Below are 56,812 nucleotides of genomic sequence, written 5' to 3' on the forward strand. Positions count from 1 at the left end.
TGCAGGTCAGGCAGGGTGTGTAGCCAGAAGTTCATCTGATCGACGGTGAGATGTAGACGCCTGTTGGCCCGCCCATCGTGGGGCCGTGCCGTGGGCGGCGGAAAGGAGGGGAGCTTCGGTCGGCCGGTCCCTCACGGCGGTCATCGCGGGAGCCGGGATTCCACCGGTCCGGGGGGTCAGCCCTGGTAGACCCGGCCGAAGCCGATGAGGTCCTCGCGCAGGTACGAGGACGTCCGTACCTGGGCACCGGTGTGCGGGGCCTCGACCATGATGTGCTTGGCCGGGTCGATGACCATGCCGACATGGTGGACCGGTTCGCCCGGGCGCTGGAAGAACACCAGGTCGCCGGGTTGCACCTGACCGTCGGGCACCCGCTGGGACGCCCGGTACTGCGCGTCCGCGACCCGGGGGATGTTGATGCCCGCGTACTGCCAGGCGCGCATCATGAGCCCCGAGCAGTCGTAGCGGGGGCCGGTGCCGCCCCAGAGGTACCAGGTGCCGATCTTCGACATGGCGAAGGCGATCGCCCGCCGGACCTGCTCCGGAGTGCCGGGCGGGAGATCGGCGGGGTCGATGATCGGACCGCCGGGGTCGGCGTAGGAGGGCATCCCCGTGTACGGGGTCGCGTCCTCCTCGGCGACCAGCCGGATCTTGAACAGCCGGATCATGGACTCCCGGCCGGCGGACCAGCCGCCGACCTGCCAGACGAGCTGCCCGCCGCACCTCAGCGCGACCGGGATCTGCTCACTGCTGTCCGGCGTCTCGCCGGCGGTGCTGTAGGTGAAGTCGCAGGCCGGCAGGCGCAGTTCGGCGACCGCGGTGGCCGGATACTTCAGTCCCTTGACCTGGCGGCCCTGGTCCGTGCAGGTGGGGGCGTCCTTGTACTGGGGATCCTTGGCCTCCTTCTCGCTCAGGATCGAGCAGTCCTGGGAACGCACGTCGACCTTCATCGTGTGTCCCAGCGGGCCCGTCACGTGCACCTTGCCGGCCAGGTCGGCGCGGTTGCGGTTGGCGTACGTGCGCGCGGCCCGGTTGTAGACCGGATCGTCGACACCGACGTTGGGGGCCACCGACCACAGGCCGATGCCCGCCGGATCGATCCCGCCCTGCGCCAGGCTGATGGCCGCGTCCCGCAGCGGAGTGAGCGCGGCGATGGCCGCCGCGTCCGCCGCGGTCTGTGCCCGGGTCCGCAGGTCGTTGGCCTGCGCGACCTGTACCGCCAGCAGCGTGAGTCCCAGCGCGCAGACCATGGCCGCGAGCAGGATGATCTGCGTCGAGCCCTCGTCGCGCCGTGCCGTACGCCAGCGCGCCAGTCTCACGTGATCTCACCGCCGCGGTAGGGGCAATCGAATACGCCGACGCTAGGGCCCGGCCGCGGCGGGAGAAAAGGGTCTCAGGGCCCAAAGGGCCTCCTGAGCGGCTCCCCGGGTGCCCAATGCGATTGGGCCCGCGGATGGGTCGTGGGGCACTTCGGTCCCCGGAGAATGGCGCGGACACTATCGGCCATGTGCCGTTCAGATTCCGTTCATCGGGCCCGAGCCGGAGATCTCGGCACCGGCTCGGTCGAATACCTCGGCGTGATCTTTCTGGTGGGCGCCATCCTGGCGGCTCTGACCGTCAGCGGAATCGCCGGGCGGGTGGCGGCGGACATCTGCAACGAGGTCGCGAAGGTCGCCACCGGCGGCGCGTGCGCGACGGTCCCCGCTGGTCAGACCACCTCTCCGGGGGGCCTCGGAAGCCCGATCCCGCCGCTCGACATGGAGGGCTACTGGCGCCGGCTCTGCCAGGACCTCGTGCTCGACTGCGAGGGCTGGGATCCGAATCGGGGCCTGTCCTGCAACGACGACCGGATCCGGCGGGTGTACGAGTACTACGCCGACCTTTTCAAACGGCACCCCGAGCTCCAGTGGGCGGGAATGGCCAAACTGGCCGGTGGGCTCGTCTATGCGGGCATGCAGGACTTGCACGTGCTGCGTAAACTCAGCCATGACGCACGTGTTCACTTTCTGCGGCAGCTTCCGATCCAGCTTCCGGACTTCCTGATCGCGGCCCTCGCCGACGCGAGCGAGTGGGAGCTGAAGCACTTCGAGGTGCAGTTCGTCGACATGCAGAAACAGATCTTCCGTGATCTCGGCTGGCAGCACGCCGCCTACGACAAGGGCGGCATCGCGGAGATGCGCAGGCTCTACGCCGCTCAGCAGCTGACGCCGGAAATGCTCGACGCGTGGGAGGACATCGCCTCGGGCGACCCCGCCCGGATCAAGGCGGGCAACAAGGCGCTGCTCTACCGTGAGCAGAAGACGGTCCTGCAGGACGACTACGACGACATGAAGAACTTCCAGCGGCCGCTCGGCCTGGCCGTCACCTATCTGCTCGGCCTCACCGGCGAGTCCCCGGTTCCCGGCGGCCGTCCCTTCCGGGACGTCATCGACGAGGTGCACATCAATCTGCCCGACCAGATCTGCGTGCCGATCACCGGTCCCTGCATCAATACGCCGGACGAGGCCGTACTCCAGTCGCCGGTGCCGACAGGCAACATCGCCACCTTCGACACGCGGTGGAAGTGGATCACTGAGGACATGCTGCCGCGCTATCAGTGGCTGCTCGACAATGATCCGGAGCAGCTCCGCCGCGCGATCGCGCAGCCGCTGCCCGAGCGGGCGCAGCAGTACCGGTTGGTTCCCATCGGATACGACCCAGAGGACGGTCTGTGCTGATGATCACTCGTCTTCGCGTGCTGCCGGCAGTGGCACTTCTCATCTTCTCCATGGCGGCGTCCGGGTGCGACGACGACCAGGCCGGGCCGGAAAAGGCGGACAAGGCCGTGAAGAACACGCTGACCTGGGATCTGAGCCGTGGCCACACCACCAGGGACGTGCGGTGGCCGAACAAGCTCGATGCGTTCGAACTGCACGGCGGGGTCCGCGCCGACGTCACCTTCCCCGGTGGCAAGAAACTCACCGCGCGGTTCGAGAAGGCCATGGGCCTGCGCGAGGGCGAGGTCATCCGGACGCTGGACTTCTTCACTCCCGCGACCACGACGGAGGAGGCGTACAAGCAGGCCAAGCGGCTCGGTGAGCAGTGGGACATCAAGCTCGGCAACATCGACGCGTGGTACAAGCGCCGGCTGCAGCAGCGCAAGGCCGGCAAGGAGGACTACGGCGACACGGCCTTCACCGGCGGCCCGGCCAGCGAACCGCTCGGTGGCCCCGGCGGGCCGGCGCCGATCCTCGAGATGCGGAACTCCTTCAGCGCCGCGCATCCGGTCGTGGTCAACCTGTCCTTCCACTGGAGCCGGCAGGGCTGAGGCACCGGGGCCGGCCGCGAAACCGGGGCGTGCGGGCGACGGACCCGGCGCCGGGACGGCTCGGCGACGGTCGGCCGCCGATGGCGGAGACCTGTTTCGCCGGTGGGACCTGAATGGTGATCGGCTTTCCCCAGCCGATTCGGGTCTGACGGCCGCACTTACGTGATCAGAGATTCGGGTCCGGAGCGCGCGTCCGCCGGCCGCCTCGAAGTCGCGGTACGCGACTAGACTTTTACCGATTCGGGCGACATGTCGCGCAGGGGAGACAAGTGACCGATCGAGAGTGGCCATACACCGTCCCGCAGGAAATCGGCGCGCTGGGCGCCGAACCGGGCAGCGACGATATGACGCCACCATCCCCGCCGTCGGCCACCTCATCGGACAGTCCGCCCACGGTCGCCTTCCGTACCCCGCCCAGGGCCTTCGGCAACCACACCGCATCGGAGCGCCCGGCCCCTCCGGAGCGGCCCGCGGAGCCGCTACCGGCACCGCCGGCGAGCCCGTCCCGGGGGCGACGGCCGGCGCACGAGATCCCCGGACCGTCCCCGGCCGCCCGCCCGCCGGACCCGCCGGCCCCGCCGAGGGCCACACCGCCCGGGGCGGCTCGCGACTGGAGTGCCCCACCCGGGCCGGACCCGTGGGCGTCCTCGCCCGAGGCCGTCCCGCCCCGGGACGCCACCGTCGAGGCGCCGCGTGTGCCGATCCCCGCCGTTCCCGCCGTCCCCCTCGGCCCCGAGGCCTTCGCGACGAAGGCGCCCGAGGTGGCGCCCGGCCGCCCGAGCCCGCGAAGGGGCCTGCTGCGGCGGCGTACGGAGGGAGGCCGGCGCGGCTCACCCGCCCTGAGCGGGGCGGCCGAGGCCTGGGCCCGGGCCGCACTGACCCAGCCGGTGCCGGCCTGCCGGCGGATCGCGGTGGTGAGCGTCCGGGGCGGGGCGGGCAAGACGACCCTGGCCGCGCTCGTGGGTACGGCGCTCGCCACGCACCGGCAGGACCGGGTGCTCACCGTCGACGCCGACCCCGCGATGGGCTCACTGCCCCTGCGCCTCGGGGTGCCCGCGGCCCGGTCGTTGCGCGATCTCGCGGCGGCGCGGCCGGAGTCGTGGGAGGACTCGTCCGCCTACCTGGTACGGGCGGGCGAGCGGTTGTGGCTGCTGCCGGGATCCCAGGGCGGAACGCACGGTGCCGAGCTGGGGTTCGAGGTGTTCCAGGCCGCCGTCGACGGGCTCGAGAGCCACTTCGCCGCCTCAGTGATCGACTGCGGCGCGGGCCTTCTCGGCGGGCTCCAGCAGGGCGTTCTCGCGACCGCGCACGCCCAGATCCTCGTCACCCCCTGCACCGTGAGCGGGGCGGTGAGCGTACTCGGCGCGCTCGACTGGCTCGGCGCGAACGGCCACGAGCAGCTGATTTCCCGGACGGTCATCGCCGTGGTGACGCACACCCCTGACGCCGGCGGCGAACTCGGGGGCATCCGGGAGCGGCTGGGCGCCAGAGGCATGACCGTGATGCATGTGCCCTACGACTCGCATCTGGCCAGGGGCACGTCCATCGAGCCGGACGGAGCCGGTGCCGCCACGCGTGCCGCGGCGTTCCTCCTCGCCGCCGACGTCTTCACCCGGGCCGTCCGGGCGGAATACCGGCGCGAGCCCGGGCTGTTTCACCCAGGAGCGTGATCCTTCCGGGGCCGGGGGTCCCCATGGGCGGCATATCGGTCCGGCATCCTGTTCATAGCCGTACGTTATCGAGCCAACTCAGAGCGAGTGCGGCGCCGTGGCCGCTACCCCTTTCCGGGCGTTGTGGCCAGGGTCACAGGGGCGGGGTTTCTGTCAGGTGTGTCACAGTGCCAGGCTGGAGGCGTAAGGTCGCCTCGCAACATGCGCGTAACAGGTCGTAGCCGCGGCGCGACGGCAGCAGACGTGCGCGTGACATCAGGCTGCCGAGGACCGCGCAAGCGGCTTCCCCCGCGCGGGAGGTGGAGAGGTCCACGATGGCCCAGGCACAGGAGCGGCATCGATGAGCACGGTGGAAGCGCCGATCGGCAGAGATCGGGCGCAGATAGCACAACGCACGCTACGGACCGACAACTGGCGTAAGTATCCGCTGGTCACATTCGTCATCTTCACCGCGTGGGTGGCCTACGCGACGATCCGCTCGATGTGGGGCAGCGCCTTCTGGGTGGACGAGTACCACTACCTCACGCCGTTCTATTCGCCATGTGTGAGCGACGCCTGCGGCAATGCCGCGGAATTCGGCACCTTCCTCCCCAAGAGCCTGCCGTTCTTCATTCCGTACGCGGCGGTGTCCCTGCCGTTCCTGCTGCTGTTCCGGCTGACGTGCTACTACTACCGGAAGGCCTATTACCGGTCGTTCTGGGCCTCCCCGTCGGCCTGCGCCGTGCGCGAGCCGCACCAGAAGTACACGGGTGAGACGCGGTTCCCGCTGGTCGGGCAGAACCTGCACCGCTACTTCTGGGTGTTCGCCGCCGTCATCTCGGTGATCAACACCTGGGACGCCATCAACGCCTTCCACGGCAAGGACGGCGGCTTCGGCGTCGGCCTCGGCACCGTGATCCTGTTCATCGACATGCTCCTGCTGTGGGCGTACACGATCTCCTGCCACACCTGCCGGCACGTCATGGGCGGCCGGCTCAAGAACTTCTCCAAGCACCCCGTCCGTTACTGGGCCTGGACCCAGGTGTCCAAGCTCAACGAACGGCACGGCCAGTTCGCGCTGATCACACTCGGCTCGCTGGTGGTGGCCGACTTCTACGTCATGTTGGTCGCCAGCAGCACCATCTCCGATCTGCGCTTCTTCAACTAGGGACGACGTGACATGACTGACATCGAAAGGCATCAGTACGACGTCGTCGTCATCGGCGCGGGCGGTGCCGGCCTGCGGGCGGCGATCGAGGCCCGGCTGCAGGGCAAGAAGACCGCCATCATCTCCAAGTCGCTGTTCGGCAAGGCGCACACGGTGATGGCCGAGGGCGGCGCGGCGGCCGCCATGGGCAACGTCAACCCCAACGACAACTGGAAGGTCCACTTCCGCGACACCATGCGCGGAGGCAAGTTCCTCAACAACTGGCGGATGGCCGAGCTGCACGCGAAGGAGGCACCGGACCGGGTCTGGGAGCTGGAGGCCTGGGGCGCGCTGTTCGACCGCACCAAGGACGGCAAGATCAGCCAGCGCAACTTCGGCGGTCACGAGTACCCCCGGCTGGCCCACGTCGGCGACCGCACCGGGCTCGAGCTGATCCGCACCACGCAGCAGAAGATCGTCGCCCTCCAGCAGGAGGACCACAAGGAGTTCGGCGACTACGAGGCCCGGATCAAGGTCTGGGCCGAGACGACGGTCACCAAGCTGCTCAAGAACGGCGACCAGATCTGCGGTGCGTTCGCCTACGTCCGGGAGACCGGCAAGTTCGTCGTCTTCGAGGCCCCGGCGATCATCCTGGCCACCGGCGGCATCGGCAAGGCCTTCAAGGTCACTTCCAACTCCTGGGAGTACACCGGCGACGGGCACGCCCTCGCGCTGCAGGCGGGCGCGACCCTGCTCAACATGGAGTTCGTCCAGTTCCACCCGACGGGCATGGTCTGGCCGCCCTCGGTGAAGGGCATCCTCGTCACCGAGTCCGTACGCGGCGACCGCGGGGTCCTGAAGAACTCCGAGGGCAAGCGGTTCATGTTCGACTACATCCCGACCGTGTTCAAGAGCCAGTACGCGACCACCGAGGAGGAGGGCGACCGGTGGTACGACGATCCGGACAACAACAAGCGCCCGCCCGAGCTGCTGCCCCGTGACGAGGTCGCCCGGGCCATCAACTCCGAGGTGAAGGCCGGCCGGGGCTCCCCGCACGGCGGCGTGTTCCTCACCGTCGTCGACCGGATGCCCGGCGGCGCCGCCGAGATCACCCGGCGGCTGCCCTCGATGTACCACCAGTTCAAGGAGCTGGCGGACGTCGACATCACCACCGAGGCGATGGAGGTCGGCCCGACCTGCCACTACGTCATGGGCGGCGTCGAGGTGGACGCCGACACCGGTGCCGCGCTCGTGCCGGGCCTGTTCGCGGCCGGCGAGTGCTCCGGCGGGATGCACGGCTCCAACCGGCTCGGCGGCAACTCGCTGACCGACCTGCTGGTGTTCGGCCGGCGAGCCGGGCTGGGCGCCACCGAGTACCTCGACTCGCTGGCGGAGCGGCCCTCGGTGCCCGATCTCGAGGTGGAGACGGCGGCGGCGGAGGCCCTCGCTCCCCTGGAGAACGAGGGCGGGGAGAACCCCTACACCGTGCACGCCGAGCTGCAGACCACGATGAACGACCTGGTCGGCATCATCCGCAAGGAGGGTGAGCTGGCCCAGGCGCTGGAGTCGCTGGAGAAGCTGCGCAAGCGGGTGTCCAACGTCGGCGTCGCTCCGGTGCGGGCGAGCGGCGGCCGGGGCTACCACCCCGGCTGGCATCTCGCGCTCGACCTGCGCAGCATGCTGCTGGTGTCGGAGTGCATCGCCAAGGCGGCGCTGGAACGCCAGGAGAGCCGGGGCGGCCACACCCGCGACGACTATCCAGGGATGTCGGCCGAATGGCGCAAGGTCAACCTGATCTGCAGGCTGGCGCCGACCGGTGAGGTCACCCTCAAGCGGCAGGCCGCCGAGCCGATGCGCGAGGATCTCATCACCCTGTTCGAGCAGGACGAACTACAGAAGTACCTCACCGAGGCTGAACTCCCGGGCGGGGCCGAGGCCGCAGGGGTTTCAGAGGGGTCGTCCCCCACCAGTGACACGCCGGAGGACAAATGAGCTACGAGGCCAAGTTCAAGGTCTGGCGCGGTGACGACGGCCAGGGTGAGCTGACCGACTACACCGTGGAGGTGAACGAGGGCGAGGTCGTCCTCGACATCATCCACCGGCTGCAGGCCACCCAGACGCCCGACCTGGCGGTGCGGTGGAACTGCAAGGCGGGCAAGTGCGGCTCCTGCTCGGCCGAGATCAACGGCAAGCCGCGGCTGCTCTGCATGACCCGGATGTCGACGTTCGCCGAGGACGAGACCGTGGTCGTGACCCCGGTCCGGACCTTCCCGGTGATCCGTGACCTGGTCACCGACGTGTCGTTCAACTACCAGAAGGCCCGCGAGGTGCCCAGCTTCACCCCGTCGCCGGACGTCAAGCCCGGCGAGTTCCGGATGAAGCAGATCGACGTGGAGCGCTCGCAGGAGTTCCGCAAGTGCATCGAGTGCTTCCTGTGCAACAACGTCTGCCACGTCGTCCGTGACCACGAGGAGAACAAGCAGTCCTTCGCCGGGCCGCGGTTCCTCATGCGGGTGGCCGAGCTCGAGATGCACCCGGCCGACACCGCCGACCGGCGTGAGATCGCCCAGGAGGAGTTCGGGCTGGGCATGTGCAACATCACCAAGTGCTGCACCGAGGTCTGCCCCGAGCACATCAAGATCACCGACAACGCCCTGATCCCCATGAAGGAGCGGGTCGCGGGCAAGCGGTACGACCCGCTGGTCTGGCTCGGTTCCAAGCTCGGCATCGTCAGGAAGGGCGAGGACACCCCCAAGGCGTGACCCACGCCCAAAGGGTGACCCGCCCTCCCCACCTTCCGTGATCGTGCTTCGTCGAACGATTGCACGATCACGGAAGGGTTCGGGTCAGGGGTTCACTTCTTCTTCTTGGCCCCGACCGTGGCGGCGAGGTAGTCGTGGTTGAGGCGGCCGATGGTGTCGAGCGGGATGCCCTTGGGGCAGGCCACCGTGCACTCACCGGTGTTGGTGCAGCCGCCGAAGCCCAGCTCGTCGTGGGCGTCGACCATGTCGACGACCCGTGAGTAGCGCTCCGGCTGGCCCTGGGGGAGCAGCCCCAGGTGCGTGACCTTGGCCGCGGTGAACAGCATGCCCGAGCCGTTCGGGCAGGCGGCGACGCAGGCGCCGCAGCCGATGCACTCGGCGGCGACGAAGGACTCGTCCGCGTCGGGCTTGGGCACCGGCACCGCGTGGGCGTCCGGGGCCGTTCCGGTCGGCGCGGAGATGTAGCCGCCCGCCTCGATGATCCGGTCGAACGCCGAGCGGTCCACCACCAGGTCCTTGACCACCGGGAACGGCCGGGCCCGCCAGGGCTCGACGTCGATGGTCTCGCCGTCGGAGAACTTCCGCATGTGCAGCTGGCAGGTGGTGGTGTTCCGCTCCGGCCCGTGCGGCCGGCCGTTGATCACCAGTGAGCACATGCCGCAGATGCCCTCGCGGCAGTCGTGGTCGAAGGCGATCGGCTCCTCGCCCTCCACGATGAGCCGCTCGTTGAGGACGTCGAGCATCTCCAGGAAGGACATGTCAGGGGAGACGTCGTCCAGGGAGTAGGGGACCATCCGGCCCTTGTCGCCGGGGCCGTTCTGCCGCCAGATGCGCAGGGTGAGCTTCATTACTTGTACGACCTCGTGCTCGGCTTGACGTAGGCGAACTCCAGCGCCTCCTTGTGCAGGACGGGTTCCTCGCCCACCCCGGTCCACTCCCAGGCGCCCACGTAGGAGAAGTTGACGTCGTCGCGGAGGGCCTCGCCGTCGGCGTCCTGCGACTCGGCCCGGAAGTGGCCGCCGCACGACTCCGTACGGTGCAGCGCGTCGACGACCATCAGCTCGGCCAGTTCGAAGAAGTCGGCCACCCGGCCGGCCTTCTCCAGCGACTGGTTCAGGTCGTCGCCGGAACCGGGCACCTTCACCCGCTCCCAGAACTCCTCGCGCAGCGCCGGGATGAGGTCGAGCGCCTTGCGCAGGCCCTCCTCCGTGCGCTCCATCCCGCAGTACTCCCACATGATGTGGCCCAGTTCGCGGTGGAACGAGTCGACCGTGCGGTCACCGTCGATCGACAGCAGCCTCTCGACCTGCGCGCGCACCCGGCCCTCGGCCTCGTTGACCGCCTCCTGCGGCACCGGCCCCTCCGGCCCGCGCGCCAGGTAGTCGCCGATGGTGTTCGGCAGGACGAAGTAGCCGTCGGCCAGGCCCTGCATCAGCGCCGAGGCGCCGAGCCGGTTGGCGCCGTGGTCGGAGAAGTTGGCCTCACCGATCACGAACATGCCCGGGATGGTGGACTGAAGGTCGTAGTCGACCCACAGCCCGCCCATCGTGTAGTGGACGGCCGGGTAGATGCGCATCGGCGTCTGGTACGGGTTCTCGCCGGTGATGCGCTCGTACATCTGGAAGAGGTTGTCGTACTTGGCCTTGACCGACTCCAGCCCGAGCCGGGCGATGGCGTCGGTGAAGTCCAGGTAGACGCCCAGGCCGCCGGGCCCGACGCCGCGGCCCTCGTCGCAGACGTTCTTGGCCGCCCGGGAGGCGATGTCGCGGGGCACCAGGTTGCCGAACGCCGGGTAGATGCGCTCGAGGTAGTAGTCGCGCTCGTCCTCGGGGATCTGCGCCGGCTCCCGCGAGTCGCCCCGCTCCAGCGGCACCCAGACCCGGCCGTCGTTGCGCAGCGACTCCGACATCAGGGTCAGCTTGGACTGGTGGTCGCCGCTGACCGGGATGCACGTCGGGTGGATCTGTGTGTAGCAGGGGTTGGCGAACAGCGCGCCGTGCTTGTGCGCCCGCCAGGCGGCGGTGACGTTGGAGCCCATGGCGTTGGTCGACAGGAAGTAGACGTTGCCGTAGCCGCCGGTGGCCAGGACGACCGCGTCCGCGGTGTACGACTTGATCTCGCCCGAGATCAGGTTCCGGACGACGACGCCGCGGGCCTTGCCGTCCACCATGATCAGGTCGAGCATCTCGTGCCGGGGATGCAGCTCGATGTTGCCCGCGTCCACCTGGCGCATGAGGGCCTGGTAGGCGCCGAGCAGCAGTTGCTGGCCGGTCTGGCCGCGCGCGTAGAAGGTCCGGGAGACCTGGGCGCCGCCGAAGGACCGGTTGTCCAGCAGGCCGCCGTACTCGCGGGCGAACGGCACTCCCTGCGCGACGCACTGGTCGATGATCTGGTTGCTGATCTCGGCCAGCCGGTGGACGTTCGACTCGCGGGCGCGGAAGTCGCCGCCCTTGACCGTGTCGTAGAACAGCCGGTGCACGCTGTCACCGTCGTTGCGGTAGTTCTTGGCGGCGTTGATGCCGCCCTGCGCGGCGATCGAGTGCGCCCGCCGGGGGCTGTCCTGGAAGCAGAACTGGACGACGTGGTAGCCCAGCTCGGCCAGCGTCGCGCCCGCCGAGCCACCGGCCAGGCCGGTGCCGACGATGATCACGGTCTTCTTGCGCTTGTTGGCCGGGTTGACCAGCTTGGCCTCGAACTTGCGCGTGGTCCAGCGGTCCTCGATCGGGCCGCCGGGCGCCTTGCGGTCGGCGATCGGCTGGCCGCTCTTGTAGAAGCTCATGTCACTTCACCAATCCCGCGGAGACCGCGACGGGTACCGCGACGAAGCCGATGACCAGCAGTACGGAGACGGTGAGGGCGAGCAGCCGCAGCGACCGGTCCCGGCGGCCGCCCGCGAGCCCGAGGCTCTGGAAGGCGCTCCACAGCCCGTGCCGCAGGTGCAGGCCGACCATGACCACGGCCACGAGGTAGAACAGGGTGATGTACCAGCGGGAGACGTCGAAGTCGGAGACGACCTTGTCGTACGGCGTCGCGTCCCCGCCCGCGGGGTTGACCGCGCCGAAGGTCAGATCGAGCAGGTGCCAGACGACGAACAGCACGATGATGACCCCGCCCCACCGCATGGTGCGGGTGGCGTAGCCCTGGGCCTGCGACCGGCGCCTGGCGGCGTACTTGACCGGGCGGGCCCTGGCGGCACGGCGGGCCAGCGAGACCGCCGACCACATGTGCAGTCCGACGGCCACCACCAGCACGACCTCCAGGAGGCTGAGGAAGACCCGGTGCGGGAGCGCCGGCTCGCCGATCGTGCGCAGCCAGCGGGCGTAGTGGTCGAAGTCCTCCCTGCCCAGGAAGATCTTCAGGTTGCCGGCCATGTGGCCGAGCAGGAACAGCACGAGTACGCCGCCGGTGACGGCCATCACGGCCTTCTTGCCGACGGCCGAGCGGTAGAGCGCGGGTAGTGCGCGGGTAGTTACGGGGGCCACCCGCGCAAAATACGTCGGGCCTGTTCAGAGGGTCCAAGTCATGATGAGTCTGGTTGCGATAGCCGTGGGCTATGCCTCCCAGCGGCCTGGGCTTTCGAGCCTTCTGTCCGGTTCGCTTCCGTGAGGCACTTCACAGTCGCCCAGGGAACCCCGCATTGAATGTGCATAAATACGCAGACATGAACCAAGCGCTGCCGGTAGTCCGTCCACCATGGGGAACGGCCCAGCCCCCTGAGGGAGAGACATGAAACGTGCAGGCCCCTTGTTCACGCTGGTCGCAGGCGTGGCGCTGGCCGCGGTGCTGAGCGGCCTGAGCGTCCGGGCCGCCTCCGAGGACAAGACCCCCGCGGCCGCCTCCGCGCCGTCGGCCACCCGCCCGGCGGCCCCGGCGGCACAGCCGACCACGGCCGCGCCCAAACCCGCCGCCACCCCGCCGGCCCGGGCCAACTACGCGGGCTACACCTCGGAAGGGGGCGGCGCCGCCGTCGCGATCGCGGTGCGGAACAACAAGGCGGTCGCCTACGTCTGCGACGGCAAGACCATCGAGTCCTGGTTCTCGGGCCCGTACAACGGCGGGAAGCTCAACCTCCAGGGCAAGAACGGCGCCACGCTGACCGCCACCGTCGGCGACGGCCGGAGCTTCGGGACCGTGGAGCTCAAGGGCCACACCTACCCGTTCACCGTGCGGGTGGCCACCAAGCCGTCCGGGCTGTACCGCGCCACCGCGCCCGCCCGCAAGGCGCTGGAGGGCGGCTGGATCGTGCTGCCCGGCAACCGCCAGTACGGCGTGGTCGACGGCGCTCCGGCGCCCGTGCTCGACACCACCTCCAAGACGGCGACCGCGGCAGACGGCGGCAGGCTCGTCGCCGTGCCGGTCGACGGCGTCGACGGCAGCGGCTTCACCGGAGGACAGTGATGATCACCCACCCGCCGGCCCCCGCTCGCCCCCGGGCGGCCCTGCTCATCGTCCCGCTGCTGGCCGGCGCGGCCGTGTCGGTCGCGCTCGGCGTGTACGGGCGGGCGCACGGTCCCACCGGGGTCGCGGTCAGCCTGGCCGGGTTCTCCGGGGCGCAGGCCGCCAAGTCCTGGCTGGCCACCGGGGCGGCCGTGCTCGCCGTGGTGCAGCTGCTCTCCGCTCTGGTGATGTACGGCAAGCTCGGCGTCCGGGCACCCCGCGGGATCGGCGGCCTGCACCGCTGGTCCGGGCGGGGGGCGTTCCTGCTCGCGATACCGGTGGCGGTGCACTGCCTCTACGCCCTGGGCTTCCAGTCCGGTGAGCCCCGGGTGCTCGTGCACTCCCTGCTGGGCTGCGCGTTCTTCGGGGCCTTCACGGTCAAGATGCTGGCGCTGCGCAAGGACGAGCTGCCCGGCTGGGCACTGCCCCTCCTGGGCGGCACGGTCTTCACCCTCCTGGTCGGCCTCTGGCTGAGCGCCTCCCTGTGGTTCTTCACCCAGCCCGTCCCGCATTTCTGACGGCGCCCGCTCGACCCGATCGTGATGTGATCTTCCGTCTCCTGGGATGAGGTGCTGCCCGACTGCACGTAGGGTTCTGGCAATGTTCCGGGCGGTGCGCCGCCCCGGGGTTGCCGACCCGCGAAGGCCGACGTGATGAAACGACCCATAGATCCGCAATGAGCGCGACCAGTCACCGCGCCGCCTCCGCGGCCCCCGACTTCGAGGTACGGCGCGAGCTGCTGCTGATCGAGGACGATCCCGGCGACGCGTTCCTGTTCCAGGAGTTCCTCGACGAGAGCGGCCTGAACGCCCGGATCACCGTCGCCCGCAGCCTGGGGGAGGCCCGGACCCGGCTGTTCCCGTCGGTGCACTGCGTCGTGGTGGACCTGTCGCTGCCCGATGCCGAGGGTCTCGAGGCGCTCCAGCAGGTGCTGAGCATGGCGCCGTACGCTGCCGTGCTCGTGCTGACCGGTCTCGCCGACGCGCATGTCGGCATCGCCGCGGTGGCCGCCGGCGCCCAGGACTACCTCGTCAAGCAGGAGGTGGACGGCCCGCTGCTGGCCCGGGCCATCCGCTACGCGATCGAGCGGAAGCGGGCCGAGGAGACCGAGCGCCAGCTGGTGGAGGCCCGCATCCTCGGCCGGGAGAACGCCCGGCTGGAGCGGGGACTGCTGCCGGTGCCCCTGATCCAGGACGACACGCTCGGCCACTACACCCGCTACCAGCCGGGCCGCCGGCAGGCCCTGCTCGGCGGCGACTTCCAGGACACGGTGCAGACCCCGGACGGCTCCGTCCATCTGGTCGTCGGCGACGTGTGCGGTCACGGCCCCGACGAGGCGGCCCTCGGCGTCTGCCTGCGGATGGCGTGGCGGGCGCTGGTGCTGGCCGGGCACACCGGTCAGGAGCTGTTCGACACCCTCGACACCGTGCTGATCCACGAGCGCGCGACCGAGGAGATCTTCACCACGCTCTGCATGGTGACCATCGACCCGTCGCGGACCCGTGCCCGCATGTACCGGGCCGGGCATCCCCGGCCGCTGCTGCTCACCGGGGACGACGTGCACCCGCTCCCGGACGAGGCGTGCGGGCCCGCGCTGGGCCTGCTGCCGGGTCTGGACTGGCCCGCCCTGGACCTGTCCCTCGACGGAGAGTGGGGGCTGATGCTCTACAGCGACGGCCTGATCGAGGGACTGGTCGACGGGGGCCCGGAGCGGCTCGACCTGGAGGGGCTGGTGGAGCTGAGCCGGCTGGCCGTACGGCGCGGCGAGACCGGCGCCGTGCTGCTCGACGGCCTCATCTCCCAGGCCGAGGCACTGAACGGCAGCCCGCTCGAAGACGACGTGACCGTCCTGCTGCTCTCCCGAGAGAAGACCCCACGATGACCGACAACGAGGCGCGGGCGCTCCCCCCGACGCTGGCGCCGCTGGGCCCGCCCCGGCCGCCCAAGGGGCTGGCGCGGCTGCGGCTCGGCCGGCTGTACGGACTGATCGGCGCGGCCGCGATCGCCCTGGTGCTCGCCGCGATCGCGCTGGCCGGCACCGCGGTCTACGCCAACACGCAGGCCAGGGGCCTCCTCATCAACAAGGTCGACCCGGCGGCCCTGCAGCAGTTCCAGCTGTCCGGCGCGGTCGGTGGCCAGGACACCGCCGTCCGCACCTACGTCACCACCCGCGATCCACGGTTCCTGACGGCCTACCGGGACGCCGTCGCCAACGAGGCCAAGGCCATCGCGGAGATGAGGCGCCTGCTCCGCGACGTCCGCGGCGCGGAGCAGGCCCGCGCGCAGCTGGCGTCGGTCGGCACGGCCATGGCGGTCTGGCGCACGCGGTTCGCCGATCCGCTCGTGGCCGACGTCCCGGCGCGCGGCGCCGCCGCGCTCGACGAGAGGCGCAACAGGCTCGGGCAGGACCTGTTCCTGCAGGTGCGCGCCGCCAACTCGCTGGAGCAGCGGCGGCTCACGAGCCTGCACAACGACGTCGACCACCGGCTGCGCTCCGCGGCCTCCACGGTCTACTGGGCGATGGGCGCCGGGGCCGTCATCATCGTGCTGGTGATCGTCACGTTGATGGTGCTGATCCGGCAGCTCGTGGTCCGGCCGCTGACCGAGCTCGCCACCGAGGTCAGGGAGGTCACCCAGGGGGACTTCGGCCGCCGGCTCGGCAACGGCGGCCCCGCCGAGATCGCCGAGCTGGGCGCGCACATCGACGCGATGCGCTACCGCATCATCGACGAGTGGCGGTTCACCTCGGAGGCCCGCCAGCGGCTCGACGAGCAGGCCACCGAGCTGCGCCGGTCCAACGCCGACCTCGAGCAGTTCGCCTACGTGGCCAGCCACGATTTGCAGGAGCCGCTGCGCAAGGTGGCCAGCTTCTGCCAGATGATCGAACGCCGCTACGCCGACCAGCTCGACGACCGCGGCCGCCAGTACATCGACTTCGCGGTCGACGGCGCCAAGCGGATGCAGCTGCTCATCAACGACCTGCTGACGTTCTCCCGGGTGGGCCGGCACCGGACCCCCGAGCCGGTGGACATGACCGACATCCTGGGCCGGGCACTGGACAATCTGACCGCGATCCGGGAGGAGACCGGGGCGGAGATCACGTCCGATCCGCTGCCGCACGTCACCGGTGACCGCACGGAGCTGGTCCAGCTTTTGCAGAACCTCATCGGCAACGCGGTCAAGTTCCATGGCGACGAGCCGCCCAAGGTGCGGATCGGCGTCCGCGAAGACGGCGGCATGTGGGAGTTCTCCTGCTCCGACAACGGGATCGGGATCGATCCGCGCTACGGCGACCGGATCTTCGTGATCTTCCAGCGGCTGCACGCCAAGGACCTCTACGAGGGCACCGGCATCGGGCTGGCGATGTGCAAGAAGATCGTCGAGAACCACGGCGGCCGTATCTGGCTGGAGGCTCCGGAGGGCCCGGTCACGGGCACGACGATACGCTGGACACTTCCCTCTGCAGAAAGCGATGGCGGCGATGGCACGTCCGATTGAGGTACTGCTGGTCGAGGACGACCCCGGTGACGTCGTGCTCACCAAGGAGGCGTTCGCCGACAACAAGGTCGGCAACAACCTCCACGTGGTGAGCGACGGCGAGGAGGCACTGCGCTTCCTCCGGCAGGAGGGCGAGTTCGCGGAGTCCCCGCGGCCCGACCTGATCCTGCTCGACCTCAACCTGCCCCGCAAGGACGGCCGTGAGGTGCTCGAGGAGGTCAAGGAGGACCCGGAGCTGCGGCGCATCCCGGTGGTGGTCCTCACCACCTCGGAGGCGGAGGAGGACATCCTGCGCAGCTACCACCTGCACGCCAACGCCTACGTCGCCAAGCCGGTGGACTTCGACCAGTTCATCAAGGTGGTCCGGCACATCGACGACTTCTTCGTCACCGTGGTGAAGCTGCCTGCCGCAGGGGGATGAGCGACTCGACCCCCGGGGGCAGGCTCCCGGCCTCGGCGGCCTCGGCCAGGAAGGCCTCCAGCGTGGCCCGGAAGGCACGGGCCGCATGGGTGGGGGCGACGTCCTTGCGGTGCGCCAGTGCCACGGTGCGCTGCAGCCCCGGCGCCCCCCGGCGCCGCGTACCCGCCACCGACGGGCCCGCCCGGTGCAGCGGCGCGGCCACCGGCCGCTCGTCACCGGGCACCGGAGTGCCCGGCGGCTCGTCCAGCACCAGTGGTATGCCGCGCAGGCCGGGCCGGCCGGCCAGCACCATGCTCGGTACGACGGCGATGCCCAGGCCGACCTCCACGAAGCGCAGCACGGCGTCCATCTCGCCGCCCTCCACGGCCAGCCGGGGCTCGAACCCGGCGTGACGGCAGGCACTGATCGTCGCCTCCCGCAGGTCGTACCCCTGCCGGAACATCACCATCGGCCGGTCCCGCAGATCGGTGATCCGCAGGTACGACCTGCGCGGGAGCAGCGGCCCGGAGCCCTCCGCGGCGAGCACCCGCTCCACGGGCGACACCACGACGAGGTTCTCGCGCAGGATGGGCCTGGTCACCAGCGGGGTGTCCTCGGCCAGCGGCAGGATGACCAGGGCCAGGTCCAGCGAGCCCCGGGTCATGTCCCGCACGAGGTCACGTGAGCCGCCCTCCTCGACGAGCAGCCGGATGCCCGGATACGCCGAGTGGAACCGGTGGAGCACGTCGGCGAGCAGGCCCGCGCACAGCGACGGGGTGGCCCCCAGCCGGACCCGTCCGCGCCGCAGCCCGGCGAGTTCCTGGACCTCCAGCCGGGCGGTGTCGACGTCCGCGAGGATCCGCTTGGCCAGCGGCAGCAGGGACTCCCCGGCCGGGGTCAGCGTGATGTTGCCGCGGGCCCGGCTGAACAGCGGCGCGCCGAGTTCGGTCTCCAGGGCCCGGATCTGCTTGGACAGCGAGGGCTGGGCCACACCGAGGGCCTCCGCCGCCTGCGTGAAGTGCCGGGTGTCCGCGACCGCGATGAAGTAGCCGAGCTGCTGCAACTGCATCGTCCGACCTCCCCGGGCTGCGCCGCCGCTCGATGGGCTCGCCTTCAATAGCCTAGGACTATCGAAAAACGCGCCGCGATAGCGGGGTGTGCTCAGACCCCGGCCCGGCGGCGCAGCGCGGGCAGGTCGTGGACGATGACGCGGCGCCGGCCGGTCTCGATCCAGCCGCGCGCCCGCAGGGTCCGCAGGGCCTTGCTCACCGCCTCGCGGGAGGCGCCCACCCAGCTGGCGAGCTCCTCCTGGGTCAGCGCGAGCGTGATGCGGACGCTGCCCGGGCCGGGCCCGGCGTCCCGCGCCCGGTACGGCTCGCCGAACCGGTCGGCCAGCTCGACCAGGCGCTGGGCCACCCGGCTGGTGGCGTCGAACATGCCGAACTCGATGCGCTTGCGGTCGGCGTCACGCCACCGCTCACAGAGCATCCGCATGATCAGTTGCATGACCCGCGGGTGCTCTTGCAGGAACGACATGAACTCCTCGGCGGTGAGGACCAGGGCCTCGACCGCCTCCAGCACCGACACCGTGGCCGAGCGCGGCAGCCCGTCGATCGCCGACACCTCGCCGAGCAGCGATCCGGTGCCCCGGACGGCCAGCAGCACCTCGGTCCCGTTCTCGCCGTGCGAGGAGGCCTTGACCCGGCCGGACAGCAGGATCAGCACCCAGGTCGAGTCGGCGCCCTCGCTGAACAGCGTCGCCGCCGGGGGCCAGGTGCGCGTGTGCCCCCGCCGCAGCAGTTCCGCGCGCTCGGCGGGCTCGAGGGCGGCCAGGAAGGAACCCGGCTCCGGAGAGGCCACGTCGGGAGACCTCCTGCCAATACGTCCGTGGGGGTGCGCTCCGCCAAACCGTAGGCGAAAGGTGTCGCGCTGTGGGCACTTCTGCCCACTCCCGTGCGTTGCGACGCCCAGGGGACGAAGGGCGAAGCCCGGCTCCGGGCATTGCCCGGCACATCTTTGAACCGATATCAGTGCGCCAACGTGCGAACAGTTGCGGACTGAAGTCGCGCGACGCCGAAGTTGGGCGACATGAGAGCTTTCCCACCATGACGAAAGGACCCGTGATGAGCGAGGACGCACGTCCTGACGAGGCCGTGATCACCACGCGACGCAATGTCGTCGGGGCAGGGATCATCGGTCTCGCCGTCACCGTGACCGGATGCTCCACCTACGGGAAGAAGGACGACGACGCCGGCGGTGATACGGGGGGCCAGCCGGCCGCCGGTGCCGTGCTGGCCAAGACGACCGACATCCCCGTCGGCGGCGGCAAGATCTTCAAGGGGCAGAAGGTCGTCGTGACCCAGCCCACGGCGGGCGAGTTCAAGGCGTTCAGCACCGTCTGCACCCACCAGGGCTGCGCCGTGGACGAGGTCGCCAAAGGCACGATCGACTGCCCGTGCCATGGCAGCAAGTTCAAGGTCGCGGACGGGTCGGTGGCCGACGGCCCGGCGAAGAAACCGCTGCCGGCCAAGACCATCACGGTCACCGGCACGGACATCAAACTCGGCTGAACCCGGCCGGTGAGCCCGCGCCCCGAGCTGGGGCGTGGGTGCACGGCTGTCGCCTCCTGAGGCGGGTGGGGCCGAAAAACCATTCGCTGAGCAGCGGGTTCGTTGCCTAGGGTCGATGGCGTCATGCGCCAGCTACCCGTCCCGGACCCCGGGCTCCCTGATCACAGAAGTCCGCGCCGATACCTCGTCTGGGTCGCCCGGACGCAGCGGCGTGCCCTGCTGGGCGGGATCGCCCTGGGCATCGTCTGGATGGTCAGCCAGGCCCTCATGCCCGCCGTCATCGGCCGGGCCATCGACGAGGGGATCACTCCCAAGGACGTGTCGGCCCTGTGCGTCTGGGCCGGAGTGCTGCTCGGCCTGGGCGTGGTCCAGGCCGTCAGCGGCGTCACCCGGCACCGGTTCGCCGTCTACAACTGGCTGGCCGCGGCCTACCGGACCGTCCAGGTCATCAGCCGGCAGGCCACCCGGCTGGGCGGCACGCTGCCCAAGCGGCTCACCACCGGCGAAGTGGTCAGCGTGGGCATCGCGGACGTGGCCTACATCGGCGACGCGATGGACATCACCGCCCGGGGCGCCGGCGCGGTCGTGGCCATCGCCGCGGTGTCGGGGATCATGCTGGCCACCTCGCCTCCGCTGGGCCTGATCGTCGTGATCGGGGTACCGGTGATCATCGTGGCGGTGGCCCCGCTGCTGCGCCCCCTGCACCGCCGTCAGGTCCGGCAGCGGGAGCTGACCGGCGAGCTCAACACCCGCGCCGCGGACATCGTGGCCGGGCTGCGGGTGCTCCGCGGCGTCGGTGGCGAGCAGGTCTTCGCCGGCCGCTACCGCAACGAGTCGCAGGGCGTGCGCCGTGCCGGCGTCGAGGTCGCCCGGGCCGAGTCGATGCTCAACGGCGCCGAGGTGCTGCTGCCCGGACTGCTGATCGTCCTGGTCACCTGGGTGGGCGCCCGGTTCGCGGTGGAAGGCCGGATCAGCATCGGTCACCTGGTCGCGTTCTACGGCTACGCGGTCTTCCTCATCGAGCCGATGCGGACGCTGGGCGAGGCCGCAGACAAGATCACCAAGGCGCATGTCGCGGCGGCGCGGGTGGTCCGGATCCTCTCCCTGGAGCCGGAGTTCCCGGACGAGGGCACCCGGGTGCCGCCGGCGCCCGCCGGGCTGACCGACCCCGGCTCCGGCCTGGTGGTACGGCCCGGCCTGCTGACCGCGATCGCCGCCGCGGACCCGGTGGACGCCCAGGCCATCGCCGACCGGCTCGGCCGCTACGCGGAGGCCGGCGGGGCGCGGTACGGCGGCGTACCGCTGGCCGACGTCGCCGGCATCCGCCGGCGCATCCTGGTCTCGGTCAACGATGACCGGCTGTTCTCCGGGCGGCTCCGCGACGAGCTGACCGGTGACCGCCGCCCGGCCGATGAGCACGCTGTGGCCGATGCCGCCGCTGCGTCTGATGCCGCCGATGCCGCTGATGCTTCTGATGTGTCCGGTGCCAGCGGGGAGACCGGCTGGCCGGGGGAGGACGGCTGGGCCGGGGAGGACGGCGACCTCGGCCTGGACGCGGCGCTCTACGCCGCCTGCGCGCAGGACATCGTGGACGAGGTGGGGCTGGACTCCCACGTCGAGGAGGCGGGCCGGGAGTTCTCCGGAGGGCAGCGTCAGCGTCTCCGGCTGGCCCGGGCCCTGGCCGCCGACCCGGACGTCCTCGTACTGGTGGAGCCCACCAGCGCGGTGGACGCGCACACCGAGGCCAGGATCGCCGGCCGGCTCGCCAAGGCCCGCGGCGGCCGCACGACCGTGGTGTGCACCACCAGCCCGCTCGTGCTGGACCGCGCCGACCGCGTCGTCTACGTCGAGGGCGGCCGGGTCGTCGCCGAGGGCACCCATGCCGATCTGCTGCGTACGGCTCCCGCCTACGTGGCCACCGTCACCAGAGAAGAGAGCGCGGAGTGAGCACGAGCAGGCTGCCGGTGGCGACGCGCGCCCAGGTGCGCGCGTACGCCCGGCGGATGACGCTGCGGCATCCGCGCGCCCTGAGCGGCGCGCTGGCGCTGCACGCGCTGGCGGCGCTGGCCGGCCTGGTGACCCCGTGGCTGCTGGGCGACCTGGTCGAGGGCGTACGCACCGGGCGGGTGAACGTCGACCGGGTGGCGCTGACCATCGCCGGCTTCGTCATCGCCCAGGGCGTACTGATCCGTTTCGCCTACTACGCCTCCACCCGGCTGGGCGAGAAGGTGCTGGCCGAGCTGCGCGAGGAGTTCGTCGACCGGGTCCTGGAGCTGCCGCTGTCCACGGTCGAGCGGGCCGGCACCGGCGACCTGCTGAGCCGTACCTCCAGGGACATCGCCGCCATGGCCCGCACGGTCCGCGCGGCGGTGCCCGAGACGCTGATCGCGCTGGTGATGCTCGTCTTCACGGTGGGCGCGCTGCTGCTGGTCGGGCCGCTGCTGGCGCTGCCCTGCCTGGTGGCGGTGCCGCTGCTGTGGGGCAGCACCCGGTGGTATCTCGCCCGCGCCCACGACGGCTACCTGCGCGAGAACGCCGCGTGGTCGGAGCTGACGGACGGATTGGCCGAGACGGTGAACGGGGCGCGCACCGTCGAGGCACTGGGCCTGGCCCGGCGCAGGCACGAGCGCTGCGACACCGACATCGCCCGGAGCTGGGCGGCCGAGCGCTACACGCTGGGCCTGCGCTGCGTGTACTACCCGCTGGTCGAGCTGGGCTACGTCGTGCCGGTGGTCTCGACGCTGCTGGTCGGCGGGCTGTTCTACATCAACGACATGGCCTCGCTCGCCCAGGTCACCGCCGCCACGCTGTACGTTCAGCAGCTCATCGAGCCCATCGACATGCTGCTCAACTGGCTGGACGAGCTCCAGGTCGGCGGGGCCTCGCTGGCCCGCGTCCTCGGGGTCGCCCACGTACCGGCGGACCGCACGGCCGCCGAGCGCACCCCGGAGGGCAACCGGCTGGAGGTCCAGGGGGCGCGCTACGCCTACCGCGAGGGCCACGACGTGCTGCACGGGGTGGACCTGCTCCTGCGGCCCGGTGAGCGGCTGGCCGTCGTGGGACCGAGCGGCGCCGGCAAGTCCACGCTGGGCCGGCTGCTGGCCGGCATCCACGGGCCGCGCACCGGGTCGGTGTCGGTCGGCGACCCGGGCGGCGCGGTCCCGCTGGTCGACCTGCCGCTGGAGGACCTGCGCGGCCACGTCGCGCTGGTCACCCAGGAGCACCACGTGTTCCGCGGCACGATCCGCGACAACGTGGTGCTGGCCCGCCCGGACGCGTCCGACGCCGACGTACGGGGCGCGCTGGAGGCCGTGGACGCCTGGGACTGGGTCGAGGAGCTGGGGCTGGACACCGTCGTCGGTTCGGGGGGCATGGCGCTGTCACCGGCGCAGGCCCAGCAGGTGGCGCTGGCCCGGCTGGTGCTGACGGACCCGCACACGCTGGTCCTGGACGAGGCGACCTCGTTGCTCGACCCGCGGGCGGCCCGCCATCTCGAGCGGTCGCTGGCCGCCGTCCTGGAGGGCCGTACGGTCGTCGCGATCGCGCACCGGCTGCACACCGCGCACGACGCGGACCGGGTCGCGGTGGTCGAGGACGGCCGGATCACCGAGCTCGGGGCGCACGACGCCCTGGTCGCCGCGGGGGGCTCCTACGCCGCCCTCTGGGCGTCCTGGCACGGGGAGTAGGAGAGCGGCCGCCCTCCGGCGCGGGGACCCGCCGGAGGGCGGCCGCCCCGCGCCGGAGGATCAGCTCACGGTGTCCAGCGAGCGCCGGAGGAACTCGACCTGCAGGTGCAGGAGGTTCTCGGCGACGACCTCCTGCGGGGTCATGTGGGTGACGCCGGACAGCGGCAGCACGGTGTGCGGGCGGCCCGCGGCCACCAGCGCCGAGGACAGCCGCAGGGTGTGGGCGGCGACCACGTTGTCGTCGGCCAGCCCGTGGATCAGCATGAGCGGCCGTTCCAGCTTGGCCGCGTCGGCGAGCAGCGAGTTGTGGACGTAGTTGTCGGGCTCCTCGTTGGGATGGCCGAGGTAGCGCTCGGTGTAGTGGGTGTCGTACAGCCGCCAGTCGGTCACCGGAGCGCCCGCCACCGCGGCGTGGAACACGTCGGGGCGGCGGAGCACCGCCAGCGCGGCCAGCCAGCCGCCGAACGACCAGCCGCGGATGCCCACCCGGCCGAGGTCGAGTGCGTCCGGGTGGCGGCGGGCGGCCTCCTCGAGCGCGGCGATCTGATCCTCCAGCACCGGTGTGACGAAGTCCCCGTGCACCGCGCGCTCCCAGGCCGGGCCGCGCGCCGGGGTGCCCCGGCCGTCCGCGATCACCACCGCGAAACCCTGGTCGGCGAGCCACTGCGCCTCGCAGTAGGCCCGCTGCACGGCCAGCACGCGCTGGGCGTGCGGCCCGCCGTAGGGATCCATCAGCACCGGCAGCCGGCCCGCGCCGGGCTGCCAGCCGGACGGCAGCAGCACGGCCGTCCGGATCTCCCGCTCGCCGGCGCGCAGCAGCTCCACCGAGGGGGTGATCACCGGGGTCTCGGCCCGCGAGGCGATCTCGGCTCCGTTGACCGTGGTGGTCACCCCGGGGCGGTCGAGCCGGGAGCCGGTCAGGACGGTGACGCCGCCGCTGCGGCGTCCGGAGAAGACCCCGGGCCCTTCGGTCAGCCGGGTGAGGCCGCCCCACCCGTCCGTGTCGTGCGGGTCCGCCTGCCCGTCGTACAGGTAGACGTGCACCTCGGTGGGCTCCTGCGAGGCGCTGAACAGCACGGTCTCGCCGTCGACGTCCAGCACGCTGCGGACCTGGAGCCCGCCCGGCGTGACGGGCGTGCCGTCCACCACCAGCCGGCGGGTGTCGGTCGCCGGGTCGTCGATGGTGCGCACCAGCGCCCCCGAGCCCGTCCGCGCGGGCACCCCGGGCACGATCTCCAGCCAGACCGGATCGGTGTCGGCGAGCTCCAGGCCGGTCTCGCCGTTCCACTGGTCCACCCGCAGCAGCCGCATCACCCGCTGGTCCCGGCTCTGCACGACGATCAGCGGTCCCCGCTCGTCCCAGTAGGCGCTGACCAGGTAGGGGAACTCGCCGCGGTCCCAGGCCACGGCGGTCCGGCTGCCGGTGGCGGCCCGGCCCTCGGCGCCCTCGGACGTCTGCGCGCCGGCGCCGTTCAGCCGCAGGATCACCAGAGAGACGTAGGCGTTGGGGGTGCCGGCGGCCGGGTAGGCGACCTCCTGCGCCGGCCGGTCCGGGTTCGCGGGGTCGGCGATGTGCCAGCGTTCCACCGGCGTCTCGTCCACCCGGGCCACCAGCAGCGCCGCGCCGTCGGGGGACCACCAGTAGCCCCGCATCCGCTGCATCTCCTCGGCCGCGATGAACTCGGCCACGCCGTAGGAGACCTGCTCGGTCTCCGGGCGGACCAGGGCCGTGTCCTCGCCGGTGGCCAGGTCGATCATGCGAAGAGCGCGACCGGAGACGTAGGCGATCCGCCGTCCGGCCGGATCGGGCCGGGGGTCGAAGGCGGGGGTCTGCGCGGTCTCCAGCGCCCGCACCGCGCCCGTCCGCAGGTCCGCCGTGAACAGCTGCCCGGCCAGCGCGAACGCGGCCAGCGAGACGCCACGGTCGGTCGCGTAGCCCACGATGCCGCCCGCCTGCTCACGGGCCCGTTCCCGTCGGGCCCGCTCGGCCGCCGGCAGGTCGCCGTCCACGGCCAGGTCGCCGGGGTCGGCGATCAGCCGCTCCGCGCCGGAGGCGGTGTCGATCGCCCACAGGCAGGTCACCGGGTCGGTGCCGCCCTTGGTGCGCAGGAAGGCGACGTACGATCCGTCCGGCGCGATCTGGAAGCCCCGCGGGACACCCAGGCTGAACCGCCGGGTGCGGGCACTTTGCTGCGGAAAGCTCATGGTCATACATATGATCCTGCCAGCCCCGGCCGGAGCGGCGGCAGGTCGCTCCCTGAAGACCTCGGATTTCCCTCGGTGTGGCACCGTGGAACGCGGTGATCGCCTGGGTAGTCTTCGCCCATGTCTACCCCCCATAGGCGCTTTCTCGGCCGTCCGATGCCCCGGGTCATCGTGCTCGGTACGGCGGGCACCGTGTCCGTGCTCGGCCTCGCCGGGCTCGGCACCGTGGGAGGAGGACCGGCGACGGTCCGGCAGGCGGCCCGCACGGCGGTCGAGCCACCGGCCCAGCGGATCTCCCAGCCCGGCTGGCGGGTCGTGGACGTCACCTCCGCGACCGGTTACCCGGAAGACCGGCTCCTGGACGTGGCCACCCTGGGCGCCGGGGAGGCGTGGGCGGTCGGCTCCACCGGCGGGGACGCCGGCGCGGCACCGCTGATCAGGCGCTGGGACGGCAACTCATGGCGGACCGTGACCGCTCCGCCGTTGCCCGGTGGTGCCCGGAGCGGAGTGCTCCGGAAGGTCGTGGCGCACTCGCCGACCGACGTGTGGATCTTCGGGGACCGGCGGGTCCCCGGTCTGATCGGCCCCTCCGGCTTCGCGCTGCACTGGAACGGCGCCAGCTGGCGCACGACCGACTTCGGCGGCGGCACCGTCACCGACGCCGTGGCCACCGGGCCCGGCGAGGTGTGGGTGGTCGGTGAGCGCTCGACCAGGACCCGTGCCCTCCTGCCCTTCGCCCGGCACTTCAACGGGCGGAGCTGGAAGAAGGCGGCCGTTCCCGGCGGTGCGTGGGCGCTCGGCGCCCGGTCGGCCAGGGACGTCTGGGCGGTGGGACAGAGCTCCGGCAGGAACCCGCACGCCACCGTCGCCCACTGGGACGGCAGGAAGTGGCGCTCGATGCCGCGGCCGCGGCCGGTGCTGCGCCGTGGCGTCCAATACCGCATCTCCGACCTGCACGTCCGCGGGGCCAGGAACGTGTGGGCCGCGCTGACGCTGACCGACACCGCCCGCGGCGGCGTTCCGGCGGGCTCACTGCTGACGCACTGGAACGGCCGGACCTGGACACAGGCGAAGCTCGGGCTGCGCAAGGACACGGTGTTCGACCTGACGCCCGACGGCCGCGGCGGCCTGTGGCTGCTGTCGTTCGTCAGCCCAGCCCGCACGGACCTCCTGCACTACGCCAAGGGCAAGATCACCCGGCAGCGGACCCCGGCCAAGCCCGGCACCACGGGCGACCTCCGGTCGGTGGCCGCCATCCCCGGCACCGGGTCGCTGTGGGCGGCCGGTGACCTGGTTCGCAGGAACCACACGGTGGCGGCCATCTACAAGTACGGTTCATAACGTATTTCGAGGGCACGTACGCTCGGAGCTCATCACGACCGACCTCTTTGTCCCCTTGTCCACCCCTTTTCATCAGGAGTCTCGATGCCGGAGCTGCAGCCGGGTGATCCGCGACGGCTGGGCTCGTACGAGCTCACCGGCCGCTTGGGGGAGGGCGGCCAGGGCGTCGTCTACTCCGCCACGGGGCCGGACGGGACCGAGGTCGCCGTCAAGCTGCTCCGGCCGGATCTCACCGAGGACGAGGCGGCGCGCAGCCGGTTCGTTCGGGAGGTGCAGTCCGCCAAGAGGGTGGCGCGGTTCTGCACGGCGCAGGTGCTGGAGGCCGATGTCGCGGGAGACCGCCCGTACATCGTGAGCGAGTACGTCCCGGGACCGTCGCTGCAGCGTCAGGTCGCCGAGGAGGGCCCGCGGACCGGCGCGGCCCTGGAGCGGCTCGCCATCGGCACCGTGACCGCGCTGGTCGCGATCCACCAGGCCGAGATCGTGCACCGCGACTTCAAGCCGCACAACGTGCTCATCGGGCCGGACGGCCCGCGAGTGATCGACTTCGGCATCGCCCGGGCCCTGGACGCCAGCTCCACCGCGGCCACCGCGACCATCGGGACACCCGCGTACATGGCGCCCGAGCAGGTGATGGGCGAGCGCATCACGGCTGCGGTCGACATCTTCGCCTGGGGCTCGGTGATGGTGTTCGCCGCCACGGGGGTCTCCCCGTTCGGGCAGGACACCATCCCCGCGGTGATCAACCGGATCCTCAACCAGGAGCCCGACCTCGGCGGGATGCCGGACGAGCTGCGCGAGCTGGTCCGGGAGTGCCTGGCCAAGGACCCGGCCGCCCGCCCCACCGCCCGTGACCTGCTGATGCGGTTGCTCGGCCAGGAGGGCGCCATGCCACCGGCTCCGGCGGCCCCGGTGGCCACGGCCCCGTTCGGGGACGCCGGCGCGGACGCGACCCGGCTGGAGACCGTCCCGCAGGCAGACGACGACGTGTCGACCGCGGTGCTGGGCCAGGGCGCGGTGCTGGCCGGCGGTGTGGCCGACGCGGGCCGCACCATGGGCGGATATCACGCCGCCGGCCAGATGACGCTGCCGCCGGTGGAGGGGTATCCCGCGCCCCCCGGCCGGCCCGGCGGCGGCAACGGCAAGACCATCGGGATCGCCGCGGCGGCCGCCGCGCTGGTGGTGGCGGTGGCGATCGGGCTGACCGCGTGGATGGCGTCCTCGTCGAAGGACCCCGGGGGGCAGACGCCCGGACCGGGTGACACGGTCGGCACCAGCCAGCAGACCGCCCCGACCGGCGAGCCGACGACGACCAGGATCACCCGCCGGACGACGTCGCAGGCACCGCAGGAACCGCCGCCCACCCCGACGCGGCCACCGGTGACCCCCACCGTCACGCCCAGCGCCAGTCACCCGGTGCCGTCGATCACTCCGAGCAACCCCGCGCCCGGTGGATCGGCCAACCCCGGTGCGGGCGAAACCAACCCGGCCGTCGGCGGCGGGCCGACCGGCGAGCCCGCCGGCGGTTGACCGCCGGTGGTTGACCGCCGGAAAACCGCCCAGATCGGGCCGCGAGGGCCGTTACGCTCGACCTCATGAGTCTGCTGGGTTCTGACCCGCGTCCGGCGAACCGCATCCTGTTCGTGCACGCCCACCCCGACGACGAGTCGATCGGGACCGGAGCGACGATGGCCAAGTACGCCGCCGCGGGCGCGCACGTCACGCTCGTCACCTGCACGCTGGGCGAGGAGGGGGAGATCATCCCCCCCGAGCTGCGCTACCTGGCGGCGGACAAGGAGGACCGGCTGGGCGAGTACCGGATCCACGAGCTGGCCGCCGCCTGCGCCGCGCTCGGCGTACGCGACCACCGGTTCCTCGGCGCGCCCGGCCGCTGGCGGGACTCCGGCATGCAGGGCGCCCCCACCAACGACGACCCGCGTGTCTTCTGGCAGGCGGACGTCGACGAGGCGGCGCGGACGCTCGCAGAGGTGATCCGGGAGGTGCGCCCGCAGGTCGTCGTGACCTATGACGCCGACGGGCTGTACGGGCACCCGGACCACATCCAGGCGCACCGGGTGACCCGGCGGGCCGTCGAGCTCGCGGGCGAGCCCTCCGAGGTGCCGGGCGAGCCCTGGACGGTGGCCAGGCTCTATGCCACCGCGCTGCCGTTCTCGGCGGTCCGGCGGGTCGTCGAGATCCCCGACGGCCCGTTCGACCGGGTCGAGGACCTCGGTTACGGGGTGCCGGACGAGCAGGTGACCACGGTCATCGACGCCGGGGACCATCTGGGCGCCAAGCTCGCGGCACTGCGCGCGCACCGCACCCAGATCGTCGTCGACGGCCAGTTCTTCGCGCTCTCCAACAACGTGGGCCAGCAGGCGCTGGGCGCGGAGTACTACACGCTGCTCGTCGGTGAGCGGGGCCCGGCCGCCGCCGACGGACGCGAGACGGATCTTTTCGCCGGTATCGAGCTATAGCCTGGTGAACTGTGGGCGACGACGTGAACGCGCAGGCCGCGCCGGGGCAAGTGCCGTACGGCCCGTATGGGCCGCCCGGCCCCGATGGCCTGGTGCCGGGGCCGGGGCCGATACGTGCACCCGGACCCGGTCCGAGGGTCGAGGCGTTCGTCACCGGCGCGGCCTACGGCGCGCTGGTCCTCGCCGGGCTGATGCTCGGCGTGATCGAGTCGTTCTCGTACTCCTGGTACGTCGGCCCGGTCCCGCTGGCCGCGATCTGGTTGAGCGTGTTCAACCTGGCGGTCTTCTACGGGGCCGGCTGGGGCATGGGCGGCAAGCTCGGTGCCGCGGTGCCGGCGTTGATGTGGCTGGCGGTCGTCGTCACGCTGGCGGTCCAGCGTCCCGAGGGCGACCTGATCGTCACCGGCACCATGGCGGGCACGATCTTCCTCTACGGCGGTGTGCTCGCCGCCGGGGCCGCGCTCCTGCTGGTGCCGTCGACCGGTGACTGGCTGCTCGGCGGGGCGGGCAGAGACCGCCGCAGGTAAGGCCGTGCGGATCGCGGTGGCTCAGCGCAGCCGGCGCCCGGCGACCACGATGCCGTCCTCGTCGCTGTAGAGCCAGTCGCCGGGGCTGAACCGCGCGCCCCCGAAGGCGACCGGGACGCCGATCTCACCGGCCCCCGCCTTTGCGCTCTTGAGCGGGTTCGAGCCGAGCGCCTTGATGCCCAGCTCGAGGGTGCGCAGGGTCGCGACGTCCCGTACGGCTCCGTTGATCACCACTCCGGCCCAGCCCTGCTCGACGGCGGAGGCGGCGATCAGATCGCCCATCAGCGCCGACGCGAGCGAGCCGCCTCCGTCGACGACCAGCACCCGGCCTTCGCCGGCGGTGTTCAGCACCTTCTTGACCAGGGCGTTGTCGCGAAGGCAGCGGATCGTGGCGATCGGGCCCGCGAAGGCGGGTCGCGAGCCGTACTGCCGGAACTGTGTCTCACAGCTCTGCAGATCGGCCTCAAAGTCGTCGACCAGGTCGGCGGTGGCGAAATCCATGCCCGTCACCGTACCGAGGTGGCCGGGGGCGGTTCGCGGCCACGGGGCGATGCCGTACGCGGGCCGGCCGGGTCCCCGGTCAGTCGCTGGGGGCGTCCGTGGGGCGGCCGATCAGGCGGGACAGCACGATCGCGGTCTTCGTCTGCACGATGTTGGACTCCCGGCGCAGCCGCTCCAGGGCCTCTTCCAGGTGCTGGATGTCACGGGTCCGCAGGTGGACGAGCGCGCTGGCGTCGCCGGTGATCGTGTAGGCGGCCACCACCTCGGGATGCGGGCGCACGCTCGCGTAGATCTCCTCCGGGGACGTCGCGCCCGTGCAGAAGATCTCGATGAACGCCTCGGTGGTCCAGCCGAGCGCGGCCGGATCGACGACGGCCGCGTAACCGTTGATGACGCCGTCATGGCGCAGCCGGTCGACACGGCGCTTGACCGCGGGCGCCGAAAGCCCCACCCGATCGCCGATCTGCGCGTAGGAGGCCCGGCCGTCCTTGAGCAGCTGTGCAACGATCTGGCGGTCTATATCGTCAAGACGCAACAAATACCTCCTTTGAAGTGAGCAATCGACATTGGTGATGCCTTCACCCTGAATCTACGCTTGATCTGAGCCGTCGACCACTGTCCGGCCCCCATACCGGCAAGGAGCCCCGTGACGCGATCCCAGGACCTGCGTGCCCTCTCCGAGGAGCACAGCGCCCACAACTACCACCCCCTGCCCATCGTCATCGCCGAAGCCGACGGTGCCTGGGTGACCGACGTCGAGGGCAGGCGTTATCTGGACATGCTGGCGGCGTACTCGGCGGTCAACTTCGGCCACGGCAACCCGCGGCTCGTGGACGCCGCCAGGCGTCAGCTGGACAAGGTCACGCTGGTCAGCCGGGCCTTCGACCACGAGCAGTTCGGCCCCTTCGTGCAGGAACTGGCCCTGCTCTGCGGCAAGGACATGGTCCTGCCGATGAACACCGGCGCCGAGGCGGTCGAGACGGCGCTCAAGACCGCCCGCAAGTGGGGCTACGACGTCAAGGGCGTACCGGCCGACCAGGCGAACATCATCACCTTCGAGGGCAACTTCCACGGCCGTACCACCACGATCGTCAGCTTCTCCACCGACCCGGACGCCAAGAACGCCTTCGGCCCTTACACCCCCGGATTCCGTACGGTTCCGTACGGGGACATCGCCGCGCTGCGGGCGTCCGTCGACGACGCCACGGTCGGCGTGCTCATCGAGCCCATCCAGGGCGAGGCGGGGATCAACGTGCCGCCGAGCGGTTTCCTGACCCAGGTCCGCGAGCTGTGCACCGCCGAGAACGTCCTCATGATCGCCGATGAGATCCAGTCGGGGCTGGGCCGTACCGGCACGACGTTCGCGGTCGAGCACGAAGGCGTCGTGCCCGATGTGTACGTCCTCGGCAAGGCGCTCGGCGGCGGCATCATGCCGGTCTCCGCCGTGGTCGCCGACCGCGACGTGCTCGGGGTCTTCCAGCCGGGTCAGCACGGCTCGACCTTCGGCGGCAACCCGCTGGCCTGCGCCGTCGCCCGCGAGGTCATCGCGATGCTGAACTCCGGGGAGTTCCAGGAACGTTCCCGGACGCTGGGCGCCCACATGCACGAGCGGCTCGGTGCCCTGCCGCCCGACCTCGTCAAGGAGGTGCGCGGCCGGGGCCTCTGGGCCGGCATCGAGCTGTACGGCAGGGCCCGGCCGGTCAGCGAGCGGCTCATGGAGCTGGGTGTGCTCGCCAAGGAGACGCACGAGACCACGATCCGGCTGGCGCCGCCGCTGGTCATCAGCCGCGAGGACCTGGACTGGGCCCTCGACCAGCTGGAGATCGCGCTCAAAGGCTGACCGTCGTGACCGGCCCGTCCGTGCCCTCGCGGGGACGGGCGGGCCGGCGAGCCGTCGGACCGGCGAGCCGACGGGTCACGACCGGCGGACAGAGGGGACCTCACCACAACGGCGTGGTGGGGTCTTCTGTCATGACAAGACGTGCGTGGCAGGACGTGCGTGACAGGACATTGCCGCCGAAGTGGTGGAGCGTTATAGTCCATCTGGATTAGTCCGGATAGACCAAGACGGTGGGGCCGAAGCGGCAGACCGGAACGGGGGTGGCCCGGTGGCCCGGTCGCTCACACCTCTGGCGCTCGCCGTGCTGCATCTGCTCGACGAGCAGCCCATGCATCCGTACGAGATGCAGCAGGTGATCAAGGTGCGCTACATCGACCACGTGGTCAAGGTCGCCCACGGCTCGCTCTACCACACGGTCGAGCGGCTGGCGGTCTCCGGGCTCATCGAGCCGGTGGAGACCAGCCGCTCGGGCCGCCGGCCCGAGCGCACCGTCTACGCCATCACCGACGAAGGGCGTGACCAGGCCGCCGATCGGCTCTGCGAGCTGATCGCCCGTCCGGCGCGGGAGTTCCCCGGTTTCAAGGCGGCGCTCGCCTTCGCCACCACGCTCTCGCCCCGCAAGATGAGCGAACTGCTCGCCCGGCGCTGCGTCGCCCTCGAGGTGCACCTCGCCACCCATACGACGCTCATCGACACGCTCACCAAGCAGGGCCTGCCCCGGATCAACCTGATCGAGGTGGAGCACGTCGTGTCGCAGTGCCGCGCGGAACTCGACTACGTGCGCGCCCTGCAGGAGGACATCGACGGTGGGCGGCTCACCTGGACGCCCGGAGTGGCGAAGAGGATCATCACGGCACCACTCACGGAGGAACAGCCATGAAGAGATGGCATGGAAACCAATGGGCGATCCTGCTGACGCTCTCGCTCGGCTTCTTCATGACCCTGCTGGACCTGACGATCGTCAACATCGCCATCCCCAGCATGATCGACAAGTTGCACGCCTCGCTCGACCAGGTGCTGTGGGTGATGAACGCCTACATTCTGATCCTCGCCGTACTGCTGATCACCTGCGGCAGGCTGGGTGACCTGCGCGGGCCCCGTACGCTCTTCGTCGCCGGGGTGGCGGTGTTCACCGTCGCCAGCCTGCTGTGCGGCATCTCGCAGACCCCCGCCGAGCTCATCGGTGCCCGGGTGATCCAGGGCCTGGGCGCGGCGCTGCTGCTGCCGCAGACGATGACGCTCATCATCTCCACCTTCCCCGCCGACCGGCGCGGCGCCGCCATGGGTGTCTGGGGCGCCGTCGCCGGGGTCGCCACGATCGCCGGGCCGACCGTGGGCGGCCTGCTGGTCACCGCGCTGGACTGGCGGTGGATCTTCTTCGTCAACCTGCCCGTCGGCCTGCTGGTGCTCGTCATGGCCATCAAGATCATCCCGGATGTCCGCCCCGGGCGGCGGCACAAGCTCGATCTGGGCGGGGTGTCGATCGCCACGGCCGCGCTGTTCTGCCTGGTCTTCGGCCTGACCGAGGGCCAGCGGTACGAGTGGAACGTTGCGATCTGGAGTCTGCTCGGGGCCGGCGTGCTGCTGCTCGTGGTGTTCGTTTTGCACCAGCGCTCCCGGCAGGACAACGAGCCCCTGGTGCCCTTCGCGCTGTTCCGCGACCGCAACTTCACCGTGATGAACTTCGTCGCCGCGGCCGTGTCGGTCGGCATGATCGGGATCTTCCTGCCGATGACGATCTACCTCCAGTCCGTGCAGGGCTACTCCGCGCTCAAGGCCGGCCTGGTCATGGCGCCCGCCTCGCTGGTGTCGATGTTCCTCGCCCCGGTGGCGGGCCGGCTGTCGGACAAGATCGGCGGCAAGTACATCCTGATGGGCGGGCTGACCCTGTACGGGCTCGGGACCGCCTGGATCATCGCGATCGCCGACGTGGGGACGGACTGGACGGCGTTCCTGGCCCCGTTCATCGTCACCGGCATCGGCATCGGCGGGGTCTTCGCCCCGATGGCCACCGTGGCCATGCGCAACGTCGAGCCGAGGATGGCCGGTGCGGCGTCCGGGTTCATGAACACCATCCGTCAGGTCGGCTCGGTCATCGGCAGCGCCGCGGTCGGCGCCGTCATGCAGAGCCGGCTGGCGAGCGCGCTCAAGGACGAGGCGGCCACCCGGGCGGGCGGGCTGCCGGCCCCCTACCGGGGTCAGTTCGTGGAGGGCTTCCAGCACGCGGCCAAGGGTGGCCTGGAGGTGGGCGCCGGTCAGACGGGCATCGCCCAGCATCTGCCGGCGAACGTGCCGGCCGGAGTGGCCGCGCAGCTTCACCGGCTCGCCGGAGAGGTCTTCAGCCATGGATTCGTCCAGGCGATGAAGCCGACCATGGGCCTCCCGGTGCTGGTGGTCCTGATCGGCGCCGCCGCCTGCCTGGGGATCGCCCGCCGGCCGGCCGGCGGCGACGGCGCCCCCGGCAGCGCCGAGGCCGCCGAGGCCGCACTGCCCGGCTGACGACGGAACGTGCCCGTCCGGGCGGCCCGACCACGCGATCGCACCATAGGCCGCCGAAGGCGTGTAAAACCGCCGCCTCGGGGGAGGGGCAGAGAGCTGCCTTTCCCCCGAGGTGATCGCGATGTACACGCAGGTTCTCGACCCGGTGGCCCATTCACTCGCCTGGAGCTCCCTGGTGGCGGCGTTGCCACTGCTGGTGCTCTTCCTCCTGCTCGGCGCGCTGCGGATGCGGGCGTGGACCGCCTCGTTGATCGCTCTCGCGGTGGCCCTCTTGATCGCGATAGCGGTGTACGGGATGCCGGTCGGCCAGGCGCTGCTCGCCGGATCCGAGGGCGCGGCCTTCGGGTTCTTCCCCATCCTGTGGATCGTCATCAATGCCATCTGGGTCTACAACATCACCGTCGCGACCGGGCACTTCGACGTGCTGCGGCGGTCGTTCACCCAGGTCAGTGACGACCAGCGGATCCAGGCGATCATCATCGCGTTCTCGTTCGGCGCCCTGATCGAGGCTCTCGCCGGGTTCGGCACCCCGGTCGCGGTCACCTCGGTCATGCTCCTCGCCCTGGGCTTCCGGCCGCTCAAGGCCGCGGTGCTCGCCCTCACCGCCAACACCGCGCCGGTGGCGTTCGGCGCGATGGCCACCCCGATCATCACCCTCGGGAAGGTCACCGGCATCCCGACCGACACGCTCGGCTCGATGGTGGGACGCCAGACGCCGATCCTGGCCGTGTTCGTCCCGCTGGTCCTGGTGGTCATCGTGGACGGGCGGCGCGGGCTGCGGCAGACCTGGCCCGCCGCTCTGGTGTGCGGCCTCGCCTTCGCCGTCGCGCAGTACCTCACGTCGAACTTCGTGTCCGTGCCGCTGACCGACGTGGTCGCCGCGCTGGTCTCCGCGGCCGCGGTCGTACTGCTCGTACGGATGTGGCGCCCCCGGGAGTCCTACACCGAGGCCGCGCCGGTCGTCGCGGGTGGAGCCGCGGACGAGCCGACCCCGGAGTTCGCCGACCGGGTCGCCCACCCCGACGCGCGCGCGGAGGTCGTCCGGGCGTACGCGCCGTACGCCATCATCATCGGGGTCTTCGTGCTCGGTCAGATCTCCGTCGTCAAGGAGGCGCTCGACCGGGTGACCCAGACCTTCCACTGGCCGGGGCTGCACCTGTTCAACGTCAAGGGCAAGCCGCTGACCCTGCCGACGTTCACCCTGAACCTGCTGACCACGCCGGGCACCCAGATGCTGATCGCCGGGCTGCTGACCATGCTCGCGCTGCGGGTCGGCGTGGGGCGGGCGCTACGGGCCTACGGGGTGACGCTGGCGCAGCTGCGCTGGGCGATCCTCACCGTCATGGCCGTCCTCGCCCTGGCGTTCGTGATGAACGCCTCCGGGCAGACGATCACGCTGGGCACCTGGGTGGCCGGAGCCGGCGGTGCCTTCGCGATCCTGTCGCCGATCCTGGGCTGGCTCGGGGTCGCCGTGACAGGCTCCGACACCTCCTCCAACTCGCTGTTCGGCGCCCTGCAGATCACGGCCGCCGACAAGGCCGGGCTGTCGCCGGTGCTGCTGGCCGCGTCCAACAGCTCCGGCGGCGTACTGGGCAAGATGATCTCCCCGCAGAACCTCGCCATCGCCGCCGCCGCCGTCGGCCTCGACGGCAAGGAGGGCGACATCTTCCGCCGGGTGGTCCTGTGGAGCCTGATCTTCCTCGCGGGGATGTGCCTGCTCGCCGGCCTCCAGGCGACCGGGGTGCTCTCCTGGATGGTGCCGTAGCCACCCGAGGGCCGCCAGGTGAGCGGCGTGACCGACCGGGCGAACCGCGCGCCGGATCTTGACTCTGTGCTCGGCTGGCCATGGCGACGCGCCTTCTCGAGACCGTCGACGATGCCCGCGACCTTGTCGCGGTAAGAGCACGTTCGGGTCTCGGCCTCGCCGGACACCTTTTCTCGTCTACCAAGGCTCAGTAAACTCGCGTGCTGCAACGCCCCACTCTCGGCTGATTGTTCAGGGAGCGCGATGCGCGTCCGGTTTGAACGTCCGGTAGGTGGGCTCGCGCTGGTCGCACTGTCGGCGGCGCTGCTCACAGGTTGTGGCGCGGCAAAGACCGGCGATGGCACGTTCCACCCGAGCGGCGGCGACACCGCGACGTCCGAAGTCGACCCGGCGGCCTCCTCGCCGTCCGCTCCCGCGCCGAGCGCGATGACGACCCCGGACTACACCAAGGCGGTCCTGGACGGGTACCGCGCCTACCAGGCCGCGTACCAGCGCGCCTACGAGGCGGGCGACCCCTCCGAGCTCGACGGCGTCGCGACGAATCCGCTGCTCGCCGCCGTCACGAAGGACGTCCGGCAGACCATCGGGCGCCGACTGGTCTACCGGTTCGCGCTCCAGCTGAACCCGCGGGTACAGACCTGGCGGGCCGACCGGACCGAGGCAGTGGTCATCGACTGCGTGCGGACCGTCAACTGGTACGCCTTCTCCGTCAGGACCGGCAAACGGATCGCCTCAGGAAGCAACAAACCCACCACCAGGCTCTCCCGGTACGCAATGCGGTACGACCCCGGCTCTCGGACGTGGAGGGCCTACACCCAGGAAGGGGGGTCCAAGTGCTGAGCAGGCTTCGTCGTTCTGGCAGGTCCGCCAACGTGATCCTCGCGGCGTTCCTCGCCGCCGTCATGAGCTGCACGGTCCTGCTCGCGCAGGGACGGGCCGGAGCCGCTCCCTGTGATCTCCCGCTCGGCTGTGGGGAGCCGCCGCCGGATATCAGCCCCATCGACGACTGCCTCGACCCGGCACTGTGCGGGAACCCCGGCCAGCAGCCCCCGGCGGGGGGCGGCGCGGTCCCGGTCGGCGACCCGCCTCCGGATCCGGCGGTGCTGGCCGCCGAGGCGCGGGCCGGATACCCCCTGCCCCCGGTCGTGGTGCACACGGCGCCCGGTGGCAACGGCACGGGCACCACCTACGCCAAGCTGCTGACCTACCTGTGGCTGAACGGCTGGGTGACCCCACAGCCGCAGACGCGCTCGCAGGGAGGGATAACGGTCCAGGTCACCGCCGTCCCCTACACGGCGAAGTGGAAGCTCGTGGAAACGCGGAAGAACTGCAACGGCCCGGGGTCGCGGACCAGTGCGAGCTGCAGCTACACCTACAAGAAGGCGTCGCCGAAGGGCGGACATCAGCCCTATTCGATCAGCGCCACCATCTACTTCAGGGTGAGATGGGCCTGCACGGCAGGTTGCGCGGGGGGTGCGCCGATGGACGACCTCGCCAACCCCTCCGCGCCCTACGCGCTGACGGTCGGTGAGATCCAGGCCGTGTCACGCAATTAGTCCCGCTCCGACCGAAGGGTGGACAGTGCCTCGCTTGGCGGCTCGTACCTCGATTGTCGTCTGTCTGGTCCTCGCCGGGCTCACCTCGGCCGGATGCGGTGGCGATGCGTCGCCGAAGAAGTCGAAGAGCGCGAGTTCCGCGTCGGCAGGGGTCTCGTCGCCGACGTCACCGCCTCCGCACTTCACATCGCAGCAGGTTCTGCGCGGTCTCCTCAAGGCCAAGGACATCGGCCCGCGCTTCAAGCAGACCATCATCGGAACCCGCGCCCTCCTGGAGGGCAAGGCGCTCATGTGCTCGCAGTCCGGGGTCAAACTCCCCGGGAAGCCGGAGACGGGTCTGCGGCAGTACACCGCCAGCGTCCGGGTTTCGAATGACATGTACTACTCCCAGTTCATCGCCCTGTACCCGGACCAGAAACAGGCCGACGGCGCGTTCGCGGCGCTCAAGGCCGCCGCGACGGCGTGCCCGCCGAAGCAGCACGTCGCCTCCCGGAAGGACTCCACCACCAACGCGACCCTCTTCGCGCACGACGACACATGGACCCTCGCCCCGCAGGACGTCGTGCAGAACTGGACGCATCTGCACGGCTGGGAACGAGGGGTGTTCCACACCCATCCCAAGAAGGACGACATCATCTTCTACTCCTACGACTATTCCGTCCGGGGGAACCTCGTCATCGTGACCCTCTACTCCGAGCGGACCGTCCCGAAGGACTCGGGCGACGCGATCTCCAAGCGGGCGTCCACGGTTCTCTCGAAGCAGTTGAAGGCGCTCGGCTGACCCTGCCCCCGCGATCATTCGACCCACCAACAGGGCCGACCCGGCCGGCCCTGTGATTCCGTCCCCGAACGATCTGCAAAAGGTCCGATACCTGTGACTGATGCGCCTACGGCCTGGCGGGTGCCGGGCTATGTGGAGGAGCGGGAACTGGGAGCCGGGGCCCAGGGGCGCGTGGTGCTGGCCGTGGACGAGCACTCCGGCGAGGAGGTGGCGATCAAGTACCTTGCCGCGGACCTGCTCTCCTCGCCCTTCCACCTGCAGATGTTCGCCAGAGAGGCCGAGCTGCTGCGGCGGGTGACCAATCCACATGTGGCCAGGCTGCACTCGTTCATCCAGGGACCGGACGGTGCGGCCATCGTCATGGAGGCCATCGACGGGGCCTCCCTCCGGGCGGTGCTGGCCGAGCGCAGTGGCATGCCGCTCACGCCCGAGGAAGCCCTGGTCACGTTGAAGGGCTCGTTGCTCGGTCTCACCGCCGCCCATGCGGTGGGTGTCGTACATCGCGATTACAAGCCGGCCAACGTCGTGGTCCAGCCGGACGGCAGCAGCAAGCTCATCGACTTCGGCATCTCGGTCCTGTACGGGGAGAGCAGCCGGGCCGGCACCCCGGCGTACATGTCGCCCGAGCAGTGGCGTGGAGATCCGGCCTCGCCGGCCACGGACGTCTACGCCGCCGCGTGCGTCTTCTACGAGTGCGTCACCGGCAGCAAGCCCTTCCGGAGCGTGCACAGCGAGACCCTGATGGCGGAGCACACCAGCGTGCCCGTGCCGGTGGAGACGGTGCCGGAGTCGCTCCGGCCGCTCGTCCGGCACGGGATGGCCAAGGACCCGGCCGAGCGTCCGGCCGGCGCGGCGGACTTCCTCGCCGAGCTGGAAGAGGTCGCCTCCCTGGGCTACGGGCCGGACTGGGAGCGGATCGGCCTGGCCGCGATGGGCTCCGGACTCGCGGCCGTCGCCACGGCCGCCAGCACGGCGGCGGTCGCCTCCGCCGTGCTCGGTCACGGCGCGGCGGCCGGTACGGTGGCGCACGCCACCGGCTCGACGGCCGCCGCTCACACCGCCGCCCACGCAGGGCAGCAGGCCGCCCATACCGTGGCCGGCAAGGGAGCGCTGGCCAAGGTCGGTGGGGCCAAGGGCGCGGCGGGCATCGCCGGTGGCGTGGCCGTGGCCACGGTCGCCACGGTGCTGGTGCTCAACGGCCAGAGCGATCCGCCCGCGCTGTCGTACGCCCAGGCACGGCGGGTGCTGACCTCGTATCTGGCCACGGTCGACCGGGCCTACGCGGCCCTCGACGGCGATCTGCTGGCGCGGGCCGATGCGGAACCCTTCCTCGGGGTGGAGCGCGCCGCGCTCACCTGGGCTCGCACGTACCACCAGCCCGCGCCCACGGGCGCGGTCTGGCGCAACCCCACGTTCTGGATACCCAGGATCCACGGCGGCAGGCAGCGGTGGTTCGCGGCGATGGCGGGCACGGGCAGCGGAAAGGGCATACCCGGTCTGACGATCATCTTTGCCGGGCAACGGGCCGGCTGGCGCGCGGTCATGGCGTCCTACCCGCCCGACGGCCGCCAGCGGTACCCGCGCGTCACCCTCGACCAGCAGGGTTACGCCACCGAGGTGCGGCCCGACGACACGCACTACCGGATCCCGCCCGGCGGGCTCTCGGAGCGGCTCACCGCGGACCAGAACGCCGCCCTGCGCAACGGCGGCAAGCTCCCCGCGGGCTCTCCCTTCTCGGAGGGGCGCTGCACGTCCCAGTTGGCGAAGAAGGTGTTGGACGGGCGGGCGAGCGCCGCGAAGTTCGGGTGGGCCGCGAAGGACGTCAGTTTCGCGTTCCCCACCCCCGTCTTCGCGTTGAAGGCGTCGACCGGGGCGATCGTCTGGCTGACGCAGCGGAGGACGTCCCGCCTGGTCCAGACCAGGAGCGGGACGAACGACTACTACCGCCCCACGTTCCCGGGATCCGAGAAGGTGGCCGCCGTCCATTTCCGCCACTCGATGGACCTCGACATGCTCGCGCAGGCGGCCGCCGTGGATCCGCCCGGCCGCACCGGACGTGTCGACGTGATCCACTGCGACAACTGGCTGCGCGACTTCAGCGGCACCTGACCTCACGGGCCCTGACCTCACGGCACCTGACTTCACGGGCCCCGACTTTTACCGGCTTGGACTCGACTACCGGCTCGGGCTCGACCGTCCGTCGCGTAGCGCCTGCTCCGGACGTACCACGGGGCTGGTTGCGGGACGATGGACGCATGGCAGACCGGATCCGTTTGACCGATGACCACTTCCAGCCGCTCGACCTGGAGGAGGTGCTCGACGCGGCCTACGAGGACGGCGACGAGGAGGCGGTCCTGGCGCTGATGGAGCGGGCGCTGTCCGATCCGCGCGCCGAGGGCGACCCGGAGCTGGCGGTCTACCTGGAAGAGCTCGCCGACCTGTACGTCGAGGCCGCCCGGTACGACGAGGCCATCGCCACCGAGCACCGGATCCTCGACCTGGACCTCGACGCGGCCGACCGGACCCGCGGCTTCCTGCGCATCGCCGGATTCCACGCGCGGGCCGGCCGGGATGACGAGGCCATGCGGGTGGTGCGGTCGGTGCTGGGCGAGGAGGACGCCAAGTCCGTCACGGACCGCGAGTTCAACGTGTACGCCGACGCGGCGCGCACCGTCGGTGAGTTCATCGGGGACACGCGGACGGCCGTGGGCTGGCTCGAGACGGCGATCACAGAGGCCATGACGGCCGGGCTGCGTCCCGCCCGCTTCATGTTCCTCGACCAGGTGCGCCGGCGGCTGGTCACGGCGTCCGACCCCGGGTTCGACGCGGCGGTCGAGGAGTACGCGGAGCAGGCACGGCAGGCCGCCGCGGCCCGGGCCCCGGCCGCCGTGCAGGTGCGGGTTCCGTACTTCCCGGCGGCGGACTTCGCCGAGGCCGGCCGGAGCGAACTGCTGGGCGGAACCCACGAGGACCACCGGCGGGAGGTGGAACGGTCACTGCGCGGCTCCGTCGGCCGTGGCGGAGCCGCCCCGGGGATCGCCCTCATCGAGGTGCCGGGCCTGCTGGCCTTCGCCGAAGAGCAGGGGCACGACCCCGCCCAGCGGGAGACCTGGCAGGCCTACGCCGAGGGTGACGGGATCACGCTGGTGAAGTGGCCGCCCGGCCGTAACGAGGACTGCTGGTGCGGGTCGGGACGCAAGTACAAGAAGTGCTGCGGGGCCCCGACCTTCGCCCCGCCCGCGGACCCGGCCGGCTGATCTGGCCGGCTGATCTGGCCCGCTGATCCGATCCTGTCGGCCCGGGCACAGGTCCGCCGGAGCAACACCGGAGCCAGGGTCAGGCCGGAGTCGTGGTCTCGGTCTGGATCTCGCCGACCGACAGCCGGGTACGGCCGGTGGCGGGCAGTGGTCCTCCCGAACCGGCGGCCGTGTCGCAGGAGCCGGTACAGGTCCACTCGACGGTGTAGAAGACCGTCGCGGTCAGTTCGTACCCGCCGCCCGGCACGTGCGCCGAGGAGCGCCGGTAGGTGTAGCCACAGCCGGGCGTCGCACCGGGCCGGTAGGGCTCGCCCGGCCCGGCGCACTCGACCCGCATCTCGCCGGTGTGCCAGGCCACCCTGGTCGGCCGTGCGATCAGGGTGACCCGCTGGCCGGGCACCGCCGCGCCAGCCGTGTACGGATGCCAGAGGCGGCGGTCGATCCACAGGAAGGTGCGCAGGCCGATCCAGGTCCGGGCGGACGGGCTGGTGTGCGGCCGGGGTACGGGCAAGGCGATCCGGTCCATCGCCATCGCCGCGAGGTCCGCCGTGCGGACGAGCGGCGCGACCTCGACCGATCCGGGCAGGTTCAGGCACTCCTGGGCACCGCCGAGCGCGGAGCAGTCCGGCAGGGCGAGGTCGGGGGCCGCAGCCGGCCGGCCACCCCCGGACGGGCCGTGTGGACGGCCGCCGGAGTGCGCCGTGGAGCCGGGGTGCCCGACCGAGATGAGGCACTCCCAGCCGCCGCCGTCGGAGCAGTGCGGCCCGGCCCGCCAAGATCTGCCGGAGAGGGGCCCGGCCGCCGCGGGCCCGGCGAGTACGGCCGGCAGGGTGAGTGTGACCGACAGCGTGAGCAGCAGGACGAGAGCGACCAGGCCGCCCCGCATGGCCGGGCGGCGGGGGGACCGGGAGGAGAGGGTCAGCATCGCGAGTCCGCGGGGACCCTGGTCTGCGCCACCTTCCAGACACCGCCGTCCAGCGTCAGCAGCGCCCGCAACCTTCTCGGCGTGGGAGTGGGCTCCGGGATCGCGCCCGTACGGGTGCCGCTGCGTACCCGGTAGGTCCACAGGCCCCCGGTGACGACGCAGTCCACCACCACCGCGGTGCCGGGCCGGAGCAGCGCGATCCGGGGATTCACAGCGTCGTGCCCGCGCCGGACGATGCCCTGCCGGGCCTGCCGCCGCACCGTCTCGGTCAGCTGTCGCGCGGCCAGGCCGGTGGCGACCTCCGGGATGTGCTGTGGATCGTTGGTGGCCAGCGCGTCGTGGAAGACCTCGTGGAACCGGCGGTACTGGCCGAGCACCGACCGGGCGTCCGAAGACCGCGCGGTCGCGGCCTCGGCGGTGACCGGCGGGCCGTCGAGGGGGGCGGCGCCCGCGGGCCGGAACCGCCCGGCGGTGCCCGACGTGGTGGCGCACGCGGCCGGCAGGAACGCCAGCGCGGCGAACCCCGCTGCGGTGCGGACCCGGCGGTCTTGGCTGTTCATTGGCCCAGAGATTACCGAGCTCAGGGCCGTCACCGACGACCGTCGGCGATAGATGGCGAACCATCGGTTGTGCAGGAATTCGTCCGTTCAGCGGCCGATGTCGCGGACCAGATCGAGGGCGAGGGTCAGGTCCAGATGGAGGAAGGACTCGAACTTGGCGCCGGGCGGCACGGCCGGGTCGCCGGCCAGCTGCCGGAGCACCCGCAGGGCCTGGGGGACGTTGAGGTCGTCGCACAGGGCCGAGTCGGCCTCCGCGACGTAGCCGGAGGACATCGGCCTGCCCGGCGCCCTGGCCCAGCCCGCCATCTCGGCCCGCCACTCCCGCAGATCCGCGTCCGCGTCCTGCAGGTCCTCCCAGGACGGGTCGAGGGTCTCCCGGTAGTGGCAGCGCAGGATCACCAGCCGCAGCGCGAGCGGATCCAGCCCGCGGGCCTCCACCTCCTCGGGGCTGGGCAGGGGACCCGTGCCACCGATCTCGATCTGCCGCTGCGCGGCGGTCTTGGATGAGACATCACCCACACCGAGGTCCACACCGGGAGGGTCTCCGTCCAGCCCGGGCCGGATGTTCAGGGCCGCGGTGGAGCCGTTGGTGAAGGAGAACACGCGCAGCCGCTGCCGCTCGCAGAAACGGCGGATGAGATCGCCCAGCACCTGTCCGCGCAGGCCTTCCCCGGAGTTGACGCGCAGCACCAACCGGCCGGGCCGGGCGCACGTAAGGTCGGAAACACGGCCCGTCCGCTCGTCATACAGCCGCAGCATCCCCCCACCCTAGGTGGCGACCACCTGTGGCCGTCCAGCCACAAGGGATTTACCTCTTGGTAACGTACTTCTCGTCATCAGACGGGGGAAGTCATGAAGACTCGAGATCTCATCACTTACCGCGTCGGGCCGGACAGCCAGCCAGAACTATGGCGGTTCATCCGGGACACCGCGGACCGCTTGGGGGTGGCCGCGCCCGATGTGGTGGAGCTTTATCCGGTACCGGAGGTGGAGCTGGCAGGCTCGGGGCAGAGCCGGCTGCTGGTCGGCCTGCCGTACGTCCTGGGGCTGGACGCCGACGGGCTGGCCGACGTCATCGGGCACGAGCTGACCTATCAGCAGAGCCGCCGGGGCGGGGTCGTCAACCGGCTGCCCGCCCGCGGAGTCTGCCCGGAGTCGGTGGCCAGCGCGCTGCTGCAGGCCGCGCACGTGGCCGTGTCGTTCGAGCGCTTCGTCCTGCAGTACACCGGTCCGCTCGCCAACGCGGGCTACTACCCGGTCGACCTCTGGGACGGCTGGCGCTGGACGCTGCGGCAGGAGCGCGGCCGCCAGGACCGTGACCGGCAGGGCCGCGACCGGGAGGCCGCCGCGGCGAGCGTACGACCCGTACCGCTGGATCCGTCCGGCCCGGCGACCGCACCGGCCCCGGGCGACGGCGGGACCCGGCCCGTACGGCTGCGGCCGCTCGGCATCACCACCGAGACCGGCTTCGCCCGGCTGCTGGCCGAGGAGTTCCTGTCCCCGGAAGACGCGGGTCAGGATCAGCGGCTGCGCCCGGTGACCTTCGACGAGGTCCCGCACGAGGTGTGGGACGCCGGGCTGAACCGGCGGGCGCTGGCGATCAGGACGGCCGCCGCGTGGCTGCTGCGGCAGTCCAGGGCGACCGCTCCGGAGGTCCTGGACCTGGTCGCGGACGGCCGCGCCGTGGAGATCCTGCGCAACGCGGGAGTGGAGTCGCCGGGGCTGGAACCGGCGGCCCGTACGCTCGGCCCGCTGGTGCACGAGGCGCTGCGCCGCCGGGGCTACCGGTTCGAGCACCCGCTGCGCCAGCACGTCTACGTGGGACCGGCCTGGGACCGCATCGACGTCACCGAGCTGCTGGAGTCACTGGACCGGCCCAACGCGGTCGCCCGCCTCGGCTACCTGCTCACCTGACGCGGGACAGCGCGGGGGCGGGGTGGGCGAGTTCCGGCGGGGGCGTGCTGCCGTCGGGCTTGCGCACGGCGGCGAAGCGCAGCCGCACGTAGTCGGCGACCCAGCCGGACTCGCGCCGCAGCGCCGGGGCGGCCAGTACGTTGATCCGCTCCAGCAGCGGCTCGGTCAGCTCCGGCGGAACGTCGGCCAGCGGCTCGGCGGCGAAGATCCGTACCCAGTCGGCGGCGCCGCCCGGGCCCTCGGTCATCCGGGTGGGCCGGTCGAAGTACTCCAGCAGGCGGACGGTGAAGCCGCCCTCCTCGAGCCGGTTGGCGTACTCCGCGGGGGTGGGGAAGTACCACGGCAGCTCCGGCTCGGACAGCCCGAACTCCCGCCAGGCGGTCTGCATCGCGGCGATCAGCTCGGCGCAGTTGCCCGCACCGCCCATCTCCGCGACGAAACGGCCGCCCGGGCGGAGCGACGCGTACGCCTTGTTGATCACGGCGTCGGGGTCGCGGGTCATCCAGTGCAGGGCGCCGTTGGAGGCGACCGCGTCGAACGGCTCCGCCACGGTGAACTCATGGGCGTCGCCGACCGCGAAGGACAGCTCCGGGTTGAGCGCGCGCGCCTGGGCGATCATTTCCGACGACCCGTCGATGCCGAGCGTCTCCGCGCCGCGCGCGGCGATCTCGGCCGCGAGCGCGCCGGTGCCGCAGCCCAAGTCGATGATCTTTTCCCCCGGCTGCGGGTCGAGCAGGTCGACCAGCGGCGCCCCGTGAGCGGAGACGTACCCGAAGGCGCTGTCGTAGGTCACAACGGCCCAGTTACTCATCCCGCCCCCTACAGTCCCCAGTCACGCAAGCAACATATCGGACAATCGGTGCAGGTAATGGTGGGTTGCCGATGGTGGTCCGGGCGGTGTGCGGTTCGTGACCGGATGGGCAGGTCCGCCGTCCCACCGGGGCCTGAGGGGGCTGCGGCCAGTCGGTTGGCCCGGTCGTTGCGGGGGCGTACGGTCTTTGCCATGGCGCAGACCCTGACGTTGCCGGTGCCCGGGACGCTCACCGCGCGGCTCCTCGTGGTGGATCCGCGCCGGCCCGCACCGGAGGGGATCTCCCGGGGCGGCCGGATCGAGGAGATCGGGCCGGGCCACGCCGCGCTGCCCCTGCCCGGGCTGCTCGCCCGCGGCGGCGCGCCGCCCGAGGTGCTGGACCGGCTGCGGCACGGCGGACGGCACCTGCTGGTCGAGGCGAGCGGGCCGCCCGGATGGCCGCCCCGGCACCTGTTCGAGGCGATGACGAGCGGTGGCGCGCTGGCGCACCTCACCGGCGGGGTGCTGATCGACCCGCTGACGAGCCGGCTGGTCCCCCCGGAGAGCGTCGACCACGCCCCCGGCGATCCGGGTGCGTTTCTGCCCCAGCACTTCGTGCGGATCAGTGGGTCCACGCACGGCGACGGCCTGCACCTGTCGACCGCCGGGCTCGGCCGGCTCGGGCTCCCGGAGATCCGCACCCTCGGGCTGCCGCCGTACCTCGGCCAGGCCTGGGCGCGGCTGACGAACTCGCTCGCCTATCACCTGGTCCAGGACCTCTGGACGGACCTCGAGCAGACGCTGGGTCTCACCTCGCGGGAGGTGCCCGACGAGCTGTCGGTGACGCCGGACGACGTGGCGATGGCGGAGTCGGAGGACCCGCTGACCGCCTACGAGGTACGCGTCCGGCTCTGGCCCGGCAACGGATACCTCACCCTGGTGCCCCCGCGCGGCTTCGCCGGGTCGGAGTCGCAGTGGCGCAGCGAGGTGGTCATCATGCTCTTCCCCGCCGCCCGGATCTGACCGCGGCCCCTCGTACGGCGGAGCGCCCGCGTCTGTCTAGGATTCAGGCGTTCCGCCGACCAAGGGAGCGTTCATGACGTACACGGAGATCCGTTACGAGGTCGCGGACGGGGTCGCGACGATCACCCTCGACCGGCCTTCCCGGATGAACGCCTACACCTACGTGATGCGCGGGGAGATGCTCGCGGCCTTCGACGAGATCGACGCCGACGACTCCGTACGGGCCGTGGTGGTCACCGGCGCGGGGCGGGCCTTCTGCGCGGGCGCCGACCTGGAGGGCGGCGGGGCGACGTTCGACAGGACCCGGTACGGCGACATGTTCGCCGGGGACGATCTGCTGGCGGACGGTACGCCCCGGGACGGGGGCGGCACGGTGGCGCTGCGGATCGCCGGCTGCCTCAAGCCCGTCATCGCCGCCATCAACGGGGCGGCGGTGGGCGTCGGCATCACCATGACCCTCCCGATGGACGTGCGGCTGTGCGCCGACACGGCCAGGTTCGGGCTGGTGTTCGCCCGCCGCGGCATCGTCACCGAGGCGGCCTCCAGCTGGTTCCTGCCGCGCCTGGTGGGGATCTCGCAGGCGATGGAGTGGGCGGCCACCGGCCGCGTCTTCCCAGCCTCCGAGGCGCTCTCCGGCCGGCTCGTCTCCCGGGTGCTGCCGCCCGGCGAGCTGCTGCCCGCGGCGTACGAGCTCGCCCGGGAGATCGCCGACAACACCTCGGCGGTGTCCGTGGCGGCCATCCGGCGGCTCATGTGGTCGGGGCTGTCGGCCGCCTCGCCCTGGGAGGCGCACGCCGCCGACTCGCGGCTGATGAACGCCCTCGGGGGTTCACCCGACACGGCCGAGGGGGTCACGTCCTTCCTGGAGAAGCGGCCCGCGGTCTTCCCCATGCGGGTCGCCGCCGACCTGCCCGCGGAGGTCCCCTCCTGGCCCGACCGCCCCGAGGGACTGTGACCGCCGGAGGCCCGGTGCGGGGATCCCGGTCGGCCCGGGCGGGGGCCCTGTCCGTGTGAGCCCGTCCGTGTGAGCCTGTCCGTGTGAGCCCGGTCACAGCGGGGCCAGGTCAGAAGGGCCGAGCAGGGTCCAGCCATTCGCGGGCCTGGGGCAATTTACTGCCGATCTCGGCGTGTCCGGAGTGTCTTCCCGCGGCGGGACGAACAGGGCTGCCGGCGCCGTCGCGGCGAGGCGCTCGCGGCGGGCTAGCGCGGGCGGCGCGGCGGCGCGGGCGGGACGACCTTGCCGGCCACGATGATCCCCTCCGGGACTTCGACCAGCTCATCGGTACGGCGCCGGATCTCAAGGACGCCGCCCGACCACGATTCGAGTACGCCGACCACGTCGCTGTACTCTCCCGTTGGCAGACGGCGGCGGAGCGAGACCCGCTTTCCCACGTCCGCCGGAGTGACGGTGAGAACCAACCGTGCGCCGAATCGGGCGGACATGTGGCGACCCCCATGTCGAATCGGGTAACCGGACACGGACATACTAGGTTCAGCAAGCTTGCGGTGAGCCGTGGCGAAGGCCCGAGAGGAGTCATGACGTGACCTACGTCATTACGCAACCCTGCGTGGATCTGCTCGACAAAGCATGTATTGAAGAGTGCCCCGTCGACTGCATCTACGAGGGCAAGCGTATGCTTTACATCCACCCGGACGAGTGCGTTGACTGTGGTGCGTGTGAGCCGGTTTGCCCTGTTGAAGCCATCTACTACGAGGACGACGTCCCGGAGCAGTGGAAGGACTTCTACAAGGCGAACGTCGAGTTCTTCGACGAGCTCGGTTCGCCCGGCGGTGCGTCCAAGGTCGGCAAGATCGACCGTGACCACCCGATCGTGGCGGCGCTGCCGCCGCAGAGCGAGGAATAACCGCCGGAGCCTTCGTGCTCAACGCGCTCGACAAGCATCGCGTCAAGGCCGTGACCACGGTCGCCAACGATTCGTGGTCGCGGCCTTGAGGCGTTCGGTGGCGGCCGGTGCGGCCGGGCAGGAACACCGGCAGGAACACGGGACGGACCCGGCGGGGCCGTACGAGCCGCAGTAGAAGCCGTAGCAGAGGGGGGCGACGTTGATCACGCTGCCGGACTTTCCATGGGACCGCCTGGAGCCGTACAAGGCGACGGCGCTGGAGCACCCGGACGGCATCGTCGACCTGTCGGTCGGTACCCCCGTCGACCCGACCCCGGAGATCGTGCGCAGGGCCCTGGCCGAGGCCGCCGACGCGCCGGGCTATCCCCTGACGTACGGGACGCTCCGGCTGCGTGAGGCCGCGGCCGGCTGGCTGCGCCGCCGGTTCGGGGTGCACGCGGACCCTGCCGCGATCCTGCCGGCCATCGGCACCAAGGAACTCGTGGCGTGGCTGCCGACCCTGCTGGGCGCTGGGCCCGGCGACCGCGTGGTCTTTCCGGAGCTCGCCTACCCCACCTACGACGTCGGAGCGCGCATCGCCGGAGCGGAGTCGGTGGCCAGCGACGGGCTGCTGTCGCTCGGCCCGGGCAACCCCACGCTGGTCTGGCTCAACTCCCCGTCCAATCCCACCGGCAAGGTGCTGCCGGCCGAGCACCTGCGCAAGGTCGTCTCCTGGGCCCGCGAGCGGGGTGTGCTGGTCGTCAACGACGAGTGCTACCTGGAGCTGGGCTGGGATCCGGCCCGGCCGCCGATCTCGATCCTGCACCCCGACATCTGCGGCGGCTCGCACGAGGGGCTGCTCACCGTCCACTCGCTGTCCAAGCGCTCCAACCTGGCCGGCTACCGCGCCGGGTTCGTCGCGGGTGACCCGGACGTGGTCAAGCGGCTGCTCGAGGTCCGCAAGCACGCCGGGATGATCATGCCCGCGCCGGTGCAGGCGGCGATGGCCGTGGCGCTCGACGATGACGCGCACGTCGAGGTCCAGCGGGAGCGCTACCGGCGGCGGCGGGCCATGCTGAAGGCCGCGTTCGAGTCGTACGGCTTCCGTATCGACCATTCCGAGGGGTCGCTGTACCTGTGGGCCACCCGCGACGAGCCGTGCTGGGACACCGTCGCGCACCTCGCCGCACTGGGCATCCTGGTGGCCCCCGGCGACTTCTACGGCACGGCGGGCGCCCGGCACGTGCGCATCGCCTTCACGGCCACCGACGAGCGCGTCGCCGCCGGCGTGGCCCGCCTGGCCTGAGCCCCCGGATGCTGGCCGCCCTCGACGCCGCGTACGCCGACGCCCGTGCCGAGACCCTGTGCTTCACGCTGGACGAGCCCCCCATCGACGGGCTGGTGACGCTGCCGCTGCTGGTCGGGGGCGTGCGGGCGGAGTTGCGGCTGCTCGGCTCGGCCCATCAGGTGATCGCCGGCCCGGTGACCGAGACGGTCGCGACGCTGCCCGGCCGCCCGGGTCCGCTCCCGTACAGCCTGGGCCGTGAGGTCGGCGGCTGGTCCTACCGCTTCACCGCCGACGTCTACCGGCGCGCGGCGGCGGACTTCCAGTCGGCCACCTCCTTCCTGCGGAAGTACCTCGCAGACCGGGAGGACGCGCTGGCCGGCACCTATCCGGGAGCGCCGGACGCGATCAGCGCCATCCTGCTCCGGCCCGTCGCCCGCGGCCTGGACTGGCGGACCTGGCACACCTTCCCGGGCACCCGGGAGATCGTCGTCACCCGCAGCCGAATGCTGATCCCCTGACCCCCGCCGTCCCTTGCCCCCCCGTGGTGGGTGTCAGTCGGGGACCGAGCGGCGGATGGCGCGGTCGACGGCGCGCTGGAACGAGGTGACGACCGCCTGGACGGTCAGCGGCTTGAGCCGGGTGGCCATCTCCAGCAGCCGCTCGCGTTCCTCGGCGGGCCGGCCCTGCTCGCGATACCGCCGTACGACCGTGTCCTGGAAGACGCGTTGCAGATCGTCGGCGAGGGCCGCGGTGTGCCGTTCCATCGCCTCGTGCGCGGCGACCAGGGTCTCGAGCGGCATCGGCAGCTCGGCCAGCTCGGCGGTGACCCCGAGCAGCGGTGGGCTGGCCACCCGTACCCGGTCGGCGGGAAGCCGCTCCACCACGCCCAGCGCCGCCAGCCGGTCGAGGGTGTCGTCGTCCAGATGCCGGCCGGCCCGCTTGTCGAGCTCGTGCCGGTCGAGGTCCTCGGGCTGGTCGGGTGCCCAGGGCGACAGCAGGGCCCGTTGCAGGGCGAGATCCTCGGGGGAGGCGTCGAGGGGGATGCGCTGCAGGTGCTTCTCGATCGAGGCCAGCGTCAGCCCGAGTGTTTGAAGTTCCCGTACGAGTTCCAGCCGGCCGAGGTGCTCGGGTCCGTACAGCCCGGTCCGGCCGCGCAGCCGCGGCGGCGGCAGCAGCCCGCGACCCGCGTAGAAGCGCACGGTCCGTACGCTGACGCCGGCGCGGGCGGCCAGCTCGTCCACCGTGAGCTCCGGTGTCATCGGCCCCCCAGGCTGCTCGACGTATGTGACAGTGCCAGTGTTACATTAATGATGTATCAGTAGCCACTTACCCGCGGTCCGCGTATGCCCCCGGCCGCGGGCCGGAAGGAACAGGGAGATCCACCTGATGGCACGCGAGATCTTCACCGAGGAGCACGAGGCCTTCCGGGACATGGTGCGGTCCTTCATCGCGAAGGAGATCACGCCGTTCCACGAGCAGTGGGAGAAGGACGGCATCGTCTCCCGCGACGTCTGGCTGGCGGCCGGCCGTCAGGGGCTGCTCGGGATCGACATCGACGAGGAGTACGGCGGCGGCGGCAACGACGACTACCGGTACTACATCGTCTTCAACGAGGAGCTCGCGAAGGCCGGTGTGCACGGGCCCGGTTTCGCGGTGCACAACGACATCAACGGCGGCTACCTCAGGCAGCTGTGCACCGAGGAGCAGAAGCGGCGCTGGCTGCCCGGCTACTGCTCCGGTGAGATCATCACCGGTATCGCGATGACCGAGCCGGCCGCAGGGTCCGACCTGCAGGGCATCAAGACCACCGCGGTCAAGGACGGCGACGACTACGTCCTCAACGGGTCCAAGACGTTCATCTCCAACGGCATCCTCGCCGACCTGGTGATCGTCGTGGCCAAGACCGACCCGGCCGCCGGGGCGAAGGGCGTCAGCCTGCTGATGGTCGAGCGTGGCATGCCGGGGTTCGAGCGCGGCCGCAACCTGGACAAGGTGGGCATGCACGCGCAGGACACCGCGGAGTTGTTCTTCGACAACGTACGGGTGCCGCAGGCCAACCTCCTCGGCGCGGAGGGCATGGGCTTCATCTACCTCATGCAGAACCTGGCCCGCGAGCGGCTGTCGATCGGCACCACCGCGCTGGCGGCGGCCGAGTCCGCCTTCGAGCAGACCCTGGAGTACTGCAAGACCCGGGAGGCCTTCGGCCGCCCGATCGGGAAGTTCCAGCACAACCGGTTCACGCTCGCCGAGATGAAGACCGAGCTGTCGGTCGCGCGCGCGTTCACCGAGCAGTGCATCGTCAAGGAGAGCACCTCGGACCTCAGCGCCGAGGAGGCCGCGATGCTGAAGTACTGGAACACCGAGTTGCTCAAGACCGTCGTCGACCGGTGCGTCCAGCTGCACGGCGGATACGGCTACATGATGGAGTACCCCATCGGCAAGGCCTACCAGGACGTACGGATCCAGACGATCTTCGGCGGCACCACCGAGATCATGAAGGAGATCATCGGCCGTAGCCTGGGGGTCTAGAGGGTTTTCGGGGCTCCGGGTCTAGAGGCTCCGGGTCTAGAGGCTCGGGGCCTGGCCCGGTCCGGCTGACGACGCGGCACCGGGGAAGAGCCCGGGCGGCACTCGCTCCCAGGCGCGGGCGAAGGCCTCGGGGAACTCGGCGAGCGGCACCGGGTGCCGCCAGGCGCCCTTGCTGTGGCCGTACGGCCAGTAACGGGCGGGCAGGCCGCCGTCATGACACGCCCGCGCGAGCTGTGCGGCGCGCACCCGGATGTGCGCCAGCGCCAGTCGCGCAGTGCCCTCACGGGCCGTCCAGGCGGGATCCCATCCCGGCGGGACGGCCCCGGACCCGGTGCCGACCCGTTCCAGCCATGCCCGCCAGCGGGCGGCGTCGGTGCCCCCGGGGCTCCCTTGTTCGCGCAGGGACAGTTCGCGCAGGGACAGTTCGCGCAGGGACAGGTGGTACGCGGCGGCGAACCACCAGATCGGCGGACCGGATCCGTTCCTTCCGGCGGCCAGGTTCCGGCGCGGAGACCAGAAGGGCAGTCCGGCGGTGGCGATCAGTATGTCGGGGCCGTCCTGCGGCGCGTCCGCGTCATGGAGCAGCTCGCGCAGCCGCGCCCAGAGCGCCTCCCGGTCGGCGGGCAAGCCGCGTTGCGCCGGACCCGGCAGCCGCAGGCTGACGCTCCGGCGTACGCGCCACTCCCGTCCCGCGGGTTCGCCGGCCGGACCCGGCACACGGTCGGTCCACCGGACCGTACCGTCCCGGACCTCCAGCTTCGCCCGGTGCGGTGGCTCTGGCGGCGGCGCCATGGGCAGCGGCACCTCGGGGGCCAAGTCCGCGAGCCGGAGTGGGTGCACGAGATCCTCGAAGTCGTCCGTGTGGACCAGGAGCTCGCCGGAGATCGCGAAGACGCGGCCGATCCCGGTGGTCCGGCGCTCGCCGGTGGCCGGTACGGCCCGGGCCACCAGCGGGCCGTGCTTGTCCGTGTAGACGACCACCAGGGCGTCCCCGAAGAACCTGATCAGATGCACATGGCACCCGAAGTAGGGCGCGTAGGTGTAGAGACCGGTCCGCCACCGGCGTGCTCCACCGCCTGCGACGTTGATCGTGAACTCGATGGGCGGGCTGCTGCGGTGGTCGGTCTCGGTGGTCTCCTCGATCCAGCCGAACCGTCCGGCGCCGTCCTCGGTGCCGGCCAGGACCCTCCGGCCCGGCGACGTTCCTTCCCCGGCCGACGGCAGGGACTCCGGATAGGGCCCGGCCAGGCCGAGCGCCGCGCCGATCCCGGCGAGCAGCCGCCGCCGATCCTCTGAACCCACGATGTCGACGTCCCCTGCCGTTGAGCCCCGAGTCGGCCGCCTGTCGCACACGTTGACCGGATCCGCTGATCGATGGTATTCACCGGGCATGGCCGGGGTCGATGGGCCGGTGCACGCGAGGAACGCGCTGCGGTCCGCTTCTACGCACGCAAGGGCAACGCGTGCCGCGTTCGGGGCGCTGGCGGACGAGATCCACGCGGGACGTCACGACCTGTGAGCCGCTGGTTCAGCGGCTGGTTCAGCGGTGGTCGTTCTCGGTGAGCACGATCACCCAGGCCCGGCGCTCGGCGATCTTGCCGTCGCGCATCACGAACACCTCGGCCATCGACAGTCGTACGGGCTCACCGGTCTCCTGGGGCGCCCACCCGAGAAGTTCGGCCATCACGGTGTCGCCCTCCTCGACCATCCGTATGACCTCCAGCCGGGGAGGGCCGACGAAGCCGGGCCCCTCGATGGCGTTGCCGTACGCCTCCTTACCGGTCAGGTGGAAGTGGCCGAACACGGTCCACTCGATGTCCTCGGTCAGGCAGGCCAGGATCTTCTCGTGGTCGTTCGCCCGGAAACCGTCAAGGTAGGTCTCCACCGTCCGCTTGTTCGGGGACTTGTCGTTCGGGGACGTGGCCATACGGACTCCTCTGTCCTCGGGCGCCCGGTGCGGACGCCTCTGATGGAAGTCGTAACCGGCGTCCGGCTCTCGACATCGCGCGAACGACGAGTGGTCGCCACCACGGCGGAGGCCTTACTCGGCGGTGAGGTCTTCGAATAACTGTTCGAGGATTGTCGGTGACCGTGTGTAGCTTGAAGGTGTGCGCTCAGTGACGGAGTGGGAGGCGGCCACCAGCGGGGAGCTGGTGGAGCTGGCCCATGCGGCGCTGGGGGTGCTGGCCGTGCGGGCGGCGCCACAATGTCCCACGGTCTGCCTTGAGCTGGCCGAGCGGCTGGGCGCGGCGCTGGATCTCGGTGAGGCCGCCATGGCGGGTCTGGTCGGGCGGGCCGACGCGGCCGCGGAGCCGTCGCGGCAGCGGTACGCGGGGACCCGCGGATGGCTGACGACGGCGATGGGAATGCGCAGTGGCCGCGCCTCCGAGCGCCTGACGACTGCCCGTCAGCTACCCCGCCTGCCGCGCACCGCGGGCTTGGTGTCGGCCGGGAAGCTCCCGTACGGATACGCCGCGACGATCTGCGAGGCGGTCGCGCGCCTGTCGGATGAGGATGCCCTGGCCGCCGAGCGGATTCTGCTGGACGCGGCACTCGAGGGGGTCTCGGCGACCAAGGTCGCCAAGCTGGGTGATCGGATCGGCCAGGTCATCGCCGAACGCGACGGCACCGACGACCCCGGCCAGGACGCCCGGCGTGGGACCCGGTCGTGGTTGCGGATGTCGCGTTATCTGGGTGGACGTGGCGCCGTGCGCGGCGACCTGGATCCTGAGCTCGCGGCGCTGCTGGCCGACCGGCTGGCACCGCTGGCCAAGCCGGCCGGCCCGGAGGACACCCGCGACCAGGCCGAGCGCAACGCCGACGCGTTGCGCATGCTGCTGAGCGGGGGCGGTGCGAGCTGGAACGCGACCCTGGTCATCAGCCTTGACGATGACGATGACGGCGACTGCGGCAACGCCGCCGGCGCCGATGCCACCGCGCATGTGAAAGCCGATGTGCCCGCCCATGACGATGAGCGCCCGGACAAGGCCGACCCTGCAGATCCGGTCGATGCGGGTCCGGTCGATGCGGATTCGGTCGGCGTGGATCCGGTTGATGCGGATCGGGGCGGCGTGGATCGGGGCGGTGTGAATCGGGGCGGTGTGAATCGGGGCGGTGTGGATCGGGGCGGTGCGGTGAGGACCGACGGGATGGCGGTCGGCGACCCGGTGGAGACCGACGGCGCGCCGGACTCGGTCAAGACCGATGACATGGTGAGGGCCGACGGCGCGGTGACGGTCAGCGACCCAGACGAGTCCGGCGAAGGTGACGATGACCGGGTGCCGGAGGGAAGGCTGCGGGTGCCGGTGTGGCCGCTGGAGAACATCACCGGTGGCTGGCGCATCCGGGCCCGGCTGGCCGACGGCACCCCCATCAGCCCGCAGCAGGCTCGCATCATCGCGCTGAACGCGGGGATCTCCGCGCTGGTCCTCGGGTCGGAGGGGCATCCCCTCTACCTCGGCCGCACGGCTCGGTTCGTCACTCCGGCCCAGCGACGGGCGCTCGAAGCCCTCTACGAGACCTGCAGTGCCGACGAGTGCGACATCCCCGTGCGAATGTGCCAGCTGGACCACGTGTTCAACTGGACCGAGAACGGCACTACCGACATCGACCGCCTCGCCCCGGCATGCGCCTTCCATAACCGCCTGAAATACGCCCATCCGGAATGGTTCACCATTTCCCGCGACAGGTCGGGCCGGTGGCGGTACACCATCAGCCGTCCGCGCCCCCGCTGG

52 protein-coding genes (1 of these 52 running past the window's edge) are annotated in these 56,812 nt (G+C 71.4%); 35 read left to right on the forward strand and 17 right to left on the reverse strand.

Annotated elements, in window-relative coordinates; translation table 11 throughout:
• Positions 1–176: 176 nt before the first annotated feature.
• A complete protein-coding gene (locus ACRYCC_RS12150; RefSeq protein WP_433811304.1) occupies positions 177–1,319 on the reverse strand; it encodes a C40 family peptidase in 1,143 nt (380 codons plus the stop codon).
• Positions 1,320–1,577: 258 nt separating this feature from the next.
• On the opposite strand from ACRYCC_RS12150, the gene ACRYCC_RS12155 reads away from it, so the two are divergent.
• From ACRYCC_RS12155 to ACRYCC_RS12180, 6 genes are all read left to right on the forward strand, one after another.
• Positions 1,578–2,717: a DUF2515 family protein gene (locus tag ACRYCC_RS12155; protein ID WP_433811306.1), complete on the forward strand. Its 1,140-nt coding sequence runs from the start codon at positions 1,578–1,580 to the stop codon at positions 2,715–2,717.
• The gene (locus tag ACRYCC_RS12160; protein ID WP_433811308.1) at positions 2,717–3,307 is read left to right on the forward strand and encodes a hypothetical protein; all 591 of its coding nucleotides are present in this window, start codon (positions 2,717–2,719) and stop codon (positions 3,305–3,307) included. The genes ACRYCC_RS12155 and ACRYCC_RS12160 overlap by 1 nt, the downstream gene beginning before the upstream one ends.
• A gap of 269 nt (positions 3,308–3,576) precedes the next feature.
• Positions 3,577–4,977 carry a MinD/ParA family ATP-binding protein gene (locus tag ACRYCC_RS12165; RefSeq protein ID WP_433811310.1) on the forward strand — a complete coding sequence of 467 codons (1,401 nt, stop codon included), beginning with the start codon at positions 3,577–3,579 and terminating at the stop codon, positions 4,975–4,977.
• A gap of 340 nt (positions 4,978–5,317) precedes the next feature.
• A complete protein-coding gene (sdhC, locus tag ACRYCC_RS12170) occupies positions 5,318–6,124 on the forward strand; it encodes a succinate dehydrogenase subunit SdhC (protein ID WP_433811312.1) in 807 nt (268 codons plus the stop codon).
• Positions 6,125–6,136: 12 nt separating this feature from the next.
• Positions 6,137–8,095: a fumarate reductase/succinate dehydrogenase flavoprotein subunit gene (locus ACRYCC_RS12175; protein ID WP_433811314.1), complete on the forward strand. Its 1,959-nt coding sequence runs from the start codon at positions 6,137–6,139 to the stop codon at positions 8,093–8,095.
• Positions 8,092–8,865, forward strand: coding sequence for a succinate dehydrogenase/fumarate reductase iron-sulfur subunit (locus tag ACRYCC_RS12180; RefSeq protein ID WP_433811316.1), 774 nt, complete (start codon positions 8,092–8,094; stop codon positions 8,863–8,865). The genes ACRYCC_RS12175 and ACRYCC_RS12180 overlap by 4 nt, the downstream gene beginning before the upstream one ends.
• Before the next feature lie 92 nt (positions 8,866–8,957).
• On the opposite strand, the gene ACRYCC_RS12185 is transcribed toward ACRYCC_RS12180, so the two are convergent.
• From ACRYCC_RS12185 to ACRYCC_RS12195, 3 genes are read right to left on the reverse strand one after another with little or no spacing between them, the layout of a single operon-like run.
• Positions 8,958–9,713, reverse strand: a complete 756-nt coding sequence (locus tag ACRYCC_RS12185; protein WP_433811318.1) for a succinate dehydrogenase/fumarate reductase iron-sulfur subunit — start codon at positions 9,711–9,713, stop codon at positions 8,958–8,960.
• Entirely contained in the window at positions 9,713–11,644 is a 1,932-nt protein-coding gene (locus tag ACRYCC_RS12190; RefSeq protein WP_433811320.1) for a fumarate reductase/succinate dehydrogenase flavoprotein subunit, read from the reverse strand. The genes ACRYCC_RS12185 and ACRYCC_RS12190 overlap by 1 nt, the downstream gene beginning before the upstream one ends.
• 1 nt (position 11,645) lies before the next feature.
• Positions 11,646–12,347 (reverse strand): succinate dehydrogenase cytochrome b subunit, encoded by a 702-nt coding sequence (locus ACRYCC_RS12195; RefSeq protein ID WP_433811322.1) that lies wholly within the window; start codon positions 12,345–12,347, stop codon positions 11,646–11,648.
• A gap of 244 nt (positions 12,348–12,591) precedes the next feature.
• Between ACRYCC_RS12195 and ACRYCC_RS12200 the strand changes: the two genes are divergently transcribed.
• From ACRYCC_RS12200 to ACRYCC_RS12220, 5 genes are all read left to right on the forward strand, one after another.
• A complete protein-coding gene (locus ACRYCC_RS12200) occupies positions 12,592–13,263 on the forward strand; it encodes a hypothetical protein (RefSeq protein ID WP_433811324.1) in 672 nt (223 codons plus the stop codon).
• Positions 13,263–13,820 (forward strand): DUF6529 family protein, encoded by a 558-nt coding sequence (locus tag ACRYCC_RS12205; RefSeq protein ID WP_433811326.1) that lies wholly within the window; start codon positions 13,263–13,265, stop codon positions 13,818–13,820. The genes ACRYCC_RS12200 and ACRYCC_RS12205 overlap by 1 nt, the downstream gene beginning before the upstream one ends.
• Positions 13,821–13,978: 158 nt before the next feature.
• Positions 13,979–15,184: a PP2C family protein-serine/threonine phosphatase gene (locus ACRYCC_RS12210; RefSeq protein ID WP_433811328.1), complete on the forward strand. Its 1,206-nt coding sequence runs from the start codon at positions 13,979–13,981 to the stop codon at positions 15,182–15,184.
• Positions 15,181–16,800, forward strand: coding sequence for a sensor histidine kinase (locus ACRYCC_RS12215; RefSeq protein ID WP_433811330.1), 1,620 nt, complete (start codon positions 15,181–15,183; stop codon positions 16,798–16,800). Before ACRYCC_RS12210 ends, ACRYCC_RS12215 begins: the two co-directional genes overlap by 4 nt.
• On the forward strand, positions 16,784–17,221 hold the full coding sequence (locus ACRYCC_RS12220) for a response regulator (protein ID WP_433811332.1): 438 nt from the start codon (positions 16,784–16,786) through the stop codon (positions 17,219–17,221). The genes ACRYCC_RS12215 and ACRYCC_RS12220 overlap by 17 nt, the downstream gene beginning before the upstream one ends.
• On the opposite strand, the gene ACRYCC_RS12225 is transcribed toward ACRYCC_RS12220, so the two are convergent.
• Positions 17,187–18,269: a LysR family transcriptional regulator gene (locus ACRYCC_RS12225; protein ID WP_433811334.1), complete on the reverse strand. Its 1,083-nt coding sequence runs from the start codon at positions 18,267–18,269 to the stop codon at positions 17,187–17,189. The genes ACRYCC_RS12220 and ACRYCC_RS12225 overlap by 35 nt on opposite strands.
• Before the next feature lie 92 nt (positions 18,270–18,361).
• Positions 18,362–19,060, reverse strand: coding sequence for a Crp/Fnr family transcriptional regulator (locus ACRYCC_RS12230; protein WP_433811336.1), 699 nt, complete (start codon positions 19,058–19,060; stop codon positions 18,362–18,364).
• Between the two features lie 263 nt (positions 19,061–19,323).
• Here ACRYCC_RS12230 and ACRYCC_RS12235 point away from each other — a divergent pair, with 263 nt between their 5' ends.
• From ACRYCC_RS12235 to ACRYCC_RS12245, 3 genes are all read left to right on the forward strand, one after another.
• Positions 19,324–19,770, forward strand: coding sequence for a Rieske (2Fe-2S) protein (locus ACRYCC_RS12235; RefSeq protein ID WP_433811338.1), 447 nt, complete (start codon positions 19,324–19,326; stop codon positions 19,768–19,770).
• 123 nt (positions 19,771–19,893) lie between these two features.
• Positions 19,894–21,717: an ABC transporter transmembrane domain-containing protein gene (locus tag ACRYCC_RS12240; RefSeq protein ID WP_433811340.1), complete on the forward strand. Its 1,824-nt coding sequence runs from the start codon at positions 19,894–19,896 to the stop codon at positions 21,715–21,717.
• Positions 21,714–23,456, forward strand: a complete 1,743-nt coding sequence (locus ACRYCC_RS12245; protein WP_433811342.1) for an ABC transporter ATP-binding protein — start codon at positions 21,714–21,716, stop codon at positions 23,454–23,456. Before ACRYCC_RS12240 ends, ACRYCC_RS12245 begins: the two co-directional genes overlap by 4 nt.
• A gap of 60 nt (positions 23,457–23,516) precedes the next feature.
• Here ACRYCC_RS12245 and ACRYCC_RS12250 read toward each other — a convergent pair whose 3' ends face one another.
• Positions 23,517–25,667, reverse strand: coding sequence for a S9 family peptidase (locus ACRYCC_RS12250; RefSeq protein WP_433811344.1), 2,151 nt, complete (start codon positions 25,665–25,667; stop codon positions 23,517–23,519).
• A 114-nt stretch (positions 25,668–25,781) separates the two neighbouring features.
• On the opposite strand from ACRYCC_RS12250, the gene ACRYCC_RS12255 reads away from it, so the two are divergent.
• The 4 genes from ACRYCC_RS12255 (at position 25,782) to ACRYCC_RS12270 (ending at position 30,006) form a co-directional block, all read left to right on the forward strand.
• Positions 25,782–27,002, forward strand: coding sequence for a hypothetical protein (locus tag ACRYCC_RS12255; protein ID WP_433811346.1), 1,221 nt, complete (start codon positions 25,782–25,784; stop codon positions 27,000–27,002).
• An 84-nt stretch (positions 27,003–27,086) separates the two neighbouring features.
• A complete protein-coding gene (locus tag ACRYCC_RS12260) occupies positions 27,087–28,532 on the forward strand; it encodes a serine/threonine-protein kinase (protein ID WP_433811348.1) in 1,446 nt (481 codons plus the stop codon).
• Positions 28,533–28,597: 65 nt separating this feature from the next.
• On the forward strand, positions 28,598–29,479 hold the full coding sequence (mshB, locus tag ACRYCC_RS12265) for an N-acetyl-1-D-myo-inositol-2-amino-2-deoxy-alpha-D-glucopyranoside deacetylase (protein ID WP_433811350.1): 882 nt from the start codon (positions 28,598–28,600) through the stop codon (positions 29,477–29,479).
• An 11-nt stretch (positions 29,480–29,490) separates the two neighbouring features.
• The gene (locus ACRYCC_RS12270; RefSeq protein WP_433811352.1) at positions 29,491–30,006 is read left to right on the forward strand and encodes a DUF6113 family protein; all 516 of its coding nucleotides are present in this window, start codon (positions 29,491–29,493) and stop codon (positions 30,004–30,006) included.
• Positions 30,007–30,027: 21 nt separating this feature from the next.
• Here the strand turns inward: ACRYCC_RS12270 and rraA are convergent, their stop codons facing one another.
• Both rraA and ACRYCC_RS12280 read right to left on the reverse strand, forming a co-directional pair.
• The gene (rraA, locus tag ACRYCC_RS12275; RefSeq protein WP_433811354.1) at positions 30,028–30,507 is read right to left on the reverse strand and encodes a ribonuclease E activity regulator RraA; all 480 of its coding nucleotides are present in this window, start codon (positions 30,505–30,507) and stop codon (positions 30,028–30,030) included.
• Positions 30,508–30,586: 79 nt separating this feature from the next.
• A complete protein-coding gene (locus tag ACRYCC_RS12280) occupies positions 30,587–31,042 on the reverse strand; it encodes an Lrp/AsnC family transcriptional regulator (protein WP_433811356.1) in 456 nt (151 codons plus the stop codon).
• Between the two features lie 111 nt (positions 31,043–31,153).
• Between ACRYCC_RS12280 and rocD the strand changes: the two genes are divergently transcribed.
• The 9 genes from rocD (at position 31,154) to ACRYCC_RS12325 (ending at position 42,205) form a co-directional block, all read left to right on the forward strand.
• Positions 31,154–32,347 (forward strand): ornithine--oxo-acid transaminase, encoded by a 1,194-nt coding sequence (gene rocD / locus ACRYCC_RS12285; RefSeq protein ID WP_433811358.1) that lies wholly within the window; start codon positions 31,154–31,156, stop codon positions 32,345–32,347.
• Between the two features lie 268 nt (positions 32,348–32,615).
• The gene (locus ACRYCC_RS12290; RefSeq protein WP_433811360.1) at positions 32,616–33,227 is read left to right on the forward strand and encodes a PadR family transcriptional regulator; all 612 of its coding nucleotides are present in this window, start codon (positions 32,616–32,618) and stop codon (positions 33,225–33,227) included.
• Positions 33,224–34,846: an MDR family MFS transporter gene (locus ACRYCC_RS12295; RefSeq protein WP_433811362.1), complete on the forward strand. Its 1,623-nt coding sequence runs from the start codon at positions 33,224–33,226 to the stop codon at positions 34,844–34,846. Before ACRYCC_RS12290 ends, ACRYCC_RS12295 begins: the two co-directional genes overlap by 4 nt.
• A gap of 121 nt (positions 34,847–34,967) precedes the next feature.
• Positions 34,968–36,611, forward strand: a complete 1,644-nt coding sequence (locus ACRYCC_RS12300; protein ID WP_433811364.1) for an L-lactate permease — start codon at positions 34,968–34,970, stop codon at positions 36,609–36,611.
• A 243-nt stretch (positions 36,612–36,854) separates the two neighbouring features.
• Complete coding sequence (locus ACRYCC_RS12305) at positions 36,855–37,451, forward strand: hypothetical protein (RefSeq protein ID WP_433811366.1); 597 nt, start codon at positions 36,855–36,857, stop codon at positions 37,449–37,451.
• Positions 37,445–38,167 carry a hypothetical protein gene (locus tag ACRYCC_RS12310; protein ID WP_433811368.1) on the forward strand — a complete coding sequence of 241 codons (723 nt, stop codon included), beginning with the start codon at positions 37,445–37,447 and terminating at the stop codon, positions 38,165–38,167. The genes ACRYCC_RS12305 and ACRYCC_RS12310 overlap by 7 nt, the downstream gene beginning before the upstream one ends.
• 34 nt (positions 38,168–38,201) lie before the next feature.
• Positions 38,202–38,948: a hypothetical protein gene (locus ACRYCC_RS12315; RefSeq protein WP_433811370.1), complete on the forward strand. Its 747-nt coding sequence runs from the start codon at positions 38,202–38,204 to the stop codon at positions 38,946–38,948.
• A 93-nt stretch (positions 38,949–39,041) separates the two neighbouring features.
• Entirely contained in the window at positions 39,042–41,057 is a 2,016-nt protein-coding gene (locus ACRYCC_RS12320; protein ID WP_433811372.1) for a protein kinase domain-containing protein, read from the forward strand.
• Between the two features lie 146 nt (positions 41,058–41,203).
• Positions 41,204–42,205 carry an SEC-C metal-binding domain-containing protein gene (locus ACRYCC_RS12325; RefSeq protein ID WP_433811374.1) on the forward strand — a complete coding sequence of 334 codons (1,002 nt, stop codon included), beginning with the start codon at positions 41,204–41,206 and terminating at the stop codon, positions 42,203–42,205.
• Between the two features lie 79 nt (positions 42,206–42,284).
• On the opposite strand, the gene ACRYCC_RS12330 is transcribed toward ACRYCC_RS12325, so the two are convergent.
• The 3 genes from ACRYCC_RS12330 to ACRYCC_RS12340 all read right to left on the reverse strand — a co-directional run bounded on the left by ACRYCC_RS12330 (position 42,285) and on the right by ACRYCC_RS12340 (position 44,449).
• A complete protein-coding gene (locus ACRYCC_RS12330) occupies positions 42,285–43,130 on the reverse strand; it encodes a hypothetical protein (RefSeq protein ID WP_433811376.1) in 846 nt (281 codons plus the stop codon).
• Entirely contained in the window at positions 43,124–43,690 is a 567-nt protein-coding gene (locus ACRYCC_RS12335; RefSeq protein WP_433811378.1) for a hypothetical protein, read from the reverse strand. Before ACRYCC_RS12335 ends, ACRYCC_RS12330 begins: the two co-directional genes overlap by 7 nt.
• A gap of 87 nt (positions 43,691–43,777) precedes the next feature.
• Entirely contained in the window at positions 43,778–44,449 is a 672-nt protein-coding gene (locus ACRYCC_RS12340; RefSeq protein WP_433811380.1) for a hypothetical protein, read from the reverse strand.
• Positions 44,450–44,542: 93 nt separating this feature from the next.
• Here ACRYCC_RS12340 and ACRYCC_RS12345 point away from each other — a divergent pair, with 93 nt between their 5' ends.
• A complete protein-coding gene (locus tag ACRYCC_RS12345; protein WP_433811382.1) occupies positions 44,543–45,604 on the forward strand; it encodes a M48 family metalloprotease in 1,062 nt (353 codons plus the stop codon).
• Here the strand turns inward: ACRYCC_RS12345 and ACRYCC_RS12350 are convergent.
• The gene (locus ACRYCC_RS12350) at positions 45,597–46,415 is read right to left on the reverse strand and encodes a class I SAM-dependent methyltransferase (protein WP_433811384.1); all 819 of its coding nucleotides are present in this window, start codon (positions 46,413–46,415) and stop codon (positions 45,597–45,599) included. The two genes, ACRYCC_RS12345 and ACRYCC_RS12350, sit on opposite strands and share 8 nt — an antisense overlap.
• 192 nt (positions 46,416–46,607) lie before the next feature.
• Between ACRYCC_RS12350 and ACRYCC_RS12355 the strand changes: the two genes are divergently transcribed.
• The gene (locus tag ACRYCC_RS12355; RefSeq protein ID WP_433811386.1) at positions 46,608–47,417 is read left to right on the forward strand and encodes a hypothetical protein; all 810 of its coding nucleotides are present in this window, start codon (positions 46,608–46,610) and stop codon (positions 47,415–47,417) included.
• A 73-nt stretch (positions 47,418–47,490) separates the two neighbouring features.
• Positions 47,491–48,372 (forward strand): crotonase/enoyl-CoA hydratase family protein, encoded by an 882-nt coding sequence (locus ACRYCC_RS12360; RefSeq protein WP_433811388.1) that lies wholly within the window; start codon positions 47,491–47,493, stop codon positions 48,370–48,372.
• A gap of 245 nt (positions 48,373–48,617) precedes the next feature.
• Here the strand turns inward: ACRYCC_RS12360 and ACRYCC_RS12365 are convergent, their stop codons facing one another.
• Positions 48,618–48,860 (reverse strand): putative acetyltransferase, encoded by a 243-nt coding sequence (locus ACRYCC_RS12365; protein WP_433811390.1) that lies wholly within the window; start codon positions 48,858–48,860, stop codon positions 48,618–48,620.
• A gap of 98 nt (positions 48,861–48,958) precedes the next feature.
• Between ACRYCC_RS12365 and fdxA the strand changes: the two genes are divergently transcribed.
• From fdxA to ACRYCC_RS12380, 3 genes are all read left to right on the forward strand, one after another.
• Positions 48,959–49,282 carry a ferredoxin gene (fdxA, locus tag ACRYCC_RS12370; RefSeq protein WP_433811392.1) on the forward strand — a complete coding sequence of 108 codons (324 nt, stop codon included), beginning with the start codon at positions 48,959–48,961 and terminating at the stop codon, positions 49,280–49,282.
• A gap of 199 nt (positions 49,283–49,481) precedes the next feature.
• Positions 49,482–50,567, forward strand: coding sequence for a succinyldiaminopimelate transaminase (gene dapC, locus ACRYCC_RS12375; RefSeq protein WP_433811394.1), 1,086 nt, complete (start codon positions 49,482–49,484; stop codon positions 50,565–50,567).
• A gap of 8 nt (positions 50,568–50,575) precedes the next feature.
• Positions 50,576–51,067 (forward strand): DUF2617 family protein, encoded by a 492-nt coding sequence (locus tag ACRYCC_RS12380; RefSeq protein WP_433811396.1) that lies wholly within the window; start codon positions 50,576–50,578, stop codon positions 51,065–51,067.
• Between the two features lie 33 nt (positions 51,068–51,100).
• On the opposite strand, the gene ACRYCC_RS12385 is transcribed toward ACRYCC_RS12380, so the two are convergent.
• Entirely contained in the window at positions 51,101–51,808 is a 708-nt protein-coding gene (locus ACRYCC_RS12385) for a MerR family transcriptional regulator (protein WP_433811398.1), read from the reverse strand.
• 127 nt (positions 51,809–51,935) lie between these two features.
• Between ACRYCC_RS12385 and ACRYCC_RS12390 the strand changes: the two genes are divergently transcribed.
• Positions 51,936–53,078 (forward strand): acyl-CoA dehydrogenase family protein, encoded by a 1,143-nt coding sequence (locus tag ACRYCC_RS12390; RefSeq protein WP_433811400.1) that lies wholly within the window; start codon positions 51,936–51,938, stop codon positions 53,076–53,078.
• Positions 53,079–53,114: 36 nt separating this feature from the next.
• On the opposite strand, the gene ACRYCC_RS12395 is transcribed toward ACRYCC_RS12390, so the two are convergent.
• Together ACRYCC_RS12395 and ACRYCC_RS12400 are read right to left on the reverse strand one after the other, a co-directional pair.
• Positions 53,115–54,380 (reverse strand): hypothetical protein, encoded by a 1,266-nt coding sequence (locus ACRYCC_RS12395; protein ID WP_433811402.1) that lies wholly within the window; start codon positions 54,378–54,380, stop codon positions 53,115–53,117.
• Between the two features lie 238 nt (positions 54,381–54,618).
• Positions 54,619–55,005 (reverse strand): nuclear transport factor 2 family protein, encoded by a 387-nt coding sequence (locus ACRYCC_RS12400; RefSeq protein ID WP_433811404.1) that lies wholly within the window; start codon positions 55,003–55,005, stop codon positions 54,619–54,621.
• A 190-nt stretch (positions 55,006–55,195) separates the two neighbouring features.
• Here ACRYCC_RS12400 and ACRYCC_RS12405 point away from each other — a divergent pair, with 190 nt between their 5' ends.
• On the forward strand, positions 55,196–56,812 hold the 5' portion of the coding sequence (locus ACRYCC_RS12405) for an HNH endonuclease signature motif containing protein (RefSeq protein WP_433811406.1). Its footprint extends 30 nt past the window's final position; the window shows 1,617 of its 1,647 coding nt (coding positions 1–1,617); the start codon lies at positions 55,196–55,198; its stop codon lies beyond the right edge, outside the window.

The sequence above is a fragment of the Actinomadura scrupuli genome (assembly GCF_050971785.1).
In the GTDB taxonomy this organism is placed as follows: domain Bacteria; phylum Actinomycetota; class Actinomycetes; order Streptosporangiales; family Streptosporangiaceae; genus Actinomadura_E; species Actinomadura_E scrupuli.

Coding starts and splice junctions, on each gene's coding strand:
- ACRYCC_RS12160 (WP_433811308.1), top strand. CDS start 2,717: ATGATCACTCGTCTTCGCGTGCTGCCGGCAGTGGCACTTCTCATCTTC.
- sdhC (WP_433811312.1), top strand. CDS start 5,318: ATGAGCACGGTGGAAGCGCCGATCGGCAGAGATCGGGCGCAGATAGCA.
- ACRYCC_RS12175 (WP_433811314.1), top strand. CDS start 6,137: ATGACTGACATCGAAAGGCATCAGTACGACGTCGTCGTCATCGGCGCG.
- ACRYCC_RS12180 (WP_433811316.1), top strand. CDS start 8,092: ATGAGCTACGAGGCCAAGTTCAAGGTCTGGCGCGGTGACGACGGCCAG.
- ACRYCC_RS12185 (WP_433811318.1), bottom strand. CDS start 9,713: ATGAAGCTCACCCTGCGCATCTGGCGGCAGAACGGCCCCGGCGACAAG.
- ACRYCC_RS12190 (WP_433811320.1), bottom strand. CDS start 11,644: ATGAGCTTCTACAAGAGCGGCCAGCCGATCGCCGACCGCAAGGCGCCC.
- ACRYCC_RS12200 (WP_433811324.1), top strand. CDS start 12,592: ATGAAACGTGCAGGCCCCTTGTTCACGCTGGTCGCAGGCGTGGCGCTG.
- ACRYCC_RS12205 (WP_433811326.1), top strand. CDS start 13,263: ATGATCACCCACCCGCCGGCCCCCGCTCGCCCCCGGGCGGCCCTGCTC.
- ACRYCC_RS12210 (WP_433811328.1), top strand. CDS start 13,979: ATGAGCGCGACCAGTCACCGCGCCGCCTCCGCGGCCCCCGACTTCGAG.
- ACRYCC_RS12215 (WP_433811330.1), top strand. CDS start 15,181: ATGACCGACAACGAGGCGCGGGCGCTCCCCCCGACGCTGGCGCCGCTG.
- ACRYCC_RS12220 (WP_433811332.1), top strand. CDS start 16,784: ATGGCACGTCCGATTGAGGTACTGCTGGTCGAGGACGACCCCGGTGAC.
- ACRYCC_RS12225 (WP_433811334.1), bottom strand. CDS start 18,269: ATGCAGTTGCAGCAGCTCGGCTACTTCATCGCGGTCGCGGACACCCGG.
- ACRYCC_RS12235 (WP_433811338.1), top strand. CDS start 19,324: ATGAGCGAGGACGCACGTCCTGACGAGGCCGTGATCACCACGCGACGC.
- ACRYCC_RS12240 (WP_433811340.1), top strand. CDS start 19,894: ATGCGCCAGCTACCCGTCCCGGACCCCGGGCTCCCTGATCACAGAAGT.
- ACRYCC_RS12250 (WP_433811344.1), bottom strand. CDS start 25,667: ATGACCATGAGCTTTCCGCAGCAAAGTGCCCGCACCCGGCGGTTCAGC.
- ACRYCC_RS12255 (WP_433811346.1), top strand. CDS start 25,782: ATGTCTACCCCCCATAGGCGCTTTCTCGGCCGTCCGATGCCCCGGGTC.
- ACRYCC_RS12260 (WP_433811348.1), top strand. CDS start 27,087: ATGCCGGAGCTGCAGCCGGGTGATCCGCGACGGCTGGGCTCGTACGAG.
- mshB (WP_433811350.1), top strand. CDS start 28,598: ATGAGTCTGCTGGGTTCTGACCCGCGTCCGGCGAACCGCATCCTGTTC.
- rraA (WP_433811354.1), bottom strand. CDS start 30,507: ATGGATTTCGCCACCGCCGACCTGGTCGACGACTTTGAGGCCGATCTG.
- ACRYCC_RS12295 (WP_433811362.1), top strand. CDS start 33,224: ATGAAGAGATGGCATGGAAACCAATGGGCGATCCTGCTGACGCTCTCG.
- ACRYCC_RS12300 (WP_433811364.1), top strand. CDS start 34,968: ATGTACACGCAGGTTCTCGACCCGGTGGCCCATTCACTCGCCTGGAGC.
- ACRYCC_RS12305 (WP_433811366.1), top strand. CDS start 36,855: ATGCGCGTCCGGTTTGAACGTCCGGTAGGTGGGCTCGCGCTGGTCGCA.
- ACRYCC_RS12325 (WP_433811374.1), top strand. CDS start 41,204: ATGGCAGACCGGATCCGTTTGACCGATGACCACTTCCAGCCGCTCGAC.
- ACRYCC_RS12330 (WP_433811376.1), bottom strand. CDS start 43,130: ATGCTGACCCTCTCCTCCCGGTCCCCCCGCCGCCCGGCCATGCGGGGC.
- ACRYCC_RS12335 (WP_433811378.1), bottom strand. CDS start 43,690: ATGAACAGCCAAGACCGCCGGGTCCGCACCGCAGCGGGGTTCGCCGCG.
- ACRYCC_RS12340 (WP_433811380.1), bottom strand. CDS start 44,449: ATGCTGCGGCTGTATGACGAGCGGACGGGCCGTGTTTCCGACCTTACG.
- ACRYCC_RS12345 (WP_433811382.1), top strand. CDS start 44,543: ATGAAGACTCGAGATCTCATCACTTACCGCGTCGGGCCGGACAGCCAG.
- ACRYCC_RS12350 (WP_433811384.1), bottom strand. CDS start 46,415: ATGAGTAACTGGGCCGTTGTGACCTACGACAGCGCCTTCGGGTACGTC.
- ACRYCC_RS12355 (WP_433811386.1), top strand. CDS start 46,608: ATGGCGCAGACCCTGACGTTGCCGGTGCCCGGGACGCTCACCGCGCGG.
- ACRYCC_RS12360 (WP_433811388.1), top strand. CDS start 47,491: ATGACGTACACGGAGATCCGTTACGAGGTCGCGGACGGGGTCGCGACG.
- ACRYCC_RS12365 (WP_433811390.1), bottom strand. CDS start 48,860: ATGTCCGCCCGATTCGGCGCACGGTTGGTTCTCACCGTCACTCCGGCG.
- ACRYCC_RS12380 (WP_433811396.1), top strand. CDS start 50,576: ATGCTGGCCGCCCTCGACGCCGCGTACGCCGACGCCCGTGCCGAGACC.
- ACRYCC_RS12385 (WP_433811398.1), bottom strand. CDS start 51,808: ATGACACCGGAGCTCACGGTGGACGAGCTGGCCGCCCGCGCCGGCGTC.
- ACRYCC_RS12390 (WP_433811400.1), top strand. CDS start 51,936: ATGGCACGCGAGATCTTCACCGAGGAGCACGAGGCCTTCCGGGACATG.
- ACRYCC_RS12400 (WP_433811404.1), bottom strand. CDS start 55,005: ATGGCCACGTCCCCGAACGACAAGTCCCCGAACAAGCGGACGGTGGAG.